Origin of the sequence: Microbacterium gubbeenense DSM 15944 (assembly GCF_000422745.1) — a bacterium.
GTDB lineage: Bacteria > Actinomycetota > Actinomycetes > Actinomycetales > Microbacteriaceae > Microbacterium > Microbacterium gubbeenense.
In genome coordinates this window covers 1-57,671 of sequence record NZ_AUGQ01000013.1, presented here as the reverse complement: position 1 = coordinate 57,671, position 57,671 = coordinate 1, and the positions used below count along the sequence as shown (strand labels likewise).

The window sequence follows — 57,671 nt, the reverse complement described above, 5'->3', positions numbered from 1 at the left end:
CATTCGAGGATGGCCGGCTGCGTTCGTCGCATGGCGCGTACCCCCAAGCAGTGCGGCATCTTGCTGCCGAGGAGCACGTCGACCTGATCGATCTCAGCGCGGCTTCGCAGCTGTGGTGGCAGGAGCTCGGCGAGGAGCGCACTCGTTCACGGTTCATGTGGGTCGAACCCGGCACATACCCCGCCTATCCGGCCGGCGAGCGAGACGACACGCATTTCTCCACCGCGGGGGCCCGCGACGTCGCCCGACTCGTCGCCGACGGACTTCGATCCCTCGGCCTCGCAAACTGACGGGTCGCACTCCGACACTCCGCGACACGCCCTCTCGTGAGACCCCGGCAGCACTCCTTCGCCGGTGCACGGCGCGTCTGGTCACGAAGACCTCTCGGCGATGTGCGCGACCGTGACGCGGATCTCCACCGCGTCGAGGCCCTGCGCGGCGCACAGCGCTGCGATCGCGGTATGCACGTCACAAACTTGTTCGGATGACGCAGGAATGGGCCTCGTTCTGAGTGCTCCGATGAGCGAACTGCGGAACGAGGCCCTCGGTCTGCCATGAGACCTGACCCGAACCGATCAGCCGGCTGCCGCGTAGGCGACTGTCTTCTCGATGCTCACCTGCTCGTCGCCGACCTTGCCCGTGACGGTGACGGTCGCTTCGCCTGCGGGGATCGACGCCTCGCGCGAGTTGATCGACACGTTCGCCGAATCCCCCGGCTGCACGGCGTCGAACGACTTCGATCCGTAGGCGGTGTCGATGACGACCTCCACTGACTGATCCTCGTTGTTCGTCACCGACACCGAGACGTACTGCTTACCGGCGAGCTTTCGCGTCGCCGCCTCGACCGTCACATCGAGCTCGGTCGGCAGCTCGGGATCCGTCAGCGCGTCGAGCGCCGACGTCAGCGCCTCCACGGCGCCCGCGAACTCCTCGTAGGTGCCGTCCGCCCCGATCTCACGTGCAGCCGTCAGCGCCGCGTTCAGCGCCTCGATCTGATCGGCGTCGTGCGCCTCCGGATCCACGGCTTCCGCACGCGAGATGAGCCCCGGCAGCTGCCGGACCGCGGCCCACTCGAGCTGGCCGGCCGCGAGACCCAGCACGCGGCGCGCCTCGTCGACCTCGTCCTGGGCGACGCCGGCCGCGGCTGCGACCGCCTGCGCGTTATCGAACGCCGATCGGAACACGGCGAAGTCGATCGGCACGTACCGCTCCTCCTCCGACAGCAGTGGCTCGGCTGTGGCGATCGCCTCGTTCAGGGCCGTTAGATCGGCCTCGGGGGCCTCGACGGGCTCAGGCCCGAACTCGAACCACTGCAGGTTCGAGACGTAGTTGAACTCCTGGCCATCGACGGCGTCCGCCCGCATGACCACGATCAGCGAGTGCTCGCCCGACACCGGCTGGTCGAGCTGTGCCGTCGTCTCGACGTAGTTGCCCCACCCTCCCGTCTTCGGCAGCTCCGCCACGCCGACGCGCGTCTCATCGCTCACCTCGTCGAGGTAGAACTCGAGCCGCGGGTTCGCCCCGACGCGCTCATCGCGCGTCGACGTGCTCACGGTGACGTGCGTCAGCGGATCCGCCCCGAAGTCGCGACCGTCGTACGTCAGCTGGCCGCCGTCCCACGTGCCGCCGACGTTGCCGCCGGGAGCGTCCCCCTCCTTCTTCAGGCCGTTGCCGTTGTCCGCGGCGTAGCTCTCGGCCTCGACGCGCACGGGCGCCGCGCCCTCCGGGGCATCCTCGGCCGTCTTGAGGAACTGTGCCCAGTCGAGGTTCACGACCCACGAGTTCGGCTGGGCCTCGTCGGGCGTGCCGCCGAAGACGAAGTAGATGCGGTTCGATCCCGCGAGGATCCCAGGGTCGTCGATCGTCGCGTCGGCTGTGGCGAAGTCGCTCCAGCCGTCGGTGGTCTCCACGTCGATCCGCGCGGCGACCGGCCCGTCGACGGATCCGACGCGCACCTCGACGAACTCGTCGATCGCGCTGTCGTCCGGGTGGTTGGCGTAGCGCAGCTTCACGCGCACGGGCAGGTCGTCTCCGAAGTCGATCCCGTCGTAGGCGATCCAGGATCCGACGCCCACGCCGCCGATGCCGCCGGGCTCGGGGTTCAGCCGCCCGCCCGATGAATCGTCGAAGTTCTCGGCCTCGAGCACCCGGTAGGGCGTGCCCGCGATCTCGAGCGCGCCCGCCGCCTTCGTGAGGCGATCGAACGCGGCCCGCAGCTCGTCGTCCGTCGCGTCGTCCTTAGCGAGGACCTCGGAAGCGGCCTCGCGCGCGGTGTCGAACGCCGCGAACGAGCCGGGCGAATAGGAACCGCGTTCGACGAGCCGCGCGTCGGCGAGCAGCGCGGTGAGCTGTTCGCCCCAGAGCTGATCCCGCTCGATCGTCAGGGCGCCGAGGCCCGAGACGCCGTCGCCGCGCACGCTCGCCGCCGGGGTGCCGTCGAAGGCCGCGTCGGTGAACGACAGCGCGAAGGATGCGCGCGCCGCGTCGCCGAGGGATCCCGTCAGACGCAGCGTCGCGGACGACGCGTCGTCGAGCGTCACGGACGCCGCGATGCCGTCGGGCAGGCCCGCAGCCGTGAGCGCGCCATCGGCGATGAGATCGCGCCCGCTCTCGCCCGCGAAGCGCGCGCCGTTCAGCGTCAGCGTCGTGGTGACGTCGATCGTGCCGTCCTCCGCCGCCTTCAGTCGCGTGTCGTCGATGTTAAGGGTCGCGCCGTCGAAGAGCACTTTGAGGGCGAACTCCCGCGTGCCGTTCGAGGGCTTGCGACTGAACGCCTCGTCAGAGATCTGCAGCGTCAGGTCGTCGATGCTGTCGAGCGGCGCGGATCCCTCCGCGGCACCCGCGAGCGAGAGCGTCACGCTGCGGTTGCCCGCGCGCTCGGCCACCAACTCGAGCCCCGCCGGCACGTTCTCGGCCGTGATCGCGCTCGACAGGTCGTCGCCGTCGGATCCGGCGAACGTGCCGTTCGCGAGTATCAACTCGATGCTGTTGCCGATCTCTCCCTCGGCCTCCGTGCCCTCGGCGAACGCCCGCGACGACACGGAGATCGCGCTGATCGGGTCGTACACCGAGCTGGAGAGGTCGTCGCTCAGCGATGCCGGCGACATCGAATCCGCGGCCCAGTCAGAGGGCTCTTGGCCCATCTGGAACGTGATGTCGCCACCCGCGGTGAGCTGGTCGTACGTCAGCCAGGTGCGCTCGAAGTCGTCGCCGTTCAGGCTCGCCGACTGGATGTAGTACGCGTCGGGCGAGACGCCCTCGGCCGAGATGTTGAAGGTGCGACCGGTCGGATACTGAATGCTCACGTTCTCGAAGAACGGCGTGCCGATCTGGTACTCGTCGGATCCGGCAGCGACCGGGAACAGGCCGAGCGCGGCTGCCACGAACGTCGACGACATGGTGCCGGTGTCGTTGTCCATCGTGGGCAGGAAGCCCTGCGGGGAGTTCTTGAAGACCTTCGTCTTCACCGGCGGTGTGAACTCGCCGCCGCCTGACGGCGCCTCGTGCGTGGATCCGGTTGCGATGTAGCGGTTCCACGTCTCCTTCGTGTAGATGCTGCGCACCCAGTGCTGGGTCTTCGCGGGGGCGCCGACGTAGTTGAACAGGTAGGGCGCCTGCAGGTCGATCTCGTTCGCGTTGGCGTGCAGCATGCGCGAGCCACCGTCGGGTGCGTGCTCGCCGAACATGAAGCTCAGCGCGTCGAGGGTGGTCTCCTCGCCGCCCATCTTGTCGATGAGCCCGCCCATGTCGCCGGCCGTGTACCAGTGGTACTGCCACAGCGTGCCCTGATAGACGTTGCCCGCCTCGAAGCGCTCGGGGTCGGCATCGGCCCACGTTCCGTTGGCGGACTTCGGGAAGATCAGGCCGGTCTTCTCGCCGTCGGCGAGGGTGACGGCGTCTTCCTTGTAGAGGTTGGTCCAGTTCGCGGCCCGGAGCCGGTACTGCTCCGCCTCCTCCGTCTTGCCGAGGGAATCCGCGATCGTCGCCATTGCCCAGTCGTCGTACGCGGTGCCGAGCGTGTCGTCGACCTCGTTCGCGATGTAGCCGCGGCGCACGTTCGCGTCGTCGGCGTATCCGCCCTGCGACTGCGACACGAGCGCGGGCCACGCCTGGGCGAGTCCGCGCAGCTGCGCGCCCTTCGCGACGGCGTCGGCCACGACCACGGCCGCGCGCTCGAAGCGCACGGTGGGCACGGAGTGCGTCACGTTCGACAGGGATCCCTTGCCCGTGCTCGCGAACGTGGCGTACAGGTCGACGGTCGACTGCGCCATGTCGCGGAACACCTCGGGGTACCCGATCGCGAGGATCTCGTACTTGCGGAAGTCGTCCCAGAATCCCCAGCCGTCGTAGTGCGTGTAGCCGTCGGCCTGGTGCACGTCGCCGTCGAGCCCGCGGTAGGTGCCGCTCGTGCTCGTGGCGTTCATGGGCGATCCGAACATGCGGTACAGGTGCGTGTAGAACAGCGTCTGCAGGTCGCCGTCGGGGTCGCTCTTCTCGGACGCGGTCACGTCGAGGCGGCCGAGGATCTCGTTCCAGGCGGCCTTCGTGTCTTCGCGCACCTGCTCGAAGGAGCGGTCGCCCATCTCTGCGGCGAGATCGATCTTCGCCTGCTCCGCGCTGATCGGCGAGACGGCCACCTTGAGCCCGACCTGCTGGCCGTCGGTCACGTCGAAGTCGATGACGGCGCCGATGTCGCTGCCTTCGCGGCTCGGCTCGTCGGCCAGCGCGCCGTCACCGCCCCACGTGCGCACGCCCGCGGCGGGCGCCGTGGATTCGACGTAGTAGTGCATCGTGTAGTCGTACCCGTTGAAGTGGCCGGTGAAATCGCCCGAGAGCGCGACGCGGCCGTCATCGAGGCTCGCAGCCTCGAGGCTCGCATTCTTGCGGTTCGTGAAGTTGTTGCGCAGATCGACGACGAGCGACGCGGATCCGCCCTGCTCGAACGTGAATCGGTCCTGCCCCGTGCGCACGTCGGTCGTCGCCTCCGCGCGGATCGTGCCCGAATCGGTCGCGAGGTCGACGGAGTAGTACCCCGGGGTCGCCTCTTCCGCATCGTGGCTGAAGTTCTTCGCGTACGTTCCCGTGCCGGGCCTCGACGTGTACGTCTCGTACGTCGGCACGACCAGGAGGTCGCCACCCCCGCCGGATCCGCCCACGCCGTTGAGGTTGGTGTGCGTGAAGCCCGCGATCTGGTCTTCCGCGTAGTCATATCCCGAGTGCGACCGGCCGGACGTCGTCATCGGGTTGATCTTGACGATCGAGTTCGGGGCTTCTGCGCCCACGAGGTCCTGGCCGAAGTCGTCCTCGGTCGAGACGAACGGGTTGACGAACGCGGTGTAGTCGGTGGCGGGTTCTTCGGCCGCGACCGCGGGTTCGGCCGCGATCGCGGGGAGCCCCGCTGCGAGAAGTGCGGCGGCCGCGGCTGCGACGACCAGTCCGCGGGATCGGGATACGAGCGACATGTGTCAGGTTCCTTCGGAGGTGGGACGGCGGTCGTGCAGAAGGGGGATCTCGGGTGCGAGTCAGACGGTCCCGAGCGCGCGGCCCGAGCTCGCCTCGGCGAGGGCTTCCTCGCGAGCAGCGGCGACCAGTTCCTCGGTGCGCTTGCGGTCGGCGCGGCGGCGCCGGATGCTCCAGGCCATCAGGAGCAGGGCGAGTGCGATGACCACGAGTTGCGGCCACGGCATCGCGACGATCGTGGCCTCGGCGTTCGCGGGCTCGGCGCCCTCGAAGCCGAGGTCGTCGGTGACGGGCAGCGGCGTCGCGCTCACGCTCACGTCGTAGGCGAACAACGGCCACGCGGAGGACACGCTCACCGTTCCGCGGCGGGTCTCCCCCGGCGCGATCTCGGCGATCTCCTCGCCCGTGACGGTGTGCGCTCCGAGCCCGAACGGTCCGGAGACCTCGACCTCGGGCTGGGTGCGCAGCAGGGTGTTGCCGGTGTTCTCGATCTCGTAGGCGACGTCGATCGAGCCCGATGAGAACGGGTTGATCTCACCGGTGTAGGTGCCGGATGCCGCGGCGCCGAGCTGGGGCTGCAGGTCGCCGGCGACTCGCGTCATGACGCGAAAGCCGACGCGCGACTCCACGCCGACGGATCCGCTGCCAGTCGACCGGATGCTCGCGGCGACGCCCGCGGCATGGTCGCCGGGCGTCGCGTTCTCGGGCACGGTCACGGTGAACGGCACCGTCTCCGCGCCTCCGGCGGGCACGACGATGCTCTCGGGTGCGTCGATCCAGGTGCCGGCCGCGACCGATTCCTCGTCGGCGGGCAGCATGTTGAAGCGGCCGGTGTCAGTGAAGTAGCCGTCGGCCGCGGAGAGCTGGAACTCGACGTCGGCCTCGCCGTGGTTCGTGACGACCATGAACTCCGACCGCTGCTCGCCCGGATCGGCCTCCCACTCCACCCAGGAGCGGCCGTCCTCACCGTTCTGATCGCCCGGCCGCACCGACCAGGTGACGGCATCGGAGGATTCGGCTGAGCCGGTTTCGGCGGCGGCGGGCGCTGCGCCGATGACAGCGGAGAACGCCGTCGCGGCGACGACGATGAGGGCGGGGAGAGACTTCACGAGCGGGACCTTCCAGGCAGGGCGGGAGCGCAAACGAGCACGCTCCCGCCCTCAACCGACTATTCGAACAGCGACAGGGTGATCGTCGACGAGTACGTGCCGGAGGGCACGGCCGCCGGAACCACGAGGTCGAGGTCGGCGGTCGCGCTGAACACGCCGCCGCCCGCGTTCGCCTCGGCCGACTCGGCCAGGAACAGAAGGTCCTGGTCGATCACGCCCGGGCGCGACGGAGCAACGTCGCCGCCGACGTCGACGAAGGCTTCGCCCTCGCCCTCCTCGGCCACGAGCTTGGGCGACCAGCCGAGGTTGCTCGCCTGGATCGTCGAGACGCCGTTCTCGTCGTGGAAGTTGCTCGCCGTGCCGACGACGTACCAGGCGGCATCCGCCGGAACGTCCTCCGCTGCACGGGTGTCGCTGACCGTCACCTTCGGGAGCGTGCCGGTGAAGACGCGCTCGAGGTCGGTCGACTCGCCCTCGACGAGAGCCGTCGAGTCGCCGTCGATCGTCATCGCCAGGGCGCCCGGCCCAGCGAGGGGCGCGATCTCGACGGTGACGTCGACGCCCTCGGCGTCCTGCTCCACCTCGGCCATCGCGGCCGACCCTGCCGACACCAGCAGGGCTGCGCCGAACGCGATCACGCTTCCGCGCAGTACAAATGACTTCTTCATGTCAGTTCTCTCTTGTTGTTGCGTATGTGTTCGTCGAGACCGGCGGATCAGCCGGCGGCGGCGTACTCGGCTGTCTTCGAGGTCGTGACCTGCTCCTCGCCGACCTGCCCCGTGATGGTCACGGTGACCTCACCGGCGGGGATCGAGCCCTGACGCGAGTTGACGGAGACGTTCGCCGCCGCACCCGGCTGGACCGCGGTGAACGACTTCGAGCCGAACTCGGTCTCCACCACGATGTCGACCGGCACGTCGGCGTTGTTCGTCGTCGACACCGACACGTACTGCTTGCCGGCGAGGGTGCGGGTCTTCGCGTCGACCGACACATCCAGCTGCTGCTCGTCGGCGGCCTTGCGGAGCACGACCTCGTCGACGACGCTGTTGATCGGGCTGGTGGCGCCGTTCGCCTCGCTGCGCAGCGTGCGCACCGTGATCGTCTCGTCGGTGACCTCGACCGCCGAGTAGTTGCGAACCTTCTCCTGGTTGCGCACCGACGACCACCAGAGGTCGGTGCCCGTGTTCAGGTTGTAGTACTTCGATCCGCTGGCGGAGTTCGCGGTGACGTACAGCACGTCTCCGGGGCCGGCGACGACCTCCTCTTCCGCGGCCTGCTCATCGGGGTCGGCGATCTCGCCGTTGTTGATGAGGAAGCTGCGGGTGTAGTGGTGGTCGTGGCCCATCAGCACCATGTCGATGCCGAGCTCGGAGATCTTCTGCGGCATCGAGTTGCGGCGATCGATGATGTCACCGTCGGTCGCGTGGCTGGCCGCCGAGTAGATCGAGTGGTGGAAGCCGAGCACCGTCCACTTGACCTTGTCGCCCTGCTCCGCAACGACCTTCTCCATGAACGCATTGTGCGAGTCGTAATCGCGGCTGTTCGAGTTGATGTTGAGGAACAGCACGTCCTTGTAGATGAACCAGTAGTCGCCGCCCGAGGCGGACGAGCTGCCGGCCGCGCCCGACTCGAGGTCTTCGTTCGGCAGGTTGTAGTGCTGCTCGTAGGCCTTCGACCCCACGTCGTGGTTGCCGTTGGTGGGAGCCAGGGGAATCTCGCGCATCTGCGACGGCTTGAGGAACGAGGCGTACTCGGCCTCGCTGCTCGCGGTGTTGACCTGGTCTCCGGCGGAGAACAGCAGCTCGGCCCCCGGGTAGGTCTGCGTCGCGGTGTTCATGGTGCTGACCCAGCCCGCCTCGTCGTTCGCGAGGTTGCCGGACGCACCGACCTGCGGGTCGCCGAAGAGCAGGAAGTCGAAGTCGCCATCGAACGCCTGCGTGCGGAAGGTCTCGACCTCGGACCAGCCGTTCTCGTCGCTTCCGACGCGGTAGGAGTACTCGGTGTTCTCCTCCAGGCCCGTCAGCGTCGTGTCGCGGAAGTACTCGCCGCTGGTGGTCTCACCGCCGGCCGTCGTCTCGAACGTCGCCGCGGTCTCGGGGAACGCGCCGTCGACGACGTCGGCCGCCTTGGCGAGCTGCGCTGCCTGCGGCACGTCGGTGTTCGAATACCACGAGAGGTTGCGCTGCTCTTCGGTCTCGCCGACGCCCAGCAGGAGGTCGGTGATCTCGGTGGGCACGACGACGCCCTCTTCGACCGGTGCGAGCGAGGTCCAGTCGAAGAAGATGTCGCTGCTCGACTCGCGGTCCTGGTAGAGCGCCACGGCGATCTGGTTGTCGCCCGCGACGAGCGCGTCGGCCGGGATCTCGAACGTCCGGGAGACGGGGTCTCCGGCGCTCTCGCCCGCGTAGGTGAGGTTCTGGTTCTCGGCGTCGTTCACGCGGTCGTCCGCGAACCCCGCGACCTTCTCGCCGTTGACGTACACGCGCACCGCGTCGTCGTAGGTGATGGTTCCCTGCAGGGCCTCGAGCCGCGCAAGGTCGTCCTCGGAGATCGCCACGTCCGTGCGGAAGTGGTAGGTCGGCACCGTGTTCTCAGAGCCGTCGAGCGTGTACTGCAGCAGCGTGGTCGCGACGAAGCCGCCGCCGAGATCCGCTTCGCCCCGCTTCGAGCCGAACGGACCCGCAGCCTGCTGCCAGTCTCCCGCCTCCGCCGTCGTCCACGACAGCGAGCCGTCGCCCGAGGGATCCGTGCCGTTGTCCGAGTAGTTCCACGGCGTCTCGGAGGTGAGGTACGTCTCGGGAAGCGGCGCGAGGCCGAACTCGAGGTAGTCGATGTTGCCGACGTAGTTGGGGTAGCCCTCGTCCTCGCCCGGCTTCGGGTCGGTGTGCATGACGAGGATCACCGTGTGCTCGCCGGAGACCTCGCGCAGCAGGTCGACCGTGGTCTCGCCGTACGCTTCCCAGTCGTTGCCCGTGGGCGCGAGCTCGGCCGTCGCGACCTTGTTCTCGTCGGTCTTCTCGTCGAGGTAGATGTCGACCGACGCGTTCACGCCGCTGCGGCCCTCGTTGACGACGTAGCGCACGGTGAGCGTCGACAGCGGCGCGGAGCCGAGGTCGACGTTGTCGTACGTCAGCTCGGCACCGTCGTAGGTGTTCTTGACCCGCGAGCCGCCGGACGCGCCGGGGCTCGTCTCGACGCCCGTGTCGATCACGCGGCCGTTGATCTCGGTGCCGTTGTTGTCGCCCGTGTACGACTCGCCCTCGACGCGGACGGGCTTAGCGGCCGTGCTCGCGTCCGACGACGCGGTGGGCCCCTCCTCGGCCGAGGCCGGGAGGGCGGTCAGTGCGAAGGACCCCGCGGTCAGCGAGAGGAGGACCGCCCCGGCGACGGTGCGCCGGCCGGGCGATCGCCGGTGGCCTGCACCGGACGGGTGCGGTGTGCTGTCAGTGGTCAGCAAAGTATTGCTCCGATCTGAGCGTGTGATGCAAGGGAAGAGTGCGTCTGGCGCACCCCGACCACGATGGTGAGGCGGCATGACCCGCACCCGACGTGCCGGTGAACGGGAGGTGTCGTCAAGACGTCCTACGTATGGCACGCCACCGGTCACTCGCCGAGGTGCACGACCACGCCGGTGGTGCCTTCCGCCACGCTGCTCAGTCCGGACGCGATCGCATCCGACGCGTGCGCCGGCGCACTGGCGTCGTCGATCTCGCCGTCAGCGGGCGCACCGGATCCGCGCGAGGTCGCGCCGTCCCAGATCACCGCCGTCACGTTGCCGGTGGGCTCGGCGACCTGTGCTCCGATGATGAGAAACTGGCGGTCGAGCCACTGCGACGCCTCGAACGCGAAAACATCCGATGTGCCCTCGCCGAGGCCGACCACGGCATCGGCGTCTGCGGCGAGCGCATCCGCGAACGCCGCGTCGATGCCGCCGTCATCGGCCACGAACTCCGTGACGTCGACGCCGTTGTCGTCCGCGAATTCCGAGACAGCGGCCCGCAGCGTCTCGGTCGCCTGGCTGTCGTCCGGCACGACGACGGCCAGGCGCCATCCGTGCACCGCGGAGGCGTCGGACGGCGACGTCGGCGCGATCGTGCGGCCGGGCACGGGCACGGGAGCGTACGGATCCTCGGCGGGTGCGGACGAGACGATCGGCGCCGGAGACGCGGCGTCGCTCTCAGCGGACGCGCCGCATCCGGCGAGCAGGAGTCCGAGCACGCCGACCGCCGCGATCGGCGCCAACGCTCGGCGCGTACGGGAGAGCAAGTGCATCGCGCCAGTGAACACGCCACCGTGCCGTGGCAGGTGACGCGCGAGTGTCGCGCGGGTGAACTGGGGCGTTCGTCGACGTCGTGTACCGTCGGATGCGTGGAGCGCCGAGAAACGAAAACGGCCCCCGCCGAAGCGGAGGCCGAACAATTTGTGCGCCCGAAGGGATTCGAACCCCTAACCTTCTGATCCGTAGTCAGATGCTCTATCCGTTGAGCTACGGGCGCATGTTGCCGTGGCAACTCATAAAGCTTACAACGACCGCGGCGCGGGCACGAATCCGGGCCGAACGGCCGGGCGTGTCTGAGCGTCAGCTGGCGGACTTGCGGCGCTTCTCGCGCGCCTTGACCTCGGCGGCGAGCCGGTCGAGGTCGACGAGGCGCAGCGATTCCATGCGCGCCTCGCGCATCGCGGCGTAGTTCGGGTCGTCGTCGGGTCGCATCGCTTCGATCCGGAGCCGGTTGTCGATATTGTTCTCGACGTCGTGCCAGGCGGCATCGCGGGCCGCCTCGACGATCCGCGTGACGTCTTCGTCCGACTCCGCGAGCAGGCGGAGCTTCTTCGCGACGCCCGCGTACTGCTTCGCGCGGCGGCGCAGGTTGCGCACGTCGCGGTCGCGATAGTCGTGCGTGCCGTGCGGATCGCTGTGCCGCCCGAACGCCTTGACCCGCGCCATACTCATCGACGATGCCGCGTTGTCCTGCTCGTCGGCGAGCCCGAGGAGCGCCTCGCGCACGTCGCCGCCGAAGACCTCCACGGCGAAGTCGTCGCCGTCGACGATCGTGTCGACGAGGATCCGGTTCTTCACCTGCAGGCGCGCGGCCGCGAGAGCGATGGCCACGCCCTCTTCGATCGCTTCCGCATTCCGCCGCACGGCACCTCCTGTGCTCCTCCTCACAATATTAGTCAGGGGCGGCTGTCGATTCCGGGAAGCCGCACGGAACGGCCGTCGCGGCGAACGGGAGCACTCCGCTGTTCTGACAGACTGCTATCTGGCAATGCGTGCGCGGGTCGCACGATCTCAAGGAAGAGAGACGTTCCATGTTCACCAAGCCTCTCGCGGCTGCGGCGCTCGGGGCGGCGGCACTCGTCGTCGCGCTGACCGGCTGCTCGGGCTCGGGCGAACCTGCAGGCTCGGCGCCCGCAGATTCCCCCTCCGAAGACATCAAGCTCTGCGTCTACACCCACGGCGACGGCGGCACTTTCTGGTCGGTCGTCCAGAAGGGTGCCGAGGATGCCGCCGAGGCGTACGGCGTGATGCTCGACTACCAGGGGTCGACGAACGACTCGTCGCGCCAGGCCTCGACGATCGAGGCCGGCATCAGCGGCGGGTGCGACGGGATCGCGGCGTCCGCACCGGATCCGGGAGCGATCACCGATGCGATGCATGCGGCGGCCGACGCGGGGATCCCCGCTATCACCGTCAACTCCGGATCCGAGGCGTTCGCCGATCTCGGCGCGTTCACGCACGTCGGCCAGGACGAGATCGTCGCGGGACGCGAGGCGGGCACGGAGTTCAACGAGATCGGCGCGACGAAGGTGCTGTGCGTCATCCACGAGGCCGCGAACTCCGGGCTGCTCGACCGGTGCGCCGGTGCGGCCGAGACGTTCGACGGCGAGGTCGTCGACTTCAACGCCGATCAGGCGCTCGCCGACCTCACCGCCGCGGAGGCGAAGGTGCGCGCGGCGCTCGAGGCGGATCCCGATATCGACGCCGTCTTCTCCGTGAGCGCCGACGTCGCCACGGGATCCGCGATGCCGGCGATCGCCGCCGTCGGGCGCGACATCCAGGTCGGCACGGTCGACCTATCGACCGATGCGCTCGCGGCGATCTCGTCGGGCGAGATCGCGTTCGCGATCGACCAGCAGCAGTACGCACAGGGACACCTCGCCGTGGAGCTGCTGTACCTCGCGGTGCACGATGCGATCGAGCTCGGCGGCGGGCTGCCGATGTACACCGGTCCCGCCCTCGTCACGGCCGACAACGTCGAGGCCGTGCAGGCATCGGTCGACGCGGGCACCCGCTGAGCGAGGCCGCGCGGAACCGACCTATGGCTTTCATCACCGACACCAGCAACATCGCCGTCGACGAGCGCGTCTCACGCACGCCGTGGTATCGCTCGATGCTGCGCCGCCCCGAGCTCGGTGCGCTGATCGGCGCGATCGCGGTATTCGTCGTGTTCGCGGTCGCCGACACCACCGGCCAGTTCGCGACGCTCTCGGGCGCGGCGGGCTGGACCGACTTCGCGGCGCCCGTCGGGATCGTCGCGATCTTCGTGGCGCTCTTGATGATCGCGGGCGAGTTCGACCTGTCGTCGGGCGTGATGGTCGGTACCTCCGGGCTGTTCGCGGGCCTGCTCATCACGCAGCTGGGCTGGGCGATGTGGCCCGCGATCATCGCCACACTGCTGCTCGGCGCGGTGATCGGCTTCATCAACGGCGTGCTCGTCGTGCGCACCGCTCTGCCCTCGTTCGTCGTGACGCTCGGCACGTTCTTCGTGCTGAAGGGTGCGAACCTCGCGATCACGAAGGGCCTCACGGGGACCGTTCGAGTGTCGGGGATCGAGCAGGCGACCGGATTCGAGTCGGCGCGCGCGGTGCTCGCCACCACGATCCCGATCGGCGGGGCGTCGTTCCAGATCTCGCTCGTGTGGTGGATCGCCCTCACCGCCGTCGCGACGATCCTGCTGACGCGAACGGTGTTCGGCAATTGGATCTTCGCGTCGGGCGGCGACGCGGTGGCCGCCCGGAACGCCGGCGTTCCCGTGACGCGCACGAAGATCACGCTGTTCGTGATGACCTCGATGGCGGCTTCGCTCGTCGGCATCATGTTCCTGCTGCGGCTGCGCGGCATGCAGGCCGGCCAGGGCGTCGGGCAGGAGTTCTACTACATCATCGCCGCGGCCGTCGGCGGGTGTCTGCTGACCGGCGGCGCCGGATCCGCGATCGGCGCCTCGATCGGTACGCTCATCATGGGCTTCGCGTCGGTGGGCATCCCGTATGCGCTGTGGGATCAGGACTGGGTGTCCACCTTCCTCGGCGTCATCCTGTTCTCGGCCGTCTTCATCAACGTGACGATCTCCAGGCGCGCCCGGGGAGGGAGGAAGACATGACCGCGGCCACCCCCGCCCTCGAGCTGACCGGCGCCGGCAAGACGTTCGGCAATGTGATCGCGCTGCGCGACATCACCCTGAGCGCGGATCCCGGAAGCGTCACCTGCGTGCTCGGCGACAACGGCGCCGGCAAGTCGACGCTCATCAAGATCCTGAGCGGCGTGCACCGCCCGAGCTCCGGCGAGCTGCGGGTGAACGGCGAACCGGTGTCGTTCTCGTCGCCGCGCGACGCGCTCGCCCGCGGCATCGCCACGGTCTATCAGGATCTCGCCACCGTGCCCCTCATGTCCGTGTGGCGCAACTTCTTCCTCGGCAACGAACCGGCATCGAGGGGCGGTTTCCTGTCGGTGAAGCAGGCGAAGGAGACGACCAAGAAGGCGCTGCTCGACATGGGCATCGACCTGCGCGATCCGAACCAGCCGATCGGCACGCTCTCGGGCGGCGAACGCCAGGCCGTCGCGATCGCCCGCGCGGTGCACTTCGGCGCGAAGGTGCTGATCCTGGACGAGCCCACGAGCGCGCTCGGCGTGCGCCAGTCGGGCATCGTGCTCAAGTACGTCCTCGCGGCGCGCGAGCGCGGGGTCGCGGTCGTGTTCATCACCCACAACCCGCACCACGCGTTCATGGTCGGCGATCGGTTCTACCTCCTCGGCCGCGGGCGGCTGCTCGCAGACTTCGAGCGGGGGAAGGTCGCGCTCGACGACCTCATCCGCGCGATGGCAGGCGGCAGCGAGCTGACCTCGCTGGCCCACGAGATCTCGTCGCTGCGCGACTGACGACGGAGCTATCAGGCCGACGGCAGCCGGATCGTCTCGGTGCCGGCGTGATCGTGCGGCATGCGGTCGCGGTTGTAGGTGATGCTCGAGTATCCGTGCGGCGCAGGACGACCGTCCTCGCCGAGGCTGACGAACACGATCTTTTCGATCGTGAGGATGCGCTTGCGCGTGATCATGTTGCGCACGACCGCACGCATCGTCAGAGACGTGCGCCCGAAGTGCGTTGCCGTTAGCCCCATCTCGATGAGGTCGCCCTGCAGAGCGGACGACTCGAACTCGATCTCGGAGATGAGCTTCGTGACGACGCGGTAGTTGCCCAGCTGTACGATCGCGTAGATCGCCGCTTCCTCGTCGATCCACTTCATGAGGCTCCCGCCGAAGAGCGACCCGTTGGCATTGAGATCCTCGGGGCGCACCCATTTGCGGGTGTGGAAGTTGATGCCGTCGTCGTGCGGATACGATGCCTCTGCCATGGACCCGAGTGTAGATGGCACATGAGTCGCAAGCATTACGAGCATCTGCTCAGGGCGGAGCCGCCGAGAGCAGAGAACGGCGCAGCGGCACGGCGCCCCGCACAGGCTGGAGGGCATGAACGATGAAAAATCCATCCCGCAGTTCGGCCCCGAGGCCCGGCGTGCGCTGCTGCATGAGCGCGTACTCGTGCTCGACGGCGCCCTCGACGACGACAACGGCGCGCTGCTGATGACCCAGCTGCTCACGCTGTCCGCCGAGGATCCGGTCGACGACATCGCCCTGTGGATCCACTCGCCGGGCGGATCCGTACCTGCCATGCTTGCGATCCGCGACATCATGCGCCTGATCCCGAACGATGTGTCCACTCTCGCGCTCGGGCTCGCCTGCAGCGCGGGCCAGTTCCTGCTCTCCGCCGGAACTCACGGTGCGCGTCGAGCGCTGCCGCACGCGCGAGTCCTCATGCACCAGGGATCCGCTGGCATCGGCGGCTCGGCCGTCGAGATCGAAACACAGGCAGACGATCTGCGTCAGACGCGCGACACCGTGCTGGGGCTGATATCGGATGACACTGGGCAGCCGATCGAGCGCATCTTCGAGGATTCACTGCACGACCGTTGGTACTCGGCACACGAATCGCTCGCCTACGGCTTCATCGATGGCATCGTGACGTCGATGACGGAAGTCTTCCCACGCCGGCGGACGCGCGGGGGCCTCGGCACGGGCGGAGCGCAACGATGAGCACTTATACGATCCCCAACGTCATCGCCCAGCATCCGCGCGGCGAGCGGGTCATGGACGTCTACTCGCATCTGCTCTCCGAGCGCGTGATCTATCTCGGCACTGGAATCGACGCTGGCGTCGCTAACGCGCTCATCGCACAGCTCCTGCACCTCGATGCCGACGCTCCCGACGCCGGCGTCCAGTTCTACATCAACAGCGAGGGCGGCGATCCCGGCGCGGCCCTCGCGATCTACGACACGATGCGCCATATCCGCCCGGCCATCGCGACGACTGTCGTCGGGCAGGCGATCGGCCCGGCAGCGTTGCTCGCGGCGGCGGGCGCACCGGGTGAGCGCGCGGCTCTCGCGCACGCACGCATCGTGTTGCACCAACCCACCGGGCAATCGCGCGGCGCGATCCCCGACCTCATCCTCGCCGCCGACGAGGTGGTGCGGGTGCGAGCCGATCTCGAAGCGGTCCTCGCTCGGCACACCGGCCACGCGCTCGCAGAGCTGCGTGCCGACACGGATCGAGATCGCGTGTTCACGGCATCCGCCGCGCGTGACTACGGTCTGATCGACACGGTTCTCGGCGATCGAGCCTGAGAAACAGGTCAGGCAGCGAGCATGAGCGCGGCTCTCGTACCGATCGATCGGTTCGCCGAGATCGGCGCCGGGGCCGCGTTCAGCTCCTGCGCGACACCGCTCGTGAGATCGACCAGCGTCGCCTCGAGTGCACCGGCGATCGCGGCGATCATCTCGCTCGATGGCTCCTTGCGCCCGCGCTCGATTTCGGAGAGGTACTGCGGCGAGACGCCCGCCTTCTCGGCGGTCTCGGCGAGTGTCTCGCCCCGCTCGTGGCGTCGGCGCCGCAACTGGTCGCCGAGCAGGTGGCGCCATAGCGGTTCCGGGCCGTGGCGACCGGTTCCTGGCGGGAGCGATTCGGATTGAGGACGCAGCGCGATGATGTCGGCCATGCCTCACGGTAACGCCGGCCCGTTGCCCGATGACACGCGTTCTGCTCAGAGCAGAACGGTGACGCCGCGATCTCGGCGTCATCGGCCGGCCGAGGCCGGCGCATAGAACGCCGGACGTTCCGGCGTATGGACCTCCTGCACGCCGCCCTCGAGCGCGCGCACTCCGGCCTCACACGCGAGGGCGACAAGGTAGCCGTCCCAGGCGTTCGGCCCATCAACGAGGCTTCCAGCCCGGACCGCGTCGACCCATCGCTGGACCTCGATGTCGTACGCCGCGGAGAAGCGAGTGGTGAAGCTCGTGTGATCGGTGTGATCGGTCTGCCCGAGAGCGCGCCGCTGCGGATCCCCGATGCGCACGACCGACCGAGAGAACACGGCCTCTGTCGTGACCTGGTAGGCGAACTGCACGTTCACGCTCATCTCGACGTCGACGAGCATGCCGTTCTCGAGCTGCATGATGACGAGGATCGGCTCGCGGAGCCGCTCCGGCGCCAACGGATTGCGTCGCGAGTGCCTCACCTCGACGCTCGTCACCGGGGAACCCGCGAGCCACGGAACCACATCGAACTCGTGCACGACCGAGTCGTTGATGAGCATCTCCTGCACATACGATTCCGTCACCGAAGGATTCCGGTGGGCGCAGTGCAGCATGAGCAGCTCGCCGGCATCACCGGACTCGATGAGTTCGCGCAGCGCCGCGTACTCCGGATCGAACCGACGCATGAACCCGACCTGAGTATGCGGCCGGTCGAGCTGTTGTTCCGCCTCGAGCACCCGCCGCGATGTCGCGGAGTCGGGCGTCAGCGGCTTCTCGCAGAGGATCGGCAGCCCCGCCTCGAGCGCGGGCAGCAGGACCGGGAGGTGTGCCGGTCCGGGAACCGCGACGAGCACGGCGTCGATCGCCTCGGCCGCGATCGCGTCCTCGATCCGCGCGAACGTGCGCGCATCCGGTGCGACGGCGACAGCGGATGCGGCGCGACCCGGATCCGTTTCGATCACGGCGGCGACGTGCGCGCCGGTGATGCGCGACGCGATCCGCTGAATGTGGTCGGCGCCCATCGCGCCGGCTCCGACGACTGCGATGCGCAGGTTCTGTGTCATACTCATCGGTTCTCAGAACTGGCGCGCGAGGTGGGTGCAGCCGTGAAGGTGCTCGCGCGTGCGGCGCGCGATCGGAAACGGCCTGTCCGGATCACAGCCGTACATGTCCTGCTCGACGATGGCGAAGATGTCCGGCGATATCGAGGCCGCGGCCTCGATGATCGGGGCGAGCTCTGGGATGCCGTGTGGCGGTTCGATCATGATGCCGTCCGCCACGGCGTCTTTGAAGCTCACGTCGTTCTTCAGCACGTCGAAGAGCATCGACTGGTCCACCTGTTTCAGGTGCAGGTATCCGATGCGATCGGGCCGCTGCTGAATCAGCGAGAGGCTGTCACCGCCGTAGTACGCGAAATGTCCCGTGTCGAGGCAGAGATTCGTGTATCGCGGATCCGTCTCGTCGAGCAAGCGGTTCACCTCGCGCGTCGTGCCGACGTGGCTGTCGGCGTGTGAGTGGAACTGCTGCCTCACGCCATACTCCTCGTAGAGCGCCTTACCGAGCCAGTCATGGCCCTCGGCGAGCGCGCGCCATTGCTCATCGGTCAGCGTGCGCGGCTCGAGGTTCTCGCCCGTGGAATCACTGCGCCACAGGTCAGGGATCACGACGATGTGCTCCGCACCGAGCGCCGACGCCAGCCCCGCGACCCTGACGGCCTGATCCCACGCGCGCCGTCGCTCGTCCTCCGACTTGTGGAAGCCGGTGAACACGGTTCCGGCCGAGAGCTTCAGGCCGCGCGCGCCGAGCTCGTCCCGAAGCTGCCGAGGATCCGTCGGCAGATAACCGTATGGGCCGAGCTCGATCCAGGTGTATCCGGCGTCGGCGGCCTCGTCGAGAAATCGTGCCCACGGAACCTGGCCCGGATCATCGGGGAACCACACGCCCCACGAGTCAGGTGCCGTGCCGATGCGCAGGCCGTTCTTCTCCGTCACGCAATGCCTCGTCTCTGAGCTCACCTCTCAGGAGCGTCCGCGCCCGAGGAGTCACCTCCATTATCGCGAACGATCGAGGAGCCTGCGTCAGACGAGCGCTTCCTCCACGACCGCGGCCTCAATCCGCACGGGCTCACGCCGGGGCAGGATCCGCGGGTGCACGCCCGCCATGCGCTCGAGCACGCGCAACACCTGCCCCGAGTACCCGAACTCGTTGTCGTACCAGACGTAGAGCACGACATTCTCGTCGCCCTCCGCGAGGGTCGCGAGCCCATCGACGATGCCAGCGCGATTCGTGCCGACGAAATCGCTCGAGACCGCATCAGGGTTCTCGCTGTAGTCGATCTGCTGGCGCAACGGAGCCGTGAGCGACGTCTGACGCAAGAACGCGTTGATCTCGTCGGCCGTCGTCGCGCGATTCAGCTGCAGATTGAGAATCGCAAGTGACACGTTGGGAGTGGGTACGCGAATCGCGCTGCCCGTCAGCTTTCCCTTCAACTGCGGCAAAGCCTTCGCGACGGCCTTCGCTGCCCCGGTCTCCGTGATGACCATGTTCAGCGACGCCGCGCGTCCGCGCCGGGCGCCGCTGTGGAAGTTGTCGATGAGGTTCTGGTCGTTCGTGAACGAGTGCACGGTCTCGACGTGACCGCGGCGCACCCCGTAGGCCTCGTCGATCGCCGCGAGCACGGGCGTGATCGCGTTCGTCGTGCACGAGGCCGCCGAGACGATCGCGTCGTGCGCGGAGATGTCGTCGCTGTTGACGCCGAACACGATGTTCTTGATGTCGCCCTTGCCTGGCGCGGTCAGCAGCACGCGCGACGTTCCGGTCGCGCGCAGGTGCTGGTTCAGCCCTTCCTGATCGCGCCAGCGGCCGGTGTTGTCGACGACGATCGCGTCATGGATGTCGTAGGCCGTGTAGTCGATCGCCGCCGGATCGTTCGCGTAGATCACCTGGATCAGCGTGCCGTTCGCGAGAATCGTCTCGTTCTCCTCGTCCACCTCGACGGTTCCGGCGAAGGGTCCGTGCACCGAGTCGCGCTTCAGCAGCTCCGCGCGCTTGAGGAGGTCGTCATCGGATCCGCGGCGCACGACGACCGCGCGCAGCCGCAGGCCATCGCCAGATCCTTGGTGCGCGATCAGCAGCCGCGCGACCAGCCGGCCGATGCGACCGAATCCGTACAGCACCACGTCCGTGGGACGGCTCGGCTCGGCCGTCATCACCTCGGCGAGCTCGTCGCGCAGGAAGTCGTCGAGACTGCCGTCCTCGTAGGATCCCCCGCGCGCATCGAACTCCGTCACGAGCCGCGCGATGTCGATCGATGCGGGGCCCGGCACGATGCGTCCGAACGCCTCGAGCACCGCGAGCGACTTCTCGGGGCTCAGCACCTGGTCTCCGACCTTGCGAGTGAACCGATGTGCTTTCAGGATCTCGGCGGGCGATCGTCCGAGAAGCCGGCGGCCGAGAATCGACGGCACGACTCCGTGCTCTCGATACAGACGACCGATCAGCGGGATCATCCGCTCGGCGAGTTCCTCTCGTGCGGCCCATTCGATCCGGCTGGTTTCGTACGCGGTGCTCACGCTCGGCGACTCCTTGTGCTTCGGCGGGTTCGCCGCGCCTGCGGCATGTATTGATTCCAGCGTATGGTGATGTATTCGCGTTCTGCGACGCATAAACGGCGCAAGAATCGCGGTTCTTAATGTTTTCGATATGCGCTGGGCGGATAACGATTCGGGATCGGTAGGCTGAGTCGAGGACCGCCCGCTCGGGCGATCGAGAGAAACACTTCCCACTCTGCAAGGGGGCGCCATGCGCGACAGCTCGACCGAAGACGGGCTCCACGCCACGATCCACCCCGATGGGTCCGCGGTGCTCGTGATCGACGAGACGCCGAGCGAGATCCACACACAACACGCTGAGGACGCCCGGCGCGAGATCGTGCGCCTCACGGCAGAGATCGCGCGCCAGCTCGACGCTCCGATCCGTGTGATCGTGACGGAGCCCGACGGCGAGTGGCCGCTGGTCGTCGACGGCGACGAGCGCGTCGAATACGCCTCGCCCGACGGGGCGCCGCGCCCGACGTTCGCCTCGGCACCGGATCCCGCGCCGAAAATCACGCGCCCTGCGTCCGCCGACGCCGACACGCGACCGGTCACGGTCATCGACCCGGCACCGACGCGCGGCGCGGGCCCGGTGCGATCTAGCGAGAGCGCGCGCTCCACCGAGACCTCGCGTTCGGCGGGTCCGGCGCGCGTGTCGGCCCGGCCCGAGGCCGAGCAGCAGACCCCGCAGCGCGAGACGTTCCTGACGGGCATTCACGACGAGGACCAGCGCGAGGATCCGGCGACCCGCGGATTCCGCGGCGCCATGACCCGCATGGGCATGCGCATGGGTCCTGGCGCCGACGAGCGCGCCGAGCGGGCCGACCAGCTCGCCGTCGCCCAGCACTGGCCCGGACCGCGCACGATCGCGGTCGTGAACGGCAAGGGCGGATCCGGAAAGACGCCCACGACGATCCTCACGGGCGCCGTGTTCGCGCGCTTCGGCGGCGCGGGCGTGCTCTCGTGGGACAACAACCAGACCCGCGGCACGCTCGGCTGGCGCACGGAGCAGGGGCCGCACGAGGCGACCCTCCACGACATGCTGGGCGCGGCGGATCACCTGCTGTCGACCGACGCGCAGGCCGCCGACGTCGCGAACTTCGTGCACCACCAGCGGCAGGACCGCTTCGATGTGCTGCGCTCGCAGCCGATCGCGCTCGCGTCGGAACAGCGCGTGTCGGCGGAGGACGTCGACCGGATCCACGCCGTCGCGGCCCGCTATTACCGGCTGATCATCATGGACTCGGGCAACGACGAGTCGGATCCGCTCTGGCTGCGCATGATCGACCGCACCGACCAGCTGGTCGTCGCCACGACGAGCCGCGATGAGCACGCCGAGGCCGGCGCGCTGCTGCTCGATGCGCTGGCGGAGCGCGACGAGCGCTCGGCGCAGCTCGCGGCGAACGCCGTGACGGTCGTGAGCCAGGCCGATCAGAAGGCGCCGGCGAGCGAGGTGCGGCGCGTGGTCGACGGGTACCGCAAGCTCACGCGCGACGTCGTGCAGATCCCGTTCGACCCGGCGATGATCGACGGCCACCTGCACTACAGCGCACTGCGCCCGGCGACCCAGCGCGCCTGGCTGGCGGCCGCCGCCGCCATGGCCCGAGGCTTCGCGGGCGGCGAGTAACCCCTATACCTTCATTTCTGGCACATTTCTGCGTTGATTTGCACCATGAAATGTGCCAGAAATGAAGGGTTGGGGGGGTTAGAGGCGGGCGAGCGCCGTGATTGTCAGCACGGGTTCGCCCGTTTCCGCCGATTCGGCTAGGTCGATCGCTGCCGCGATGCGCCAGTCGTGGTTGCCGGCCGGGTCGTCGATCGTCTGGGTGACGCGCCAGACGTCCGCACCCTCGTCGATCTCGCACAGCTTCGGCGAGCGCGCGGCGGATCCCGTCAGGATGTCGTCGTGCTCGTCGAAGTATGCGTCGAGCGCCTCGGGCCACCCTGCATCGGGATCGAGCGCCACGAGCTCGTTGTCGCGCTCGAGCGCCGCGAGCTGCACGCGGCGGAACATCGCGTTGCGCACGAGCACCGTGAAGGCACGGCGATTCGCGACGACCGACGGCGGAGACGGCGGCAGCACGGCGCCGTCCGCGGGGTCTGCGTCGAGGCCGGCCATGAGGGTCTCCCACTCGTCGACGAGGCTCGAGTCGACCTGGCGCACCATCTCGCCGAGCCATTCGACGATGTCGTCGAGCTCGTCGGTCTGCGCCTCCGGCGGCACGGTCTGGCGGATCGTGCGGTACGCGTCGGACAGGTAGCGCAGCACGAGCCCTTCGCTGCGTCCGAGCTGGTACCACTGCACGAACTCGGCGAAGCTCATCGCGCGCTCGAACATGTCGCGCACGATCGACTTCGGCGACAGCGCGAAGTCGCGCACCCACGGCTGCGACGCCGCGAACGTCTCGAAAGCCTGGCTGAGCAGCTCGTCGAGCGGTTTCGGGTGCGTGATCTCCTCGAGTAGCTCCATTCGCTCGTCGTATTCGATCCCCTCGCGCTTCATCTCGCCGACGGCCTCGCCGCGCGCCTTGAACTGCTGCTGGCTGAGGATCTGGCGCGGATCATCGAGCGTCGCCTCGATGACGCTCACGACGTCGAGCGCGTAGTGACCGGATCCGGCTCCGCCGTCCTGCTCGTCGGGATCGAGCAGTTCGAGCGCCGCGAGCGCGAACGGCGACAGCGGCTGGTTGAGCGCGAAGTTCGGCTGCAGGTCGAGGAACAGACGGATCCGCCCGTCGCCCGTGACCTCGATCAGCTCGGCGTCGCGCAGCGTGCGGAAGATCGCGAGCGCCCGGCGCGCGAGCGCGTACTGCTCGCGCCTCGGCTGGTGGTTGTCGAAGACGATCGAGCGCACGTTGCCGAACACGTCTCCCCCGCGGGCAATGATGTTGATCAGCATCGCCGACGTCATCTGCATGCGCGGGGTGAGGATCTCGGGCTCGGCCTCGATGAGCTTGTCGAAGCTCTGCTCGCTCCAGCTGATGAAGCCCTTCGGCGCCTGCTTCTTCTTGACCTTCTTCAGCTTCTTCGGGTCGTCCCCGGCTTTCGCGACCGCCTGCGCGTTGTCGATCTCGTGCTCGGGCGCGAGCACGACGACGTTGCCATACGGGTCGTAACCGGCGCGACCCGCGCGGCCCGAGATCTGGTGGAACTCGCGCGCGCCGAGACGGCGCATGCGGGATCCGTCGTACTTCGACAGCTCGGTGATCAGCACGGTGCGTATCGGCACGTTGATGCCGACGCCGAGCGTGTCGGTTCCGCAGATCACGCGTAGGAGCCCCTGCTGCGCGAGGGTCTCGACGAGGCGGCGGTAGCGCGGCAGCATGCCGGCGTGGTGCACGCCGATGCCGGCGCGCACCAGTCGAGACAGGGTCTTTCCGAAGTTCGTCGTGAACCGGAATCCGCCGAGCGCGGCGGCGATCTCGTCGCGCTGCTCGCGCGTGGTCACGTTGATGCTCGCGAGCGCCTGCGCACGCTCCATCGCGGCGGCCTGGCTGAAGTGCACGACATAGACCGGCACCTCGCGATCCGCGAGCAGCTCCTCGACCACCTCGTGCGCGTGGCGCTTCTCGTAGCGGAAGTGCAGCGGGACCGGCCGCTCGGCCCCCGCCACGAGCGTGGTGTCGCGGCCGGTGCGCCGGGCGAGATCCTCTTCGATCTCGGTCGTGTCTCCGAGGGTTCCCGACATCAGCAGGAACTGCGCGCGCGGCAGGAGCAGCAGCGGCACCTGCCACGCCCAGCCGCGGTCGCGGTCGCCGTAGTAGTGGAACTCGTCCATGACGACCTGGTCGACATCGGCGTCGGCACCCTCGCGCAGCGCCAGGTTCGCGAGGATCTCGGCCGTGCAGCACACGATGGGCGCGTCGGAGTTGACCGACGAGTCTCCGGTGACCATGCCCACGTTCTCGGCGCCGAACGTCTCGACGAGCGAGAAGAACTTCTCGCTCACCAGGGCCTTGATGGGCGCCGTGTAATAGGTGCGGCCGCCGCGGCCCACGGCGATCGCGTGCGCCGCGAGCGCGACGAGCGATTTGCCGGTGCCGGTGGGCGTGGACAGGACCACGTTGTTGCCGCTCGCGAGCTCCATCGCCGCCTCGTCCTGCGCGGGGTACAGCGCGATGCCCCGGCCGGTCGCCCATTCGAGGAAGGCGTCATACAGGGCATCGGCGTCATCACCGGCCGCTTGCGCGGCCTCAAGCAGGGTAGGCATCGTCAACCAGTCTGCCCCACGCCTCTCTCCCCCCGCACAATGCAGTCAATATCCGACCGCACACCACGGTCAGCCGGTTCCGCACCCGTTCCGGCCTCGGATTGACTGCGTTGTGCCCGGTAGCCTGGATCGATGCCCGAGTATCCCGCGACGATCGCCCGCCGCGTGGTCCACGAGATCGAGATCAAGAGGTCGCGGTTCATCACGTACCTCGCGCCCGTGACCTCGGTCGCCGAGGCCGACGCGTTCATCGCCGAGGTCCGCAAGAAGCACTGGGATGCCCGGCACAACTGCGTCGCGATGATCACGGGAGTGACGGGCGACCAGGCCCGGTCGTCCGATGACGGCGAGCCGTCGGGAACCGCCGGCGTGCCCATGATGGAGGTGCTGCGGCACCGCGACATGACCGATCTCGTCGCGGTCGTCACCCGCTACTTCGGCGGCATCAAGCTCGGCGCCGGCGGGCTCGTGCGCGCCTACGGCGGGGCCGTGTCGGAGGCGCTGGATCACGCTCAGCGGGTGCACCGCCGCGCGCTCACCGCCGTGCGGATCGACGTGCCGCACGCCGAGGCCGGCCGGTTCGACAACCTGCTGCGCGATTGGGCCGCGCGCCACGACTCCACGCTGGGCGACCCGGTGTACGGCGCCGCGGCCGTGTTCGAGGCCTGGGCGCCGGAGGCCGAGCTGCCCGCGCTGATCGCCGATGTCGCGACGTGGTCGTCCGGCGCACTGACGCCGGTGGTCGGCGAGACGCGTGTGACCGACGTGCCTGCCTGACCGGCGCACAACTACGGCACCGTCGGCCGACTCCCGCGGAACCCGCACGCACTCCGGCCGATCGCGCCGCCGCGTGCCGTCGTTGTGCGCCGGCGCTACTCCGCCCCGGCCCGCAGGAACTCGATGCCGGCCTGCTTGAACTGACGCGCACCCGGGGCGTTGAAGTGGTGCCGGCCCGGAACCTCGATGAATCTCCCCGCCGGCAGGTGCGAGGCGAGCTGCTTCGACTGCTCGAAGATGCTGTCCTTCGTGCCGGCCGCGACCAGCACCGGCTGCTGCGGCGGATTGCCCATATCCGGATCCTCGTCGCCGAACCGCATGCCGCCGGCGAGCGCGACGAGCGCGTTCAGGTCGTTGTCCGGCACCCGCTCCGCGAGGCGGACATAGTTCTGCGTCGCGGGATCCGCGACGGGCGTTCCGTCGTCGATGTACGCCCGCGCCTGCTCGAGATCGAGGCGGCCGAGCGGCCGACCGTCCGGGATCCCGCCGAGCACCGCACGCTCGACGCGCAGCGGCCGCTCGGAGGCGAGGTGCCACCCGACGCGGGCACCGAGCGAGTATCCGAGGTAGAGAACCGGATCGATCATGTACGTATCAAGGATCGCCTCGATGTCCGCGACGAACGCCGACATCGTGTAGTCCTCAGCCTCATGCGGCTTCTCGCTCTGGCCGTGCCCGCGCTGGTCGATGCCGAGCACACGGAATCCTGCGCGGACGAGCGCCGACACCCACCCGGTGCTGACCCAGTTGTCGCGACAGCTCGACGCGAAGCCGTGTACCGCCAGCACGACGGGCGCGTCCTCATCGCCCCATGTGTACGTCGCGATGCGGAATCCCTCCTGCGACATCACGTACTGCGGCTTCGGTAACTCGGGAAACAGCGGAAACGACATATCCCCATTGTCCACCCGGCGCGCGCGGAGCGCGCCGGGTCAGGTCACGCCGTCGGAATCGCGAAGATCGGCTCGCTGGTCGGCAGGCCGGTCGGCGATCCGCCCTCCGGTTCCACGGTTACGGCGACGACATCGCCGGGGAGCATTTCGCCGTCGAGCAGCGCGACCGCTTCGCCCGATTCCGGTTCGAAGATCCCCGCCGGCAGCGCTGTCTCGCCGCGCACGAACCACAGCTGATATGTGCGGTCGGATTCGAGCGGCTCGAGCCCGTCGGCGACGAGCACCGCCTCCCCCAATTCCGCGGACCAGTGAACGGTCGCGGTGCCGTCGCCCACCGGTGCTGACGCCTGCGCGGCGTCAGCGGCTGCTTCGATCTCGTCCAGCGCGACGACGGAGGCCGGACGAGCGAGGTAGTCGTTCAGCGCCATCGAGCCGAACCCGATACCGGCCACCAGGGCGATGCCTGCGGCGAGCGCGAACATGATCCGCAGTCGCTTGGGGCGCGCTCGGTGCTCACTCGCTTGCGGCGGCACGGGCGCGTCCTGCCCCGAGGACTCCGTCGTGTCGGCGGGCAACTGAGGCATCGACGCGATCTGAGCAAGCAGCGCATCACGCACCCCTGCGCTCGGGAGGGCCGGCGCAGCGGCATCTGCAAGGCCACCGACGGTGTCGGCGTCCTCGTCAGCGATCGGCTCCCATTCAGGGTGCGCGCGGAGCGCCTCGAGGTACCTCGCCTCGTCCTCCGCCGACAGGGCATGCAACGCGTGACCAGCGGCAAGTTCCGCGAACTCGTGCTCGTTCATGCTGTCACCCCCATTTCGTTGCGCAGGCGCGTGAGCCCGTCTCTCATCCGAGTCTTGATCGTTCCCAGCGGCGATCCCACCAATGCGGAGATCTCGCTCTGGCTATACCCGCCGAAGTACGCGAGAACGAGTGCCTCCCGCTGTGCCTCGGGGAGCGCCCCGAGCGCGCTCACCGCTTGTTCTCCCGCGATGCCGAGCTCGGCTTGCTCCGCGACGCTGTCGTGCGGGATTCCGATGTCTCTCAGTCCTGCCCGAACGTCCCGGTCGGCGCTGGCTTGCGACGCTCGGACCCGGTCCACCGCTCGCCGGTGTGCGATCGTCAAGATCCAGGTTCGTCCTTGCCCTTTGTTCGGAGCGAACCGCGCGGCGGATTGCCACACTTCGAGGAACACTTCCTGCAGCACTTCCTCGCTCTGCGAGCGATTGACGAGCACGCGGAGGATCAATCCGAATACGCGCGCGGTGAGCATGTCGTAGAGCTCGGCGAACGCCGCTCGGTCTCCGTCGGCGACGCGGAGGAGGAGGACCCCGGCGGCGTCATCCGCCGTTCCGTCCTCGGGCACGTCCGTTCCGTCGATGACCATCTCGACAAGCATGCCGCATCCGCCGTTCGCCGCTGGCATTTCGTTCACCCGAAGGTGAAGGAATATACCTGCACGCCGTCTGGGACGTCGATATCGAGCACGCCCGACGAGAGCTTCGAGCTGTCGACGATTCCGTAGGATCGCGGGGTGCCGTCGACCTCGACCGTCTTCTCCTCGCCGTCGGGCTCTCGAACGGTGAGCTCGCCGGATCCCGCGAGCACCATGCGCACCTCCGCCGCGTGATACTCGAGACGCACGCTTCCCCCGGCGCTCGTCGTCGGCTCCGCGTACTGCGTCTCGATGTTCCAGTCGCCCTCGAGGGCGAACGTGTCGTCAGCCTGCTCTGCGGGGAGCGAGAAGGTTCCTGGACCGGCACGGTACGGATCCTCGCCGCCGAAGTTCACGTCCTTTGATGACCCGAGGAAGGTCTCGGGCGTCGTCGAGCCCTGTTCCGGCGTCTCGTCTGCGACATCCGACTCCGCGGGCAGCTCCACATCGGCGTTCGCGTCGACGAGCAGCTCGCGGATCATGCTCTCGGTCGCCGCGTAGTTCCCCTCGCCGAAGGAGATGTGCCGGACGGTGCCCTCCGCGTCGATCAGGTAGTGCGCCGGCCAGTATCGGTTGCGGTAGTTCGTCCAGGTCGAGAGGTCGTTGTCGAGCGCGACCGGGTATTCGATGCCGAAGTCGCGGATCCCCGCTGCGACGTTCTTCGCGTCCTTCTCGAACGCGTACTCGGGCGAATGAACGCCGATGACCTGAAGCCCGAGGTCGCCGTAAGTCTTGTCCCAGCCGACGACGTGGGGGATCGAGCGCTGGCAGTTGATGCAGGAGTATGCCCAGAAGTCGATGAGGACGACCTCGCCACGCAGTTCTTCCAGGTCGAGCGACTGGCCGCCGTCGGTGTTCAGCCACTGCTCGATCCCGCGGATCTGGGGGGCCGTGCCGCACGATTCGAGTTCGTCGGCACCATTCGTGCAGTTATCCAGCTCACGGTTCTCGTCGGTGACGAGCCCGCCGAGGCTAAGGGCTTCCTCCGCCGCGTGGTTCTCCGTGAGCTGCTGTTGCAGCGGAGCGGTGTAATCCGGCACCAGCCGTTGCAGCGCCTGCGGCACGTTGAAGGCGAGGCCCACGGCGAGCGCGATCATGGCGATGCCGGCCGCGATGCGAAGCCCGCGCTCCTTCGTGCGGAACGCGCGGATCCGTTCGATGACGCCGCGCCCTGCGAGGGCGAAAACCAGCAGCGGCACCGCAACGCCGACGGCGAAAGAAACCGTGAGCATCACGGTTCCGATACCGATCTGCCCTGTGGCACCCGCCACGATGATCGCCGCGAGGACCGGACCCGCACAGGGTACGAACACCGCACCGAGGGCGAGACCGACTCCGAAGCCGCTCCCCTGATTCTTGACCTCTTTTCGAGATTGGAAGCGCTGGAACGGCTTCTCAAGGATCCGCTCGAACCGCGGCACGAGAAGACCGATTCCGAGGACCGCGAGCACCGCGATGCCCGCCCACCGGATGATGTCCTGCGGCAGACCCAGCAGTCCCAGCACGAGGGACCCCACGAGAGTGACCAGGGTGAAGCTGACGAGGAGGCCCGCGATCACGAGGTACGGCCTGCTGCGCCTCGCGGGAGCAGGACCCCCCTCGCCGCCTTCGAAGCGCGCCGATTGGGCGCCGCCCGTCAAGAAGATGACCGGCAGAACCGGCAGAATGCACGGCGAGATGCCGGTGATGAGACCGCCGAGCAGCCCGATGATGACCACATCCATGAAGTCCTCGCTTCCGTTGCGAGTTCTTCGGCGCGACGGCCGAATCGGATTGATTCACACCGATTTCAGAATTTCCCAATCCGTTCCGGGCGGGACTCCGAACATCCCTCAAAGCCGCGGAACAATTCGTGGCTCTGATCCCCGGAGGTAGAGATGTTCAGCACTAAGAAGAAGATCACAGCGGCCGTTGCGCTCGGCTTCGCCGGCGCACTCGTGCTGTCGGGCTGTTCGATGGGCGAGGACACGGCGGACGCACCGGCCGAGTCGGCTCCTGAGACGATGGAGACCACGGCCCCCGAGGCCCCGGAGACGCCCGAAGCCGAGATGATGGATCCGGCCGCCAACCTGGTCGGCCCCGGCTGCGCGGAATACGCGGAAACCGTACCGGACGGTGCGGGCTCCATCCAGGGCATGTCCGCCGATCCCGTCGCCGTCGCCGCATCGAACAACCCGCTGCTGACGACTCTCGTCTCGGCGGTGAGCGGCGAGCTCAACCCGGACGTGGACCTGGTCGACACTCTCAACGGAGACGAGTTCACGGTCTTCGCACCGGTCGACGACGCCTTTGCGAAGATCGATGAGGCCACGATCGAGACGCTCAAGACCGACAGCGACATGCTGAGCTCGATCCTGACGTACCACGTCGTTCCGGGCCAGATCGAGCCCGCCGACATCGAAGGCATGCACACCACCGTGCAGGGCGCTGACCTCGAGGTCACCGGCAGCGGAGACGAGTGGATGGTCAATGACGCCAACGTCATCTGCGGCGGAGTCCAGACCGCGAACGCCACGGTGTACCTGGTCGACTCGGTTCTGATGCCCCCGGCCGAGTAGATCGGCTTCGCCAGAGAAATGACCTGGCAGGTGTGGCCGCTGGCGAACTTGCCAGCGGCCACACCTTGTTTCGTCACCCGCGCCGATGGCGCCCCGAACGCCGACGAGAGTGGCTGCGCCGAGATCTACGGCTGCAGGCCTGCGATCGCGGGCTTGAACCCGAGGCGCGGATTCTCGCAGCACCCCGGGCGGCACACGTCGAACCACGGTCCGATGGTCGTGGTGTTCGAGCGCCGCGACGTGGGCCGTGCAAATATTCGCTCCTGCACGAGGTCGACGAGGGCCTGTACGAAGTCAGGGTGCGTGCCCGGGGTCGGTGTGCGCGCGACCCAGAGGCCTCGACGCTCGGCGGTCTCTCGCGCCTCGACGTCGAGATCCCACATCACTTCCATGTGGTCGCTCACGAACCCCACGGGCACGATCAGCACGGCCGTCCCGAGGTCGAGGGCGCCGATAGCGTCATTGATGTCGGGCTCGAGCCACGGCTGTATCGGGGGCCCGGAACGGGACTGGTAGACGAGCTGCCAGGAGGTTCCGGGCGCCGCCTCCGCGATGACGTGCTCGGCGACAGCGAGGTGCTGGGCGGCATACCCGCCTCCGTCGACCTCAGTGAAGAGCCCGGCGCCGGAACGCGCGGCGTCGTCGCTCGGAATGCTATGAGTGGAGAACAGCACCTCGATGTTCGACGCATCGTGGCCGTCTCGGATCGCCGCGGCGACGCCCTCGCGCACACCGTCGATGAAGGGCTGGATGAAGCCGGGGTGCGAGAAGAATTGGCGCACCTTGTCGATCTGAAGCGTGGCCCCGAGCCCTGTCGCTTCCAGCGCGTCCGCCCAGTCCTCGCGGTACTGGCGGCATGACGAGTACGAGGAGTAGGCGCTCGTCGGAATCGCGATCATCGTCCGGACGCCGTCCTCGGCGGCCTGCGCGAGTGCATCGTCGAGATACGGCGCCCAGTTGCGATTGCCCCAGTAGACGGGCAGGTCGAGACCAGCGCGACCGAGCGCGTCCTGCAGTGCCGCCTGAAGTCGACGGTTCTGTTCGTTGATCGGGCTGATGCCGCCGAAATGCCGGTAATGGTGCGCGACTTCTTCGAGCCGCTCGTCCGGGATCCCTCGCCCTCGCGTGACGTTCCGGAGGAAGGGCAAGACGTCGTCCTGCCCTTCCGGCCCGCCGAATCCGGACAGAAGTATCGCGTCGTAGTCCATCGGCCGTGTGGTGTGCTCCGGCCCGTCCTGCGTCGCCGCGGTTGCCGACGGCACTGCCGCGCCAGCTGCCAGATGCACGCCTGAAGCGGCAGGAGGCTTCCGCTCCCGCCGCTCACCAGTTCCTGCCGCCATGTGGTGCGGGCGTGCGTGGTCCGGGACGTCATTCGTCTGCATGGGTTCTCCTGTTCTCGGGCTGGTCACTCGTCGATCTGCTGGCCCGCCGAATGAGAGGGGACTTTCTCCCACTCGGCGATCGGCCCGCCGACGACGATGAATGCGGGATGCGGATCGGGGCGATGAAGCTCGTGCCAGCGTATCCACGTATCGGGGCTGCGCCTCTGCAGCTTCGCGAGCAGGTGCTGCCACTCGTAGGCGAGCTGGCCATCGTTGACGTGCAGCTGCTCACGAGATCCCGTGACGCGGATCTTGTCGCGGGAGAAGCGGTAACCTCGAGCGTCCGCCTCGTCGACGATCGCGCTGAGATAGTCGCCCATCGCTGCTCGCGAGTTCTCTGTGTGTTGGAACCGGCGCAATTGGGGATGATGCGAATACCCGCCGCCAGGCTTCGTGAGCACCGATTGTGCGAGCAGCCCCTCACGCCAGCATGCCGTCAGTGCTTGGCGGTCGAAGTACCGCGGATGCATCGACCACAATCTCATGACGCGTCCGCCGCAGACCGCTCGGCGTCTCGCAGGATGCTGCGGGCCATTCCGTTGAAGAGGATGCCGTGGAACGGCAGAAGCACAAGCCAATACAACCGGCCCGAGAGCCCCTTCGGGAAGTAGACGGCGCGCTGGCGATAGCGGCTTCCGGACTCATTCGGTTCGACTTCCAACTCGAGCCAGCCGCGGCCCGGCATTCGCATCTCGGCCCGCAACCGCAACGTGCGCCCTCGTTCGATCGACTCGACCCGCCACACATCGATGACGTCACCGCTGTTCACCCGGTACGGGTGTCGTCGACCGCGGCGCATGCCGACGCCGCCGACGAGCTTGTCGATCCATCCGCGCGCCGCCCAGGCGAGTGGGAACGAGTGCCAGCCTCGGACGCCGCCGATCGCTTCGATCACGTCCCACACGGCGCCAGCCGGTGCGGTGCTGTCGCGCTCGCGCAGGTCGGTGAAGACGGTGTGGCCCGCCCAATCAGGGTCGCTCGGCAGCGGGTCGCTGGGCGCGCCGGGCACGGTGGCACTCTGCCAGCTCGTCTCGACCTGCCCCTCGGCTTCGCGCTTGAGCGCGAGCCGAACTGCGGTGCGATAAGCGATCAGCCCGTCCTCGGGCGGCGCGATGTATTGGTCGATGTCGCGTTCGGAGACGACACAGTCATTCTGCAGCGATGCGATGATCGGCACCGCGAGCTGGCGTGGAATGGGACTGACCAAGCTCACCCATTGCGAGGCGAGCCACGGAGTCAGTACCGGAAGCGCCGCTATCCGGCGCTGCGGCAGGCCCGCTTCCACCGCATATCCGTTCATCATCTGCCCGTAGCGCAGAACGTCGGGGCCGCCGATGTCGAATGCCCGGTTGAGGTCCTCCTCGACGGCGACGGCCTGGACGAGGTAGCGCAGCACGTCGCGAATCGCGATGGGCTGTACGTGGTTGCGCACCCAGCGCGGCGCGGGCATATACGGAAGAACCTCGGTGAGGTGCCGGATCATCTCGAACGACGCCGATCCGGATCCGATCACAATGCCCGCCTGAAACACCAGCGCCGGCACTGAGCAGTCCAGGAACGTCTGGCCGACAGCCGCGCGCGATGCGAGATGGGCCGACAATCGACCGCCATGAGGGTGCAGACCGCCGAGATAAACGAGCCGTCCCACACTCGCAGCTTCCGCAGCTTCCGCGAACGTACGCGCAGCCTGCGCCTCGGCGTTCTCGAAGTCGCGCCCCGCACTCATCGCGTGCACGAGGTAGAAAGCCACGTCGACACCGGTCATCGCGCGACGCGTCGCGACGGCGTCCGACAGGTCTGCCTTGAACACTCGCACGCGGCTCCGCCACGGGACATCGCCCAGCTTCCATGGCGAACGAACGCACACGCTCACGTCGTACCCCGCATCGAGCAGCTGCGGAACGAGCCGCCCGCCGACGTAGCCCGTCGCACCCGTGACGAGTACACGCGTCATACGAACATCCCTTCGCTCGCGCAGAGAATCAGCAGCAACGTGATCACGAAACCGACTGCATAGTTGATGATGAGAAACCGGCGCCAGGCGCGGTTGGCGCTACCCGAGTGTGCGTCGTCGACACGCACGTACGGCGCCACGCTGACGATGTAGGGCAGTGCCGCCAACGCTGCGAGATTCGCCGGCCAGGGGGTGAAGAGCATGAGGATCCCCGCCACCGTCCACATTCCGATGGCGAACTTCACCGTCCTCCCGGCACCGAGAACGGTCGCGATGGACCCGATTCCGGCATCACGATCGGGCACGATGTCCTGCACGGCTCCGAACGCGTGGCTCGCCATGCCCCAGCAGAAGAACGCGATCATGGTCAGCACGATGGCCGGCGTGATCGTCGTCCCCGCAAGAGCCAGCGCGTACAGAGCGGGCGTGACGAAATGTGTGCTCGAAGTGATCGAATCGAGGACCGGGATCTCTTTGAACCGCAACCCGCGCACCGAGTACGCGAGCACCGCGAACAGGCTGACGGCGAGAACGGCCCACGAGATCGGCTGATCGGCACCGAGGACGACCAGGGTGAGCACGAACGGAGCGGTCAGCACGGCCGCTGCCACGAGCGTCGCACGGTGGATCCTCGGCGGCAGCTTCGCCCCCTCCGCACCCCCCTTGCGGGGATTCGCAAGGTCGGACTCGTAATCGAACACGTCGTTCACGCCGTACATCGTCAAGTTGTACGGCACGAGGAAGAAGATCGTGCCGATGATCAGCGTGAAGTCGATGCGCCCTGTGGTGAGGAAGTAGACCGCGGCGAACGGGTAGGCCGTGTTGATCCAGCTCAGCGGTCGCGACGCGACGACGAGCATGCGCAGCAGCGGCGGACGATCAGGCATCGGTGCGTTCCTTCCTGCCGCCGACGCCGCCGAGCAGCTGCCAGGTCCCGGCAAGCAGAAGTGCGCCCGCGAACGGGTAGAGGAAGTCCTCGAGAGGCATCAGCCCGAAGCGGACACCTGAGATCTCTTCGGCACCGTAATCGAAGAATCCGGCGGCCATCATCACGTTATCGAAAACTGCGGTCAGGATCAGGAGTGCGGTCGTCGTCGCTGCCCACGTGGAGACGTATCGACGCGCGGATCCCCGACGACGGGCGTTCACGGCGCCCGCCAGGAACACGACGGCGCCCGCGCCGACGAAGGGAAGCGACATGAGAAGGTATGTCACCGTCGCCTCGCCTTCTCGCGCCAGCGCTGAGAACCGCTCAGCAGGATGAGCGTGAGATAGGTGAGGAAGCCCAGGAACAGCAGTTCCTCGATCGGGAACTCCGGCGCCAGCAGGATACCGGTCGCCCACCGCGAATCGAGGTGGCGGAAGACTCCCAGGCCGATGCCGACGGCGTCCCAGGCGATGAAGAAACCCACACCGACGACGAGCGCAACTGCACCCGCGACGGGTGCCCGGCGAAAGACCAACCTGAATCGCACGTCGAGCAGGACGAGACACGCTGCGCTGATCAGGAGCGAGGCCGCGTAGATTCCACTCACGGCTCCTCCAACGGCCCGGGGGAGTGATCGCCCCGAACGTGCTTGAGCACGAGTTCCGCGCTGATGAGGCACATGGGCAGGCCCACGCCGGGCACTGACGTGGCCCCGGTGTAATAGAGCCCGTCGACACGGCGGGATCGGGTCACTCCGCGGAAGAACGCGCTCTGGCGCAGGGTGTGCGCGGGCCCGAGCGCGCTGCCGCGGAAGGAGTTGAACTCGGTGACGAAGTCCGCCGGTCCCACGGTGCGCCGCACGACGATGCGCGACGCGAGGTCAGGAACGTCCGCCCAGGCGGCGACCTGGGCGATTGCGCGGTCCGCGATCGTTTCCACCAGTTCGTCGCCTGACGAATCGATCCCCCCGTGTCCGATAGCGGAATCAGGCGGCAGCGGAACGAGCACGAAGAGGTTCTCGTGACCTTCCGGCGCCACGTCGTCATCAGTCGCGCTCGGCCTGCAGACGTACAGCGATGGCTCATCCGGAACACGCGTCGGAGTGCCGAAGATCGCGTCGAAGTTATCGTGCCAGTCGTTCGAGAAGAACAGCGTGTGGTGCAGCAGTTCCGGAAGCGCACCCTCGACGCCGAGCATGATGAGCACGGCGCTCGGGCCCGAAACCTGCTTATTCCAACGCTTCGGCGAATAGGAGCGATCGGACTCGCCGAGCAACGCCGTCTCGGTATGGTGCTCATCGATCGCCGACACGACGATATCGGCGTCCATCCGTTGCACATGCCCGTCCCGCTCGTATTCGACCGAGCGAACAGACCCCTTCGCGCTGGTGATCGACACAACATCGCTGTCGGTCACCAGTTCGACGCCGTTCTCACGCGCGATCTCGACGAGTGAGCCGACGAAGCTTCGGAAACCGCCCCGCGGGTACTTCACACCGTCCATGAGGTCCATGTGGCTCATCAAGTGGTAGAGCGCGGGCGCCTCGAATGGCGACGTGCCGAGAAACACCGCCGGGTAGCCGAGGACCTGGCGCAGGCGCGCGTCACCGAAACGGCGGGCGGCGAATGACCACAGCGAACGTGTCAGCAGCGGCACGACGGCAGGCACGGCTCGGAGGACCTGCGGCGACACGAAATCGCGCCAGGAGGAGAACGGGTTGTAGAGGAACGAACCCACGGCCGCGCGATAAGTCGTCGTCGCAGACGTCAGATACCTGCGGATCCGGTCGCCTGCGCCGCGTTCGCGGCCCTCGAACAGCGCCGCGGCCGAGTCCGCGCCCGAGCGCACATCGATGGGCACCTCCCTCGCGCCATCGATGGGTTCACCATAAACCCGGTAGCCGGGCTGCAACGAAACCAGGTCGAGGTGATCAGATGTCGTCGTGCCCATCATGCGATAAAAGTGTTCGAACACTTCGGGCATGAGATACCAGGACGGACCGGTGTCGAACGTGAACCCGTCCTGCGACCATGCGCCCGCCCTCCCGCCGAGCTCGCTGTTCTTATCCAGTACGGTCACCTGATGTCCGTCGCGCGCGAGCAGACAGGCAGTAGCGAGCCCGCTGACGCCGCCGCCGATGACGACCACACGCGACGCGGTCACCTGACGACCCGCATCGCCAGCGCTCTTACGAGGATCCGCGCCTTCACGGGATTCGGCACCCGCACGCGCATTCGCATCAGCTCCGACGCTGGCGTCGATTCGATGCGGTCGGTGAGTGCAGCGAACATCGCTCGGGCAGCCCACACGGCTGCCCGGCATCCTGACGACAAGAACGGAATCGATGCATCGGCAGCGCGAAGGTCCTGCCTGATCGATGCGACGACGGCGGTCTTCGAACTCTCGGTGAGCCCGTCCTCCGTGCCGGGAAAATACGCGCGCCCTCGGTCGTCGTGATCGCAAGCGAAGTCGCGAAGGAAGTTGACCTTCTGAAATGCCGCTCCGAGGCTTCGAGCGCCCGCGACGAGCAGTTCGCGCTCACCCGCCTCACGTTGCATGCCCGATTCGAAGACTGCCAGGCACATCAAGCCGACGGTCTCAGCAGATCCGTAGATGTATTCGTCAAGCTCCGCGTCCGTGAACGTCGCGGCTTCGAGGTCTCGTCTCATCGACGCGAAGAACGGTCGACACAGGTCCATACTGATGCCGTGTTCCCGGCCCGTCAGCGCGAACGCGTGCACCACGAGGTTCGTGCTGAACCCCAGCTGCAGTGCGCGGCTGGTCTCCGCTTCGAGCTCATCGAGCAGAACAGCTCGCGTCGCCGTGTCCACCCCCGCAGCCTCTGCGGGCCCGTCGACGAGTTCATCCGCGATACGCACGAGCGCATAAATGCGCGCAATGTGCGCCTGCGTTGTCGCGTCGAGGAGTCGGCTCGCCCATCCGAAAGAGGTCGAATATGAACGAATGACGATGGACGCGCTCGCGCTCGCAGTCGTGTTGTAGAGCTCGAAATCTGTCGTGTTCATGCGGCACGCAATCGGCACGTGGCAGTCTTCTGAACGACGAGAGCACCTTTCCTCACTCCACACCCTCCATTTCGTTAGCCAAGCGAGAGTTAAACCTAGCATAAGAAAGGTACGCTGTCATCGTGTCCGAACAAGAGCGGCGAGCCCCGACGGGCGCAGACGAGCTGCACTACTTCTCGAACGATTCCGACCTCATCGAGCGCGGCAACCTCTCTCGCAACGACCTCGACCAATGCGTCCGCGTAATGGAGGCTCTTCGCTCCTGGCAGGAGAGCGCCCGTGCGCTCTCCGAGGCATCCAATCGCTACATGCGGCTCAACGAAAGCGACATGCGTGCGATACGCATGATCATTCGGGCGCAGCGACAACAGCGAATCGTGACACCGAAGGACATCGCCCACGAAGTCGGAATCTCCAGCGCATCGACGACGAAGCTGATCGACCGCCTCGTCGCCGGCGGACACCTCACCCGCGCACCACACCCGACTGACCGTCGAACGACATGCATCGAGGTCACCTCACACACACGTCAGTCTGCGCACGACACGATCGGTCGCCAGCATGCGCGCAGGTTCCGCGTCGCCACAGACATGCCCCCAGAGGACCGCGAGACGGTCATCCGCTTTCTCGACGCGCTCGTCGAGGCCGACATCCCACAGGGCGACCTGGCCCCGCATTCGACATCAGCGGACGCGCAAGACAAGGACGCCGACTAATACCCCAGTAGGGTATTTGACTCCTCATACCCCCTGGGGGTATAGTCGACGTATGGAGATCACCTCAACACCCACGGACGAGCACGTCAACCACGCATACACGACGAACAAGGACGCGTTGCTCAAGCGCCTCGGACGCATCGAGGGGCAGGTGCGCGGCGTGGCGCGCATGGTCGACGACGAGAAGTACTGCATCGACATCCTCACCCAGATCTCCGCCATCAACGCGGCGCTGCACAAGGTCAGCCTCGGCCTGCTCGAAGACCACGTATCGCACTGCATCGTTGACGCGGCCGCCCAGTCAGCCGACACCGGCGACAACGCGATCGTGGCCGAGAAGGTCGACGAGATGACCGCCGCGATCGGTCGACTGCTGCGCTGACCGACCACCCCAGAAAACACCCCGAAGGAGATCACATGAGCAACGAATCCGGCTGCAACTGCGGATGCGGAACCGCCTCGAACGAGGGCCTCACCATCACCGCGCGGCCCACCGACGCGCCCGCCACCGCAAGCAGCGTGACCCTGCAGGTCGACGGCATGACCTGCGGCCACTGCGTCTCGTCGGTCACCGAAGAGCTCACCGAGATTCCCGGCGTGAGCGGTGTCGAGGTATCCCTCGTCGCCGGCGGCACCTCCACCGTCACCGTCACCACCACCGCGCCCGTTGAGAGCTCTGATCTCGAGGCAGCGGTTGCGGAAGCGGGCTACGAACTGTCCCCCGCGAGCGCATAGTCGATCGCGGTTCGTGCGGTGCGCGGCCCGGCGTTCGCGCACCGCACCGATCAAGAGAAGAAGCAGAAAGAACATGCGCAACGAAATCACCGCACCCGACGACCAGCGCGTCGTCGAGCTCGATATCCAGGGCATGACGTGCGCGTCGTGCGTCGGCCGCGTCGAGCGCAAACTCGGCAAGATTGAGGGCGTGGAGGCGCTGGTGAACCTGCCGCTGGAATCCGCCCGGGTCACGGTTCCGCACGGCATCTCGGACGAGCAGCTCATCTCGACCGTCGAATCGGCGGGATACCAGGCCAACGTGAAGGCCGATGAGTACGCGGCCCGGGCAGCGACGCCCGATGTCGACGCAGACGCCCCGCAGAGGTCGGCGCGCGCCGACCACACCACCGCGCACGGCGGCAGCGATCTGAAGCTGCGGCTGATCGTCGCGACGATCTTCACGGTGCCGCTGTTCGTCATCTCGATGGTCCCCGGCGCGCAGTTCCCGCACTGGGGCTGGGTCGCCCTCGCCCTCGCCACCCCCGTGACGTTCTGGAGCGCCTGGCCGTTCCACCGCGCCGCGGCGATCAATGCGCGCCACCTCGCGTCGACCATGGACACGCTCGTGTCGATCGGTGTGCTGGCCGCGTACTTCTTCTCGCTCTGGCAGCTGGTCAGGGATCCGGCCCTCACCGCTCACATCGGCATGTCGATGGCCGACCACGCACTGTACTTCGAAACCGCGGGCGTCGTGGCCACGTTCCTATTGCTCGGGCGCTACCTCGAGGCCCGCGCGAAGTCGCGCGCCGGCGATGCTCTCAAGACCCTGCTCGATCTGGGCGCGAAGGACGCCGCGGTGATCCGGGACGGCGTCGAGACGACAATCCCCGTCGCGAATCTCGTTCCGGGCGACGAGTTCGTCACGCGCCCCGGCGAGAAGATCGCGACCGACGGCTTCGTCGTCTCCGGTCACTCCGCCATCGACACGGCACTCATCACCGGCGAGCCCGTCCCCGTCGAGGTCGGGCCGGATGACACGGTCATCGGCGCCACCATCAATACCTCCGGCCGGCTGCTGGTGCGCGCGACCCGTGTCGGCGGCGACACCACATTGGCGCAGATGGGCCGCATGGTCTCCGAGGCGCAGACCGGTAAGGCACCCATCGCGCGGCTTGCGGATCGCATATCCGCCGTCTTCGTGCCGATCGTGCTGGCGATCGCCGTGGCCACCTTCGTGCTGTGGATCCTCTTCACCGGCGACGTGAACGCAGCGTTCACCGCATCCGTTGCGGTGCTCGTGATCGCCTGCCCGTGCGCTCTGGGCCTGGCGACCCCGATCGGGCTGCTGGTCGGAACCGGGCGCGGCGCGCAGCTGGGCATTCTGATCCGCGGTCCGCAGGTGCTGGAGGACACACGGAAGATCGACACCGTCCTGCTCGACAAGACGGGAACCATCACCGAGGGAAGCCTTGCCGTCGCCTCCGCTGATCCCGCCGAAGGAACCACCCGCGCGAGTCTTCTGGCCTTCGCCGGTGCGGCGGAGTCGGGTTCCGAGCACCCCATCGCCCACGCGATCGTCGACGCGGCACGGGCAGATGCGCCGATCAGCGAACCGACATCATTCACCTCCGCGCCGGGCGGCGGCGTCCGCGCCGAGGTGGACGGACGCGCGGTGGTCGTCGGCCGCGCGAGCTGGCTGGCGGAGAACGGCGTCGTCCTCACCGACGCACATCTGTCCGACCTGGCGGCCGCACAGAACAACGGTGCGACATCGATCCTGGTCGCGATCGACGGACGATTCGCCGGGCTGATCGGCCTGACGGACACCGTCAAGCACACCTCGGCGCACGCCATCGCGGCGCTCAAGGAGCAGGGCCTGCGCCCCGTCCTCCTCACCGGCGATAACGCCGCCGTGGCCCAGCAGGTCGCCGCATCGGTCGGAATCGCTCCCGAGGACGTCTTCGCAGATGTCTTCCCTGACGGCAAGGTGCAGGCGGTGCGCGACCTGCAGGCCCGCGGTCAGGTAGTCGCGATGGTGGGCGACGGCGTGAACGATGCCCCCGCGCTCGCCCAGGCGGATCTGGGCGTTGCGATGGGATCCGGCACCGACGTTGCGATCGAAGCAGCGGATCTGACCATCATGGGCAACGACCTCGGTCAGGTCTCGCAGTCGATCGAGCTGTCGCGCAAGACGCTCGGCATCATCAAAGGCAACCTGTTCTGGGCATTCCTCTACAACGCGGCGGGCATCCCGATCGCAGCCCTCGGATTCCTCAACCCGATGGTCGCCGGCGCTGCCATGGCCGCCAGCTCGGTGCTGGTCGTCGCGAACTCGCTGCGTCTGCGCCGCTTCGGCAGGGTGCGGTAGGCAGCCCGGAGCCGCGTTTCGTGGAACTGCGTCACCACGTCTACGGTGAGGTTCACAGGTCAGAGGTATCAGCGGCTGCTCTGCGACCTGAACTGTGTGTGAGAGGACCGAAGAGATGACGCAGCGTGGACGCAAACAGGCGGCTGTCGCGATCGTGGCCCTGTGCCTGGTCGCAACGCTCATGCGACCTGCGATCACCGCGGTCGGTCCGCTCATCGACCGCATCGCCGGCGACACCGGAACCCCCCTCGCCGTGCTCGGGTCGCTGTCGACCATCGTGCTGATCACGTGGGCGATCGTCTCGCCGTTCACGCACGGGCTCGGGCGCAAGCTCGGGCTCGGCGGCGCGGTGCTCGCGGCGATGGGTCTGCTCCTGGTCGGCGCGATCGTCAGATCGCTGCCGGGATCCGATGCGTGGCTATGGATCGGCACCGCTCTGATCGGCGTCGCGCTCGCGATCGGAAACGTTCTGCTGCCTGCCGTCATCAAGCGCGATTTCCCGCTGCGCGTGCCGCTCATGATGGGCGTCTACTCAGCGATCCTCGGTGGGGCGGGCGCCGTGGCGTCCGGCCTGGCCGTTCCGATCTCCGAGCTGTCCGGCGGCGACGTCGGATCCGGGTGGCGCACGTCACTGCTCATCACGGGAGCCGTCGTCGCCCCGTTCGCCCTCGTCATGTGGTGGACGGTGAGCCGTCACGAGATGCGCGCCATGCGTGCGGCGCCGAGCGCGCCCGCGACGCGGCTCGGGATCTGGCGCGACCCCGTCGCGTGGCAGGTCGCCGGCTACATGGGCGTGCAGTCGACGACGTTCTACGTGCTGGTCACGTGGATCGCGACGATGTCGCTCGACACCGGGCGCGGCGACGTGCTCGCGGGCATCGACGTGATGGTCTATCAGATCTTCTCGCTCGTCGGCTCGCTCAGCCTCGCGTTCGTCATGCGCGGGCGAGCGGCGCGGATCACGCCCGCCGCACTCCCCGCGCTCGGGCTGATCGGCATCGCGGGCCTCATGATCTGGCCGGCGGCGATCGGCTTCTGGGTCGTGCCGCTCGGCGTGTTCTCCGGCCTGTCGCTCGGCGTCTCGCTGACGCTGATGGCCGACCGCGCGCGCGACCACGCGACCTCGTCGGCGCTGTCGGGCATGTCGCAGTCGGTCGGCTACGCGATCGCCGCGGTGGGCCCGGCGCTGTTCGGCGCGCTGCACGCGCTGACGAACAACTGGACCGTTTCGCTCATCGTCCTGATCGTGAGCATGAGCCTGCAGGCGCTGTTCGGCGCGTTCGCCGGGCGCGACAGGTACGTGCTCGAGTCGAAGGGGTGAGCGGCGCGGATCCGCGGGCGGCCGCTCAGAGCAGTTCGGCGCGCAGATCCGCCCCACTCTTGGGCGACAGCATCGCGGGCGGAACGTCCAGCACGGTGACGGCCCCGTACTGTCCGAGCGCATTCAACCGGAACGCGGCTCGCGCGTAGGTCACGAGAACGCTGGCCGTGAACTCGGGATTGCTGTCGAGCGCGAGTCGGTACTCGATGACTTGCGCCGCCTCGTCGCTGGTGTTGCCGCTGCGGATCACGAAACCGCCGTGCGGCATCGCCTGGTGATCGCGAGCGAGCTCGTCCGCCGAGATCACGTGCACGGTCGTGTCGTAATCGGCGAAGTAGTGCGGCATCGTCACGATGGCCTGCTCGACGGCGGCCGCATCCGCGCCCTCCTCGAGCACGACGAAGCACTCTCGCGTGTGCTTCTCCCGGGTACTCAGCGTCGGACGCGTGCCGCCGCGCACCGCCTCGATCCCGGGCTCGGCGGGGATCGTGTACTGCACGCCCGCGGCCACGCCGTCGACGCGGCGGACAGCGTCGGAGTGCCCCTGGCTGAGCCCGCGCCCCCAGAACGTGTAGGTGTCACCCTCGGGGATGAGCGCCTCGCCGTAGAGCCGGTTGATCGAGAAGAGCCCCGGGTCCCATCCGACCGAGATCATCGCAGTCGTGCCATTGGCCTTTGCCGGGGCATCCATCGCCTCGAAGTACTCGGGTATGCGTGCGTGCGTGTCGAAGCTGTCGACCGTGGTGAAGTGCGCGGCCAGCTCGGGGCCCTGCACCGGCAGATCGTCCTTCGATCCGCCGCAGAGGATCAGGACGTCGATCTCGTCGCGCTGGGTCGACAGATCGTCCATGCCGAACACCTGTGTCGATGCGTAGAGCGGCGTGACGTGGGCCGGATCGCGGCGGGTGAACACACCCACCAGCGTCATGTCCGCGTTCTTGCCGATCGCGGTTTCCACGCCGCGGCCCAGGTTGCCGTAGCCGGCGATGCCGATCCGAATCTGTTCGCTCATACCCACACTTTCTGCTGCCAGGATGCCTGCAACAACGGTATCGGTACGGGAGGGCTCACTGCGCCGTGCACAGCTCGGCCTCGATGAGAGCTCCGCGAGCTGCTCAGCGAGAACGACGCGCCCGTTCGACGACTACGCCGAGGCCTATACGGGGTGGACGCTGTAGCTCGTCAGGCTCAGGTCAGGTCGTCGCGGCGCTCGACGTGCTCGGTGCGCGTGCCGGTGGCCGGATCGACCTCCGTGTGCATCGTCTTGGACGTGCGGCCGCGCTTGGCAAGCTGAACGATCCCGAAGATCGTCAGCAGCACTCCCGCGGCGAGCACGATGTATCCGATGAGGGCCCAGTCGAAGCCCTCGACCTGCCAGATGCCCGGCACAGCCCAAGCGACGATCGCGCCGATCACCATCAGAATGATTCCGAATACCAGCATGATTCCGCTCCCCTCGCGGCCGGATGGCCGCCTTCCGGTCACACTAACGGGGGCGGTGGTGATTGTCGAGATCTCGCTGGGCGGGCCAATGATTGCCGAGCCGAACCGGACCGGTCCGATGCGCGGGTCAGGCCGCCTCGTCCTCGGCGGCCGTCGCCGTGCCGACCGCGAAGTTGTCGCGGAACAGCCCCTCCGGATCATACTGGCGCTTGACCTCGCGCAGGCGCGCGAGCGTCGCGGGCGGGAACGCCTGAACCAGCAGCGCGGGGTCGGTGCGGGATTCGAAACTCAGGTAGAGCCCGTCGAAGTGCGCGGCCAACTGATCCCACAGGCGATCGAACGTACTACCCCTGCCGATCGCGGTCACCGACAGCTCCGCGTCGCGGAAAGCATACGCAGTGTCGCCCGACGGCACATCAGCGATGGCGCCGCCGACGGCGCGCAGCTGGAACCAAAGCGATGATCTGGACCGCACGAGCGCGGCGATCGCCTCGGCCGCGGCGTCGTCGATCGGCCCGATGAGCCCGGATCGGAACGCCGGCTCGCCCTGACCCGAGTGAGCGGCGTCCGAGGCGTTGGCCATGACGTCGGCATACGAGGCGAGCTGAACCGACTGGCCGACGAGCGGCGCCAGAGCGGCGAACGGCTGCAGCCGCTCGAGAATGACGTCGGGATCGTCGCTGTCGACGACGCCGTACACCTGGGCGATCGGCGGCTGCCCCGACCGGGACGGGGCGAGGATCACGAACAGCGTCACGTCGCGCGGCGCCGCGCGCATGGCGTCGGCGAACCCGCGAACGAAGCCGGCCGTATCCGATGCGTCGAACGCCAGCTGCACCCAGCCGATATCGCGGACCGGCACCGCCTCGAACTCGAGCGACACCGCAATGCCGACGTTGCCGCCGGCCCCGCGCAGCGCCCAGAACAGCTCGGCGTTCTCCGTGGCCGACGCGCGCACGACGGATCCGTCGGCGAGGACGACATCGGCCGCCACCAGCCGGTCGATCGTGAGCCCGTGCTCGCGGCCGAGGAATCCGACGCCGCCCGCCGTGCCGAGGCCGCCCACGCCGACCCCGCCGTGGTCACCCGAGCTCAGTGCCCATCCGTGCGGTTCCAGCGCGCGAGAGACCTCCGTCCAGCGGGCGCCGGGCCCGATCCGCACCCGCCGGGAGGCCTCGTCGAGCACCTCGATGTCTGCCAGCGCGCGCAGATCGATCACGATGCCACCGTCGTTCGTCGAGCGCCCGCTGATCCCGTGACCGCCGCTGCGCACACCCAACGGCAGATCGGCGTGGTTGCGGGCGAACCCCACGGCATCCGACACCTCCGCGATCGTGTGCGGCCGCAGAACGAGGCCCGGGGCTCCCCCGCGCAGGTAGTTCGAGCGCACACTGCGGTATTCGAAGTCGCCCGGCTCCACCGCGCCCTCACGAAGAGAAGACGGGATCTCGTCGTACGCGATCCCGGGCCTGCGTGCGGTGAGGGCGGCGGTGGGGCGCCCCGGCGCGGACGTCCCGCGCTGAGATCGCGCGGAGGCGACTACCCCGCGCACCTGCGGGATGATCTCTGCGGCGAAGCTCTCGAGCAGCCGCGGGTCGTCGTTGCCGACGATGAACGTCGACATTCCATCTTCGAGCGCGAGAGCCGTCAGCTCCTCCGCCGACTCGCGCCCCGAGATGTTGAGCAGGCGCACGACCTCGTCGGGGCGACGTCCGGCCGCCGTCGCGGAGTCGTCGATCCGGGCGTTGCCGGCCTGCAGGTCACCGGGCTTCATGTATGCGAGCGAGGGCAGCCATCCGTCGGCGAGGCGGCCGGTCAGACGCAACATGCGCGGTTTGTACGCCCCCACCCAGATCGGCACGCGGTGAGCAGGTGCGGGCCCGCGCTTGGCGCCGTCGACGGAGTAGTGCACGCCGCCTCGCACCCGCACGCGGGAGTCGGTGTCCCACAGCTCGCGGATCAGTTCGATGCCCTCGGCGAGCGCGTCCACGGCCTCGCCGGGCGTGAGCCGCTTCGCGCCCATTGCCTCCATCGCGTCCCAGAATCCGCCCGCGCCCAGCCCGAGCGAGAACCGGCCGCCCGACAGCAGATCCAACGACGCCGCCGCCTGTGCCGTCACGGGCGCCGGGCGCATCGGCAGGTTGAGCACGTTGGGCGCCACCTCGATCGTCGAGGTGGCAGCCGCGACGTAGGACATCAGGGTCCAGGTGTCGAGGAACGCCGGCTGGTACGGATGGTCCTGGAATGTGGCCAGGTCGTAGCCGAGCTGTTCGCTCAGCTGCGCCAGGCGCACCGGCCGCTGCGGGTCGGCCGCGACCGGAGCGAGAAACGTGCCGAAGCGGATCGGGTGTCCATAGTCCATACCCGCCCTAACACTGCATGCGCGCGAATGCTTCCCGATACCGACGAAGGCCCGGATCCGCGAAATCTCACGAATCCGGGCCTTCAGCTAGCTCGTCGACCGAAGCGTTGGAGGTGACTCTCAGAAGTCCCAGTCGTCGTCCTCAGTCGCCACGGCCTTGCCGATGACGTAGCTGGAGCCCGACCCCGAGAAGAAGTCGTGGTTCTCGTCGGCGTTCGGCGAGAGCGACGACAGGATCGCCGGGTTCACGTCCGTGACCGTCGACGGGAACATGGCCTCGTAGCCGAGGTTCATGAGCGCCTTGTTGGCGTTGTAGTGCAGGAACTTCTTGACGTCCTCGGTCAGGCCGACCGAGTCGTAGAGATCCTGCGTGTACTGAACCTCGTTCTCGTACAGCTCGAAGAGCAGGTTGAACGTGTAGTCCTTCAGCTCATCGCGCGTGGCCTGGTCGACCTTCTCGAGCCCCTTCTGGAACTTGTATCCGATGTAGTAGCCGTGCACGGCCTCGTCACGAATGATGAGGCGGATCATGTCGGCCGTGTTCGTCAGCTTCGCGTGCGACGACCAGTACATCGGCAGGTAGAACCCCGAGTAGAACAGGAAGCTCTCGAGCAGCGTCGAGGCGACCTTGCGCTTGAGCGGGTCGTCGCCGCGGTAGTAGTCCATGATGATCTTGGCCTTCTTCTGAAGGCTCTCGTTCTCGATGGACCAGCGGAACGCCGCGTCGATCTCGGGCGTCGAGGCCAGCGTCGAGAAGATCGACGAATAGCTCTTCGCGTGCACTGACTCCATGAAAGCGATGTTCGTGTACACCGCTTCCTCGTGCTGGGTCAGCGCGTCGGGGATCAGCGACACCGCACCGACCGTGCCCTGAATAGTGTCGAGCAGGGTCAGACCGGTGAACACGCGCATGGTGAGCGTCTGCTCGTCTGCGGTGAGCGTGTTCCACGACTGGATGTCGTTGGAGATCGGAACCTTCTCCGGCAGCCAGAAGTTGCTCGTGAGGCGGTTCCACACCTCCAGGTCCTTGTCGTCGTCGATCCGGTTCCAGTTGATGGCCTGAACGTGGTCCAGGAGCTGAAGCTTCTCAGTCATGTGTGTCCTTAACAGTTCCCCGTGCGCTCGTCAGAGCGTGCAGGAGACGCAGCCTTCGATCTCGGTGCCCTCGAGTGCCATCTGGCGCAGGCGGATGTAGTAGATCGTCTTGATGCCCTTGCGCCATGCGTAGATCTGCGCGCGGTTGATGTCACGGGTGGTCGCCGTGTCGGGAAAGAACAGCGTCAGCGACAGGCCCTGGTCGACGTGCTGCGTTGCCGCGGCGTACGTGTCGATGACCTTCTCGTAGCCGATCTCGTACGCGTCCTGGTAGTACTCGAGGTTCTCGTTCGTCATGAACGGAGCCGGGTAGTACACGCGGCCGAGCTTGCCTTCCTTGCGGATCTCGATCTTCGACGCGATCGGGTGGATCGAGCTCGTCGAGTTGTTGATGTACGAGATGGATCCGGTCGGCGGCACCGCCTGCAGGTTCTGGTTGTACAGACCGTGCTGCTGGACGCTCGCCTTCAGCTCGCGCCAGTCGTCCTGCGTCGGGATGTGGTGCGCCTCGAACAGCTCGGCCACGCGCGGCGTCGCCGGCGCCCAGTTCTGCTCGGTGTACTTGTCGAAGAACTCACCCGAGGCGTACGTCGAGTTCTCGAACCCGTCGAACGTCTCGCCGCGCTCGCGCGAGATGGCGTTCGACGCGCGCAGCGCGTGGAACAGCACCGTGTAGAAGTAGATGTTCGTGAAGTCGATGCCCTCTTCGGAGCCGTAGTAGATGTGCTCGCGCGACAGGTAGCCGTGCAGGTTCATCTGACCGAGGCCGATCGCGTGCGACTTGTCGTTGCCGTCCTCGATGGAGCGCACCGACTCGATGTGGCTCTGGTCGCTCACGGCGGTCAGGGCGCGGATCGACGTCTCGATCGTGTTCGCGAGGTCGGGCGAATCCATCGCGAGGGCGATGTTCAGCGAACCGAGGTTGCAGCTGATGTCCTTGCCGACCTGGTCGTACGACAGATCGGTGTTGAGCGTGGTCGGCGTGTTCACCTGCAGGATCTCGCTGCAGAGGTTCGACATGTTGATGCGGCCCTGGATCGGGTTCGCCGCGTTCACCGTGTCTTCGAACATGACGTACGGGTAGCCGGACTCGAACTGGATCTCGGCGACCGTCTGGAAGAACGTGCGCGCGTTGATCTTCGTCTTCTTGATGCGCGGGTCGTCGACCATCTCGCGGTACTTCTCGGTGACCGAGATGTCGCCGAACGGCACGCCGTACACGCGCTCGACGTCGTACGGCGAGAACAAGTACATGTCCTCATCGTTCTTCGCGAGCTCGAATGTGATGTCGGGCACCACGACGCCGAGCGACAGCGTCTTGATGCGGATCTTCTCGTCGGCGTTCTCGCGCTTGGTGTCGAGGAAGCGCATGATGTCGGGGTGGTGGGCGTTGAGGTACACCGCGCCGGCGCCCTGACGCGCGCCGAGCTGGTTCGCGTAGCTGAACGAGTCTTCCAGCAGCTTCATGACCGGCAGGATGCCGCTCGACTGGTTCTCGATCTGCTTGATCGGCGCACCCGCCTCGCGAATATTCGACAGCAGCAGCGCGACGCCGCCGCCCCGCTTGGACAGCTGCAGCGACGAGTTGATCGCGCGCGAGATCGACTCCATGTTGTCCTCGATGCGCAGCAGGAAGCAGCTGACGAGCTCACCGCGCTGCGCCTTGCCCGCGTTGAGGAACGTCGGCGTCGCGGGCTGGAAGCGCCCGGAGAGGATCTCGTCGACGAGCTTCATCGCCATGTCCTCGTCGCCGTCGGCGAGGGCGAGGCCCGTCATCACGACGCGGTCCTCGAAACGCTCGAGGTACCGCTTGCCGTCGAACGTCTTCAGCGTGTAGCTCGTGTAGTACTTGAACGCGCCGAGGAACGACTCGAAGCGGAACTTCTTGCCGTACGCGAAGTCGTTGAGCTTCTCGATGAACGAGAAGTCGTACTTGTCGATGACGGCGCCCTCGTAATACTGCTTCTCGACGAGGTAGTCGAGGCGCTCGCGCAGCGAGTGGAAGAAGACGGTGTTCTGGTTGACGTGCTGGAGGAAGTACTCCCTCGCGGCACGCTTGTCGGCCTCGAACTGGATGTTGCCATCCGTGTCATAAAGGTTCAACATCGCGTTCAGCGAGTGATAGTCGAGACCATCGAACGCGGGGTTGTGCTTGAAGTCGAGCACGGTGCTCACTGCTGCTTCCACCATTTTTCCAATCCATCGCTGACGCGCACGACGTCGTCCGGCGTGCCGAAAACTTCTACCTTGTCCAAGTGCGGAACCTGGCACTTGCGGCTGATGATGTCTCCGCCGATGCAATACGCAGCGCCGAAGTTCGTGTTGCCCGTGGAGATGACCCCACGGATCCATTTGCGATTCTGCTCGTCGTTCAGAAAGCGGATGACCTGTTTCGGCACCGCGCCCTGCCCATTGCCTCCGCCGTACGTCGGCGAGACGAGCACATACGGCTCCCCCACCTCCAGCGCCTCATCGCGCCGGTGGAGGGGGATCTGCCGCGTCCTCATACCGAGCTTCTCCACGAAGCGTGCCGTATTTCCTGACACGCTCGAGAAGAAGACCAGCAACGGCCCCGACATGGGCTCAGGCGAGTCGCGCTGCGAGCTCGTTGATCTTGTCGGGGCGAAAGCCCGACCAGTGCTCTTCGTCTGCGACGACGACCGGAGCCTGCATGTACCCGAGCGACTTGACCTGCTCGAGCGCCGCAGCGTCCTCGGAAACGTCGGTGACCTCGTACTCGATGCCCTTTGCATCGAGCGCACGGTAGGTCGCGTTGCACTGCACGCACGATGGCTTGCTGTACACGGTGATCGCCATGGTTTCCCTCCTGAAACAGAACCTCTGCGGCGGTGTGCCGCTAGGTACTCAATACTACATATAGGTGTCGCCCCTAGGGCCGACCACTAGGGATAGTAGTTACACGTCTGTCATTTTCCACCGCTTTCCACCGTCATCCACACATCTGTGCACCGATTCATGCACAGGTCGCGACTGCTCCGGGAACCCGCGCCGACCTGCGCGAACATGCGTTCCCGGAGCCTTCGTCAAGGAGTTATCCACAGGTACGACGCTACGGCGGACCCCCGACAAACGAACGGTGTGGAAAGCTCGCTCCGGCGTGTCGCGCTCTAGGCTGACGGCATGACAGATGCCTTCGATCCGTCCGCTCATCTCCCCGACGATCTGCTCGGGCGAATCCGCTCCCGCGCCGCCGGCGTCGACCGCGACAACGTCTTTCCTGACGCGGATCTCGACGAGCTGCGCGCCGCGGGCTACCTGTCGATCCTCGTACCCGCCGAGCTCGGCGGCGCCGGTCTGAGCCTCGAGCAGGCGAGCGTGCTGCAGCAGCGCCTCGCAACCGCCGCGCCCGCGACCGCGCTCGCCGTGAACATGCACCTCGTCTGGACCGCGGTCGCGAAGATCCTGCGTGAGCGCGGCGACGACGCGCTCGAGTTCGTACAGCGCGGCAGCGCAGACGGGCGCGTGTACGCGTTCGGTATCAGCGAGCCCGACAACGACCTCGTGCTGTTCGGCAGCACGACCGATGCCGTTCCGTCAGGCGGCGGCTACGCGTTCACCGGCACCAAGATCTTCACGTCCCTCGCGCCCGTGTGGACATCGCTCGGCGTGCACGGACTCGACTCATCCGATCCCGACAGCCCGCGCCTCGTCTTCGCGTTCCTCGACGGGCGCGACGGCGTCGTCACGCGCGACGATTGGGACACCGTCGGTATGCGCGGCTCCCAGAGCCGCACGACCGAGCTCCACGCGGCCACAGCACCCGCAGAGCGCGTGGTGCGGACGCTCTCCCTCGAGAGCGCGCCCGACGTGCTGCAGTTCGGGATCTTCGCCGCGTTCGAGCTGCTCCTCGCGTCCGTTTACGCGGGGATCGCCTGCCGCGCGATCGAGCTCGCTGCGGCCGCGGTGTCGGCGCGCACGTCGCTCAAGACGGGCGCGCCGCGCCGAGAGGATCCGCTCGTGCGTGCACGCATCGGAGGCATGGCTATCGACTACGACGGAATCGCCCTCGAGCTCGCTGCGCTGACGCGAGACCTCGACGACGCTGTCGACCACGGGGCGCGCTGGTTCGGGCTGCTGTCGGGCATGAAGCATCGCGCGGTCACCGTCGCCGCCCGCATCGTCGACGAGGCGCTGGTCGCCGCCGGCGGGTCGTCGTTCCGCAATGCGAGCGAACTATCGCGCTTGTCGCGAGACGTGCGCGCCGGGATCTTCCACCCCTCATCCCCGGACTCCGCTCGGCAGACGGCCGCAGCAGCCTGGCTCGATTAGGCACGAAAAAACGGGCCGCCCATGGCGACCCGTAAAAGATGTCCGGAAACGACGGAAGGGTCGCCCAACCCTGGGCGACCCTTCCATCATCAAAAATAGTTCGGCGGCGTCCTACTCTCCCACAAAGTCCCCCTTGCAGTACCATCGGCGCTGAGAAGCTTAGCTTCCGGGTTCGGAATGTAACCGGGCGTTTCCCTCTCGCTATAACCACCGAAACACTCACACCACTAACACACACCCACCCCACTCAAGGGACGATGCGGCCAGTGAAACATAGGTTTCAACAGCAACACTGTTAAAATATCAATCCCACAGGGTCATACCCTGGGAACCACAAAGTGGACGCGAACAGCTCTTAGAAAGAAAGTGTTATCAAGTCATCGGCTTATTAGTACCAGTCAGCTACACACATTACTGTGCTTCCACATCTGGCCTATCAACCCAGTAGTCTGCTGGGAGCCTCTCGGACCGAAGTCCACGGAAGTCTCATCTTGAGGCCGGCTTCCCGCTTAGATGCTTTCAGCGGTTATCCATCCCGAACGTAGCCAACCAGCCATGCTCCTGGCGGAACAACTGGCACACCAGAGGTTCGTCCAACCCGGTCCTCTCGTACTAGGGTCAGATCCTCTCAAACTTCCTACGCGCGCAGCGGATAGGGACCGAACTGTCTCACGACGTTCTAAACCCAGCTCGCGTACCGCTTTAATGGGCGAACAGCCCAACCCTTGGGACCAACTCCAGCCCCAGGATGCGACGAGCCGACATCGAGGTGCCAAACCATGCCGTCGATATGGACTCTTGGGCAAGATCAGCCTGTTATCCCCGAGGTACCTTTTATCCGTTGAGCGACAGCGCTTCCACACGCCACTGCCGGATCACTAGTCCCGACTTTCGTCCCTGCTCGACCTGTCAGTCTCACAGTCAAGCTCCCTTGTGCACTTACACTCGCCACCTGATTGCCAACCAGGTTGAGGGAACCTTTGGGCGCCTCCGTTACTCTTTGGGAGGCAACCGCCCCAGTTAAACTACCCACCAGGCACTGTCCCTGAACCGGATCACGGTTCGAAGTTAGATGTCCCAAATGACCAGAGTGGTATTTCAACAACGACTCCACAACCACTAGCGTGGCCGCTTCACAGTCTCCCACCTATCCTACACAAGCCATACAGAACACCAATACCAAGCTATAGTAAAGGTCACGGGGTCTTTCCGTCCTGCTGCGCGAAACGAGCATCTTTACTCGTACTGCAATTTCGCCGAGTTCGTGGTTGAGACAGTTGGGGAATCGTTACGCCATTCGTGCAGGTCGGAACTTACCCGACAAGGAATTTCGCTACCTTAGGATGGTTATAGTTACCACCGCCGTTTACTGGGGCTTAAATTCTGAGCTTCACACCGAAGTGTTAACCCTTCCTCTTAACCTTCCAGCACCGGGCAGGCGTCAGTCCGTATACATCGTCTTGCAACTTCGCACGGACCTGTGTTTTTAGTAAACAGTCGTTCCCCACTGGTCTCTGCGGCCCACACACCCCTTCACACGCAAGGTGCTATAAGTGGTGGGCGCCCCTTCTCCCGAAGTTACGGGGCCATTTTGCCGAGTTCCTTAACCACGATTATCTCGATCTCCTTGGTATTCTCTACCTGACCACCTGAGTTGGTTTGGGGTACGGGCGGCTAGAACCTCACGTCGATGCTTTTCTTGGCAGCATAGGATCACCCACTTGAAACGCATCACGTCTCAGCCTTCATGACTCCCGGATTTGCCTAAGAGTCGGCCTACACGCTTGCACTGGACACCATCTGCCAGCTGGGCTACCTTCCTGCGTCACACCTGTTAATACGTTAACCGCACCAGCATGGGGTCGTGCGCTAGGCCACCCGGTGAACCCCGAAGGGTCCGATGGATGGATTCAGGCACTTAGCACCACTGGATTAGCTTGGACGGTTCTTCGCCGGTACGGGAATATCAACCCGTTATCCATCGACTACGCCTGTCGGCCTCGCCTTAGGTCCCGACTTACCCAGGGAAGATTAGCTTAACCCTGGAACCCTTGGTCATTCGGAGGACACGTTTCTCACGTGTCATTCGCTACTCATGCCTGCATTCTCACTCGTGTGGCGTCCACGGCTGGATCACTCCGCCGCTTCACTCGCCACACGACGCTCTCCTACCCATCAACACGACTGCCCCGAAGGGAATCGCATGTGTCAATGCCACAACTTCGGTGGCGTGCTTGAGCCCCGCTACATTGTCGGCGCGGAATCACTTGACCAGTGAGCTATTACGCACTCTTTCAAGGGTGGCTGCTTCTAAGCCAACCTCCTGGTTGTCTAAGCAACTCCACATCCTTTCCCACTTAGCACGCGCTTAGGGACCTTAGATGGTGGTCTGGGTTGTTTCCCTCTCGACGATGAAGCTTATCCCCCACCGTCTCACTGCTGCGCTCTCACTTACCGGCATTCGGAGTTTGGCTGACGTCAGTAACCCTGTGGGGCCCATCGGCCATCCAGTAGCTCTACCTCCAGTAAGAAACACGCAACGCTGCACCTAAATGCATTTCGGAGAGAACCAGCTATCACGAAGTTTGATTGGCCTTTCACCCCTATCCACAGCTCATCCCCTCAGTTTTCAACCTAAGTGGGTTCGGTCCTCCACACGCTCTTACACGTGCTTCAACCTGGCCATGGATAGATCACTTCGCTTCGGGTCTAGGACACGCGACTAAAATCGCCCTATTCAGACTCGCTTTCGCTACGGCTTCCCCACTCGGGTTAACCTCGCCACGTATCACTAACTCGCAGGCTCATTCTTCAAAAGGCACGCCGTCACCCCAACAAGGAGGCTCCGACGGTTTGTAAGCAGACGGTTTCAGGTACTATTTCACTCCCCTCCCGGGGTACTTTTCACCTTTCCCTCACGGTACTTGTCCGCTATCGGTCATCTGGAAGTATTTAGGCTTATCAGGTGGTCCTGACAGATTCACACGGGATTTCACGGGCCCCGTGCTACTTGGGATCCCTACAACCGCAGAACACGCATGTCGACTACGAGACTGGCACTCTCTTTGGTCCTGCTTTCAAACAGGTTCGTCTATACGCTTCTGTACGATCAGAGACTCGGCAGAATCTCTAAGTAGGTCCCACAACCCCGCACGTGCAACGCCTGCCGGCTTGAACACACGCACGGTTTAGCCTCATCCGCTTTCGCTCGCCACTACTCACGGAATCACTTTTGTTTTCTCTTCCTGTGGGTACTGAGATGTTTCACTTCCCCACGTTCCCTCTACCCGCCCTATATATTCAGGCGGGAGTCACCAGGACACATAAATGCGCCTGGCGGGGTTTCCCCATTCGGAAATCCTCGGATCACAGCCCGCTTATCGGCTCCCCAAGGCTTATCGCAGATTGCTACGTCCTTCTTCGGCTCCAGATGCCAAGGCATCCACCGTCTGCTCTTAAAGACTTGAAATCACATGAGTCACAAACCACAAAGGTTTGTGTTCGCTTTCTTTAAGATGCTCGCGTCCACTGTGTAGTTCTCAAAGTACGACCACACCCCAACCCTCCACGCAAACGCGTCTCAGATAAGGGGTGGAAGAAGCCTCGCTACCACGCACAAAGCGTGACGGCTGAGCCTTCAGGACCCAACAACGTGCATGCACCCCGCTCTGACAACCCCCACGTTCCCACCAAACCAAAGGTCCGGCGTACTAGCGAAAATCCCCACAACGAGATGCCTTGTCAAAAGTTCTACCCATGAGCCCCAGAGCAGCACATTCGGCCACTAACTGGGTTTCTGGACACCCCAAAGGGTGTCAGATGCTCCTTAGAAAGGAGGTGATCCAGCCGCACCTTCCGGTACGGCTACCTTGTTACGACTTAGTCCTAATTACCGATCCCACCTTCGACAGCTCCCTCCCACAAGGGGTTAGGCCACCGGCTTCAGGTGTTACCGACTTTCATGACTTGACGGGCGGTGTGTACAAGACCCGGGAACGTATTCACCGCAGCGTTGCTGATCTGCGATTACTAGCGACTCCGACTTCATGTAGTCGAGTTGCAGACTACAATCCGAACTGGGACCGGCTTTTTGGGATTCGCTCCACCTCACGGTATCGCAGCCCATTGTACCGGCCATTGTAGCATGCGTGAAGCCCAAGACATAAGGGGCATGATGATTTGACGTCATCCCCACCTTCCTCCGAGTTGACCCCGGCAGTATTCCATGAGTTCCCACCATAACGTGCTGGCAACATAGAACGAGGGTTGCGCTCGTTGCGGGACTTAACCCAACATCTCACGACACGAGCTGACGACAACCATGCACCACCTGTATACCGACCACAAGGGGGCGACTGTTTCCAGCCGTTTCCGGTATATGTCAAGCCTTGGTAAGGTTCTTCGCGTTGCATCGAATTAATCCGCATGCTCCGCCGCTTGTGCGGGTCCCCGTCAATTCCTTTGAGTTTTAGCCTTGCGGCCGTACTCCCCAGGCGGGGAACTTAATGCGTTAGCTGCGTCACGGAGACCGTAGAAAGGCCCCCACAACTAGTTCCCAACGTTTACGGAGTGGACTACCAGGGTATCTAAGCCTGTTTGCTCCCCACTCTTTCGCTCCTCAGCGTCAGTTACGGCCCAGAGATCTGCCTTCGCCATCGGTGTTCCTCCTGATATCTGCGCATTCCACCGCTACACCAGGAATTCCAATCTCCCCTACCGCACTCAAGTCTGCCCGTACCCACTGCAAGCTGGAAGTTGAGCCTCCAGTTTTCACAGCAGACGTGACAAACCGCCTACGAGCTCTTTACGCCCAATAATTCCGGATAACGCTTGCACCCTACGTATTACCGCGGCTGCTGGCACGTAGTTAGCCGGTGCTTTTTCTGAAGGTACCGTCACCCGAAGGCTTCTTCCCAACTAAAAGAGGTTTACAACCCGAAGGCCGTCGTCCCTCACGCGGCGTTGCTGCATCAGGCTTGCGCCCATTGTGCAATATTCCCCACTGCTGCCTCCCGTAGGAGTCTGGGCCGTGTCTCAGTCCCAGTGTGGCCGGTCACCCTCTCAGGCCGGCTACCCGTCGACGCCTTGGTGAGCCACTACCTCACCAACAAGCTGATAGGACGCGAGCCCCTCCCGAACCGAAAAATCTTTCCCACGAGTAACCATGCGGTTCTCGTGCGTATCCGGTATTAGCAGCTGTTTCCAACTGTTATCCCGAAGTTCGGGGCAGGTTGCTCACGTGTTACTCACCCGTTCGCCACTAATCCACCCAGCAAGCTGGGCTTCATCGTTCGACTTGCATGTGTTAAGCACGCCGCCAGCGTTCATCCTGAGCCAGGATCAAACTCTCCAAAAAGAAAAAATGCATACCCACACGGGAAAACGTGTAAGCAGCGAGTTTGATGCTGACCAATGTGATGTCATCTGACATCAAATGATCCAAAGGAATCTCTCAAAGCTAGGAAAACCTAGCCCGAGGACATATTGGCATTTGACAAGTGCACGCTGTTGAGTTCTCAAGGATCAGACGCTCCCAGCCCTCAGCAACCAAGCTGAGCCCTCCGGGGCAACTTCTCTATCTTATCACCGTGATTCCGACTGTCAAATCCGACACGCCGAAGCTACCGAAGCAACCAGGCCATCAGACCGGCAAACCGATCACAGCGACA

The 57,671-nt window shown here is 66.2% G+C and carries 47 protein-coding genes, 1 tRNA gene and 3 rRNA genes (1 of these 51 running past the window's edge); 16 read left to right on the top strand and 35 right to left on the bottom strand.

From position 1 onward, the window contains the following. Window positions 1-290: the 3' portion of a pectinesterase family protein gene (locus G510_RS17555; protein ID WP_051216624.1), read on the top strand. Its footprint begins 1,255 nt before the window's first position; only the last 290 of its 1,545 coding nucleotides appear in the window; its start codon lies beyond the left edge, outside the window; its stop codon occupies window positions 288-290. A 285-nt stretch (window positions 291-575) separates the two neighbouring features. On the opposite strand, the gene G510_RS17550 is transcribed toward G510_RS17555, so the two are convergent. From G510_RS17550 to G510_RS16160, 7 genes are all read right to left on the bottom strand, one after another. After that, window positions 576-5,462 (bottom strand): glycoside hydrolase domain-containing protein, encoded by a 4,887-nt coding sequence (locus G510_RS17550; protein ID WP_051216623.1) that lies wholly within the window; start codon window positions 5,460-5,462, stop codon window positions 576-578. A gap of 60 nt (window positions 5,463-5,522) precedes the next feature. Then, entirely contained in the window at window positions 5,523-6,569 is a 1,047-nt protein-coding gene (locus G510_RS0109065) for a WxL protein peptidoglycan domain-containing protein (RefSeq protein ID WP_029153382.1), read from the bottom strand. 59 nt (window positions 6,570-6,628) lie between these two features. Further along, window positions 6,629-7,237: a hypothetical protein gene (locus tag G510_RS0109060; RefSeq protein ID WP_029153381.1), complete on the bottom strand. Its 609-nt coding sequence runs from the start codon at window positions 7,235-7,237 to the stop codon at window positions 6,629-6,631. A gap of 47 nt (window positions 7,238-7,284) precedes the next feature. After that, complete coding sequence (locus tag G510_RS17545; RefSeq protein ID WP_051216622.1) at window positions 7,285-10,026, bottom strand: fibronectin type III domain-containing protein; 2,742 nt, start codon at window positions 10,024-10,026, stop codon at window positions 7,285-7,287. Between the two features lie 146 nt (window positions 10,027-10,172). After that, window positions 10,173-10,841, bottom strand: a complete 669-nt coding sequence (locus G510_RS0109050) for a hypothetical protein (RefSeq protein ID WP_029153380.1) — start codon at window positions 10,839-10,841, stop codon at window positions 10,173-10,175. A 151-nt stretch (window positions 10,842-10,992) separates the two neighbouring features. After that, window positions 10,993-11,065 (bottom strand) — tRNA-Arg (locus G510_RS0109045). An 83-nt stretch (window positions 11,066-11,148) separates the two neighbouring features. Further along, window positions 11,149-11,712 carry a hypothetical protein gene (locus G510_RS16160; protein ID WP_036322600.1) on the bottom strand — a complete coding sequence of 188 codons (564 nt, stop codon included), beginning with the start codon at window positions 11,710-11,712 and terminating at the stop codon, window positions 11,149-11,151. A gap of 167 nt (window positions 11,713-11,879) precedes the next feature. Here G510_RS16160 and G510_RS0109035 point away from each other — a divergent pair, with 167 nt between their 5' ends. The 3 genes from G510_RS0109035 to G510_RS0109025 are packed head-to-tail and all read left to right on the top strand — an operon-like array spanning window position 11,880 to window position 14,727. Continuing rightward, the gene (locus G510_RS0109035; protein WP_029153379.1) at window positions 11,880-12,866 is read left to right on the top strand and encodes a substrate-binding domain-containing protein; all 987 of its coding nucleotides are present in this window, start codon (window positions 11,880-11,882) and stop codon (window positions 12,864-12,866) included. 23 nt (window positions 12,867-12,889) lie between these two features. Beyond that, on the top strand, window positions 12,890-13,951 hold the full coding sequence (locus tag G510_RS0109030; protein WP_036322598.1) for an ABC transporter permease: 1,062 nt from the start codon (window positions 12,890-12,892) through the stop codon (window positions 13,949-13,951). Next, window positions 13,948-14,727, top strand: a complete 780-nt coding sequence (locus G510_RS0109025; RefSeq protein WP_036322596.1) for an ATP-binding cassette domain-containing protein — start codon at window positions 13,948-13,950, stop codon at window positions 14,725-14,727. Before G510_RS0109030 ends, G510_RS0109025 begins: the two co-directional genes overlap by 4 nt. 11 nt (window positions 14,728-14,738) lie before the next feature. Here G510_RS0109025 and G510_RS0109020 read toward each other — a convergent pair whose 3' ends face one another. Next, window positions 14,739-15,200, bottom strand: coding sequence for an acyl-CoA thioesterase (locus tag G510_RS0109020; RefSeq protein ID WP_084644289.1), 462 nt, complete (start codon window positions 15,198-15,200; stop codon window positions 14,739-14,741). Between the two features lie 115 nt (window positions 15,201-15,315). Between G510_RS0109020 and G510_RS0109015 the strand changes: the two genes are divergently transcribed. Together G510_RS0109015 and G510_RS0109010 are read left to right on the top strand one after the other, a co-directional pair. Next, complete coding sequence (locus tag G510_RS0109015; RefSeq protein WP_029153375.1) at window positions 15,316-15,939, top strand: ClpP family protease; 624 nt, start codon at window positions 15,316-15,318, stop codon at window positions 15,937-15,939. Further along, the gene (locus tag G510_RS0109010; RefSeq protein WP_029153374.1) at window positions 15,936-16,526 is read left to right on the top strand and encodes a ClpP family protease; all 591 of its coding nucleotides are present in this window, start codon (window positions 15,936-15,938) and stop codon (window positions 16,524-16,526) included. The genes G510_RS0109015 and G510_RS0109010 overlap by 4 nt, the downstream gene beginning before the upstream one ends. An 8-nt stretch (window positions 16,527-16,534) precedes the next feature. Here G510_RS0109010 and G510_RS0109005 read toward each other — a convergent pair whose 3' ends face one another. From G510_RS0109005 to G510_RS16155, 4 genes are all read right to left on the bottom strand, one after another. Continuing rightward, window positions 16,535-16,897, bottom strand: coding sequence for a helix-turn-helix domain-containing protein (locus G510_RS0109005; RefSeq protein ID WP_029153373.1), 363 nt, complete (start codon window positions 16,895-16,897; stop codon window positions 16,535-16,537). 78 nt (window positions 16,898-16,975) lie between these two features. After that, window positions 16,976-17,998 carry a Gfo/Idh/MocA family protein gene (locus G510_RS0109000; RefSeq protein WP_029153372.1) on the bottom strand — a complete coding sequence of 341 codons (1,023 nt, stop codon included), beginning with the start codon at window positions 17,996-17,998 and terminating at the stop codon, window positions 16,976-16,978. Between the two features lie 12 nt (window positions 17,999-18,010). Beyond that, complete coding sequence (locus tag G510_RS0108995) at window positions 18,011-18,925, bottom strand: sugar phosphate isomerase/epimerase family protein (protein ID WP_029153371.1); 915 nt, start codon at window positions 18,923-18,925, stop codon at window positions 18,011-18,013. A gap of 87 nt (window positions 18,926-19,012) precedes the next feature. After that, a complete protein-coding gene (locus G510_RS16155) occupies window positions 19,013-20,506 on the bottom strand; it encodes a glyceraldehyde-3-phosphate dehydrogenase (protein WP_036322594.1) in 1,494 nt (497 codons plus the stop codon). Window positions 20,507-20,735: 229 nt separating this feature from the next. On the opposite strand from G510_RS16155, the gene G510_RS0108985 reads away from it, so the two are divergent. After that, on the top strand, window positions 20,736-22,154 hold the full coding sequence (locus tag G510_RS0108985) for a hypothetical protein (RefSeq protein ID WP_029153370.1): 1,419 nt from the start codon (window positions 20,736-20,738) through the stop codon (window positions 22,152-22,154). Between the two features lie 78 nt (window positions 22,155-22,232). Here G510_RS0108985 and G510_RS0108980 read toward each other — a convergent pair whose 3' ends face one another. Continuing rightward, a complete protein-coding gene (locus G510_RS0108980; RefSeq protein WP_029153369.1) occupies window positions 22,233-24,737 on the bottom strand; it encodes a DEAD/DEAH box helicase in 2,505 nt (834 codons plus the stop codon). A 132-nt stretch (window positions 24,738-24,869) separates the two neighbouring features. Here G510_RS0108980 and G510_RS0108975 point away from each other — a divergent pair, with 132 nt between their 5' ends. Continuing rightward, window positions 24,870-25,514: a YigZ family protein gene (locus G510_RS0108975; RefSeq protein WP_029153368.1), complete on the top strand. Its 645-nt coding sequence runs from the start codon at window positions 24,870-24,872 to the stop codon at window positions 25,512-25,514. A 95-nt stretch (window positions 25,515-25,609) separates the two neighbouring features. Here the strand turns inward: G510_RS0108975 and G510_RS0108970 are convergent, their stop codons facing one another. The 4 genes from G510_RS0108970 to G510_RS0108955 are packed head-to-tail and all read right to left on the bottom strand — an operon-like array spanning window position 25,610 to window position 29,566. Continuing rightward, window positions 25,610-26,407 (bottom strand): alpha/beta fold hydrolase, encoded by a 798-nt coding sequence (locus G510_RS0108970; RefSeq protein ID WP_029153367.1) that lies wholly within the window; start codon window positions 26,405-26,407, stop codon window positions 25,610-25,612. 44 nt (window positions 26,408-26,451) lie between these two features. Further along, a complete protein-coding gene (locus G510_RS0108965) occupies window positions 26,452-27,210 on the bottom strand; it encodes an anti-sigma factor (RefSeq protein WP_029153366.1) in 759 nt (252 codons plus the stop codon). Continuing rightward, complete coding sequence (gene sigK, locus G510_RS0108960) at window positions 27,207-27,806, bottom strand: ECF RNA polymerase sigma factor SigK (protein WP_029153365.1); 600 nt, start codon at window positions 27,804-27,806, stop codon at window positions 27,207-27,209. The genes G510_RS0108965 and sigK overlap by 4 nt, the downstream gene beginning before the upstream one ends. Before the next feature lie 32 nt (window positions 27,807-27,838). Then, on the bottom strand, window positions 27,839-29,566 hold the full coding sequence (locus G510_RS0108955; RefSeq protein WP_029153364.1) for a cytochrome c biogenesis protein DipZ: 1,728 nt from the start codon (window positions 29,564-29,566) through the stop codon (window positions 27,839-27,841). 153 nt (window positions 29,567-29,719) lie between these two features. On the opposite strand from G510_RS0108955, the gene G510_RS0108950 reads away from it, so the two are divergent. Beyond that, window positions 29,720-30,400, top strand: a complete 681-nt coding sequence (locus G510_RS0108950; RefSeq protein ID WP_029153363.1) for a fasciclin domain-containing protein — start codon at window positions 29,720-29,722, stop codon at window positions 30,398-30,400. 125 nt (window positions 30,401-30,525) lie between these two features. On the opposite strand, the gene G510_RS0108945 is transcribed toward G510_RS0108950, so the two are convergent. The 8 genes from G510_RS0108945 to G510_RS18835 all read right to left on the bottom strand — a co-directional run bounded on the left by G510_RS0108945 (window position 30,526) and on the right by G510_RS18835 (window position 37,690). Then, the gene (locus G510_RS0108945) at window positions 30,526-31,740 is read right to left on the bottom strand and encodes a ferrochelatase (protein WP_036322614.1); all 1,215 of its coding nucleotides are present in this window, start codon (window positions 31,738-31,740) and stop codon (window positions 30,526-30,528) included. A 65-nt stretch (window positions 31,741-31,805) separates the two neighbouring features. Further along, window positions 31,806-32,252 carry a pyrimidine dimer DNA glycosylase/endonuclease V gene (locus tag G510_RS0108940; RefSeq protein ID WP_245563276.1) on the bottom strand — a complete coding sequence of 149 codons (447 nt, stop codon included), beginning with the start codon at window positions 32,250-32,252 and terminating at the stop codon, window positions 31,806-31,808. 11 nt (window positions 32,253-32,263) lie between these two features. Then, on the bottom strand, window positions 32,264-33,736 hold the full coding sequence (locus G510_RS16150; protein WP_036322591.1) for an SDR family oxidoreductase: 1,473 nt from the start codon (window positions 33,734-33,736) through the stop codon (window positions 32,264-32,266). Next, the gene (locus tag G510_RS16145) at window positions 33,733-34,623 is read right to left on the bottom strand and encodes a prenyltransferase (protein WP_036322589.1); all 891 of its coding nucleotides are present in this window, start codon (window positions 34,621-34,623) and stop codon (window positions 33,733-33,735) included. Before G510_RS16145 ends, G510_RS16150 begins: the two co-directional genes overlap by 4 nt. Then, complete coding sequence (locus tag G510_RS16140; protein ID WP_051216619.1) at window positions 34,616-34,951, bottom strand: lycopene cyclase domain-containing protein; 336 nt, start codon at window positions 34,949-34,951, stop codon at window positions 34,616-34,618. The genes G510_RS16145 and G510_RS16140 overlap by 8 nt, the downstream gene beginning before the upstream one ends. Beyond that, complete coding sequence (locus G510_RS0108925) at window positions 34,948-35,271, bottom strand: lycopene cyclase domain-containing protein (RefSeq protein WP_029153360.1); 324 nt, start codon at window positions 35,269-35,271, stop codon at window positions 34,948-34,950. The genes G510_RS16140 and G510_RS0108925 overlap by 4 nt, the downstream gene beginning before the upstream one ends. Further along, window positions 35,268-36,827 carry a phytoene desaturase family protein gene (crtI, locus tag G510_RS17925; protein WP_029153359.1) on the bottom strand — a complete coding sequence of 520 codons (1,560 nt, stop codon included), beginning with the start codon at window positions 36,825-36,827 and terminating at the stop codon, window positions 35,268-35,270. Before crtI ends, G510_RS0108925 begins: the two co-directional genes overlap by 4 nt. After that, the gene (locus G510_RS18835) at window positions 36,824-37,690 is read right to left on the bottom strand and encodes a phytoene/squalene synthase family protein (protein WP_029153358.1); all 867 of its coding nucleotides are present in this window, start codon (window positions 37,688-37,690) and stop codon (window positions 36,824-36,826) included. The genes crtI and G510_RS18835 overlap by 4 nt, the downstream gene beginning before the upstream one ends. 122 nt (window positions 37,691-37,812) lie before the next feature. Here G510_RS18835 and G510_RS16135 point away from each other — a divergent pair, with 122 nt between their 5' ends. The 5 genes from G510_RS16135 to G510_RS0108890 all read left to right on the top strand — a co-directional run bounded on the left by G510_RS16135 (window position 37,813) and on the right by G510_RS0108890 (window position 42,812). Beyond that, on the top strand, window positions 37,813-38,406 hold the full coding sequence (locus tag G510_RS16135) for a MarR family winged helix-turn-helix transcriptional regulator (RefSeq protein WP_245563275.1): 594 nt from the start codon (window positions 37,813-37,815) through the stop codon (window positions 38,404-38,406). 52 nt (window positions 38,407-38,458) lie between these two features. Then, on the top strand, window positions 38,459-38,788 hold the full coding sequence (locus tag G510_RS0108905) for a metal-sensitive transcriptional regulator (protein ID WP_029153357.1): 330 nt from the start codon (window positions 38,459-38,461) through the stop codon (window positions 38,786-38,788). 35 nt (window positions 38,789-38,823) lie between these two features. Further along, window positions 38,824-39,141 (top strand): heavy-metal-associated domain-containing protein, encoded by a 318-nt coding sequence (locus tag G510_RS17920; RefSeq protein WP_029153356.1) that lies wholly within the window; start codon window positions 38,824-38,826, stop codon window positions 39,139-39,141. Between the two features lie 73 nt (window positions 39,142-39,214). After that, window positions 39,215-41,491, top strand: a complete 2,277-nt coding sequence (locus G510_RS0108895) for a heavy metal translocating P-type ATPase (RefSeq protein WP_029153355.1) — start codon at window positions 39,215-39,217, stop codon at window positions 41,489-41,491. Between the two features lie 115 nt (window positions 41,492-41,606). Further along, window positions 41,607-42,812 (top strand): MFS transporter, encoded by a 1,206-nt coding sequence (locus G510_RS0108890; RefSeq protein WP_245563273.1) that lies wholly within the window; start codon window positions 41,607-41,609, stop codon window positions 42,810-42,812. A gap of 25 nt (window positions 42,813-42,837) precedes the next feature. Here G510_RS0108890 and G510_RS0108885 read toward each other — a convergent pair whose 3' ends face one another. After that, window positions 42,838-43,824: a diaminopimelate dehydrogenase gene (locus G510_RS0108885; RefSeq protein WP_029153353.1), complete on the bottom strand. Its 987-nt coding sequence runs from the start codon at window positions 43,822-43,824 to the stop codon at window positions 42,838-42,840. A gap of 22 nt (window positions 43,825-43,846) precedes the next feature. Between G510_RS0108885 and G510_RS18260 the strand changes: the two genes are divergently transcribed. Further along, window positions 43,847-43,990 carry a hypothetical protein gene (locus G510_RS18260; protein WP_157560495.1) on the top strand — a complete coding sequence of 48 codons (144 nt, stop codon included), beginning with the start codon at window positions 43,847-43,849 and terminating at the stop codon, window positions 43,988-43,990. 10 nt (window positions 43,991-44,000) lie between these two features. Here G510_RS18260 and G510_RS0108880 read toward each other — a convergent pair whose 3' ends face one another. From G510_RS0108880 to nrdH, 6 genes are all read right to left on the bottom strand, one after another. Next, window positions 44,001-44,255, bottom strand: coding sequence for a DUF6458 family protein (locus tag G510_RS0108880; protein WP_051216618.1), 255 nt, complete (start codon window positions 44,253-44,255; stop codon window positions 44,001-44,003). A 127-nt stretch (window positions 44,256-44,382) separates the two neighbouring features. After that, the gene (locus G510_RS16125) at window positions 44,383-46,617 is read right to left on the bottom strand and encodes an LLM class flavin-dependent oxidoreductase (protein WP_036322587.1); all 2,235 of its coding nucleotides are present in this window, start codon (window positions 46,615-46,617) and stop codon (window positions 44,383-44,385) included. Window positions 46,618-46,737: 120 nt separating this feature from the next. Next, window positions 46,738-47,712, bottom strand: coding sequence for a class 1b ribonucleoside-diphosphate reductase subunit beta (gene nrdF, locus G510_RS0108870; protein ID WP_029153351.1), 975 nt, complete (start codon window positions 47,710-47,712; stop codon window positions 46,738-46,740). Between the two features lie 30 nt (window positions 47,713-47,742). Next, window positions 47,743-49,902, bottom strand: a complete 2,160-nt coding sequence (gene nrdE / locus G510_RS0108865; protein ID WP_029153350.1) for a class 1b ribonucleoside-diphosphate reductase subunit alpha — start codon at window positions 49,900-49,902, stop codon at window positions 47,743-47,745. Beyond that, window positions 49,884-50,291 carry a class Ib ribonucleoside-diphosphate reductase assembly flavoprotein NrdI gene (gene nrdI / locus G510_RS0108860; RefSeq protein WP_029153349.1) on the bottom strand — a complete coding sequence of 136 codons (408 nt, stop codon included), beginning with the start codon at window positions 50,289-50,291 and terminating at the stop codon, window positions 49,884-49,886. Before nrdI ends, nrdE begins: the two co-directional genes overlap by 19 nt. A 4-nt stretch (window positions 50,292-50,295) precedes the next feature. Next, a complete protein-coding gene (gene nrdH, locus G510_RS0108855) occupies window positions 50,296-50,529 on the bottom strand; it encodes a glutaredoxin-like protein NrdH (protein WP_029153348.1) in 234 nt (77 codons plus the stop codon). A gap of 324 nt (window positions 50,530-50,853) precedes the next feature. On the opposite strand from nrdH, the gene G510_RS0108850 reads away from it, so the two are divergent. Beyond that, window positions 50,854-52,002 carry an acyl-CoA dehydrogenase family protein gene (locus tag G510_RS0108850; protein WP_029153347.1) on the top strand — a complete coding sequence of 383 codons (1,149 nt, stop codon included), beginning with the start codon at window positions 50,854-50,856 and terminating at the stop codon, window positions 52,000-52,002. A gap of 98 nt (window positions 52,003-52,100) precedes the next feature. Here the strand turns inward: G510_RS0108850 and rrf are convergent. The 3 genes from rrf to G510_RS0108835 all read right to left on the bottom strand — a co-directional run bounded on the left by rrf (window position 52,101) and on the right by G510_RS0108835 (window position 57,358). Further along, a 5S ribosomal RNA gene (gene rrf, locus G510_RS0108845) occupies window positions 52,101-52,217 on the bottom strand. Between the two features lie 153 nt (window positions 52,218-52,370). Then, window positions 52,371-55,471 (bottom strand): 23S ribosomal RNA (locus tag G510_RS0108840). A 361-nt stretch (window positions 55,472-55,832) separates the two neighbouring features. Further along, window positions 55,833-57,358: ribosomal RNA gene (locus G510_RS0108835) — 16S ribosomal RNA — on the bottom strand. The 16S, 23S and 5S rRNA genes sit together here, the layout of an rRNA operon. Between the last annotated feature and the right edge of the window lie 313 nt (window positions 57,359-57,671).

Excerpts from the sequence above, each read along its gene's own strand:
- G510_RS0108905 (WP_029153357.1), top strand. The coding sequence starts at position 38,459 with ATGGAGATCACCTCAACACCCACGGACGAGCACGTCAACCACGCATAC.
- G510_RS0108950 (WP_029153363.1), top strand. The coding sequence starts at position 29,720 with ATGTTCAGCACTAAGAAGAAGATCACAGCGGCCGTTGCGCTCGGCTTC.
- G510_RS0109020 (WP_084644289.1), bottom strand. The coding sequence starts at position 15,200 with ATGGCAGAGGCATCGTATCCGCACGACGACGGCATCAACTTCCACACC.
- G510_RS0108970 (WP_029153367.1), bottom strand. The coding sequence starts at position 26,407 with ATGTCGTTTCCGCTGTTTCCCGAGTTACCGAAGCCGCAGTACGTGATG.
- G510_RS0108880 (WP_051216618.1), bottom strand. The coding sequence starts at position 44,255 with ATGCTGGTATTCGGAATCATTCTGATGGTGATCGGCGCGATCGTCGCT.
- G510_RS0109060 (WP_029153381.1), bottom strand. The coding sequence starts at position 7,237 with ATGAAGAAGTCATTTGTACTGCGCGGAAGCGTGATCGCGTTCGGCGCA.
- nrdH (WP_029153348.1), bottom strand. The coding sequence starts at position 50,529 with ATGGCGATCACCGTGTACAGCAAGCCATCGTGCGTGCAGTGCAACGCG.
- G510_RS17920 (WP_029153356.1), top strand. The coding sequence starts at position 38,824 with ATGAGCAACGAATCCGGCTGCAACTGCGGATGCGGAACCGCCTCGAAC.
- G510_RS0109010 (WP_029153374.1), top strand. The coding sequence starts at position 15,936 with ATGAGCACTTATACGATCCCCAACGTCATCGCCCAGCATCCGCGCGGC.
- G510_RS0108885 (WP_029153353.1), bottom strand. The coding sequence starts at position 43,824 with ATGAGCGAACAGATTCGGATCGGCATCGCCGGCTACGGCAACCTGGGC.
- G510_RS0108975 (WP_029153368.1), top strand. The coding sequence starts at position 24,870 with ATGCCCGAGTATCCCGCGACGATCGCCCGCCGCGTGGTCCACGAGATC.
- G510_RS0109015 (WP_029153375.1), top strand. The coding sequence starts at position 15,316 with ATGAACGATGAAAAATCCATCCCGCAGTTCGGCCCCGAGGCCCGGCGT.
- nrdI (WP_029153349.1), bottom strand. The coding sequence starts at position 50,291 with ATGTCGGGGCCGTTGCTGGTCTTCTTCTCGAGCGTGTCAGGAAATACG.
- nrdF (WP_029153351.1), bottom strand. The coding sequence starts at position 47,712 with ATGACTGAGAAGCTTCAGCTCCTGGACCACGTTCAGGCCATCAACTGG.
- G510_RS0108980 (WP_029153369.1), bottom strand. The coding sequence starts at position 24,737 with ATGCCTACCCTGCTTGAGGCCGCGCAAGCGGCCGGTGATGACGCCGAT.
- G510_RS0109005 (WP_029153373.1), bottom strand. The coding sequence starts at position 16,897 with ATGGCCGACATCATCGCGCTGCGTCCTCAATCCGAATCGCTCCCGCCA.
- G510_RS16125 (WP_036322587.1), bottom strand. The coding sequence starts at position 46,617 with ATGGACTATGGACACCCGATCCGCTTCGGCACGTTTCTCGCTCCGGTC.
- G510_RS0108895 (WP_029153355.1), top strand. The coding sequence starts at position 39,215 with ATGCGCAACGAAATCACCGCACCCGACGACCAGCGCGTCGTCGAGCTC.
- G510_RS0109035 (WP_029153379.1), top strand. The coding sequence starts at position 11,880 with ATGTTCACCAAGCCTCTCGCGGCTGCGGCGCTCGGGGCGGCGGCACTC.
- G510_RS0109025 (WP_036322596.1), top strand. The coding sequence starts at position 13,948 with ATGACCGCGGCCACCCCCGCCCTCGAGCTGACCGGCGCCGGCAAGACG.
- G510_RS0109000 (WP_029153372.1), bottom strand. The coding sequence starts at position 17,998 with ATGACACAGAACCTGCGCATCGCAGTCGTCGGAGCCGGCGCGATGGGC.
- G510_RS0108955 (WP_029153364.1), bottom strand. The coding sequence starts at position 29,566 with ATGGATGTGGTCATCATCGGGCTGCTCGGCGGTCTCATCACCGGCATC.
- G510_RS16145 (WP_036322589.1), bottom strand. The coding sequence starts at position 34,623 with ATGCCTGATCGTCCGCCGCTGCTGCGCATGCTCGTCGTCGCGTCGCGA.
- G510_RS0109030 (WP_036322598.1), top strand. The coding sequence starts at position 12,890 with ATGGCTTTCATCACCGACACCAGCAACATCGCCGTCGACGAGCGCGTC.
- G510_RS0108890 (WP_245563273.1), top strand. The coding sequence starts at position 41,607 with ATGACGCAGCGTGGACGCAAACAGGCGGCTGTCGCGATCGTGGCCCTG.
- sigK (WP_029153365.1), bottom strand. The coding sequence starts at position 27,806 with ATGCTTGTCGAGATGGTCATCGACGGAACGGACGTGCCCGAGGACGGA.
- G510_RS0108945 (WP_036322614.1), bottom strand. The coding sequence starts at position 31,740 with ATGGCGGCAGGAACTGGTGAGCGGCGGGAGCGGAAGCCTCCTGCCGCT.
- nrdE (WP_029153350.1), bottom strand. The coding sequence starts at position 49,902 with ATGGTGGAAGCAGCAGTGAGCACCGTGCTCGACTTCAAGCACAACCCC.
- G510_RS0108985 (WP_029153370.1), top strand. The coding sequence starts at position 20,736 with ATGCGCGACAGCTCGACCGAAGACGGGCTCCACGCCACGATCCACCCC.
- G510_RS0108965 (WP_029153366.1), bottom strand. The coding sequence starts at position 27,210 with ATGAACGAGCACGAGTTCGCGGAACTTGCCGCTGGTCACGCGTTGCAT.
- G510_RS18835 (WP_029153358.1), bottom strand. The coding sequence starts at position 37,690 with ATGAACACGACAGATTTCGAGCTCTACAACACGACTGCGAGCGCGAGC.
- G510_RS16150 (WP_036322591.1), bottom strand. The coding sequence starts at position 33,736 with ATGACGCGTGTACTCGTCACGGGTGCGACGGGCTACGTCGGCGGGCGG.
- G510_RS0109050 (WP_029153380.1), bottom strand. The coding sequence starts at position 10,841 with ATGCACTTGCTCTCCCGTACGCGCCGAGCGTTGGCGCCGATCGCGGCG.
- G510_RS18260 (WP_157560495.1), top strand. The coding sequence starts at position 43,847 with ATGCCTGCAACAACGGTATCGGTACGGGAGGGCTCACTGCGCCGTGCA.
- G510_RS17550 (WP_051216623.1), bottom strand. The coding sequence starts at position 5,462 with ATGTCGCTCGTATCCCGATCCCGCGGACTGGTCGTCGCAGCCGCGGCC.
- G510_RS0108940 (WP_245563276.1), bottom strand. The coding sequence starts at position 32,252 with ATGCATCCGCGGTACTTCGACCGCCAAGCACTGACGGCATGCTGGCGT.
- G510_RS0108850 (WP_029153347.1), top strand. The coding sequence starts at position 50,854 with ATGACAGATGCCTTCGATCCGTCCGCTCATCTCCCCGACGATCTGCTC.